43 protein-coding genes and 1 pseudogene (2 of these 44 cut by a window edge) are annotated in these 57,671 nt (G+C 66.0%); 27 read left to right on the forward strand and 17 right to left on the reverse strand.

Going from position 1 to position 57,671, the window contains the following annotated elements:
- The 6 genes and pseudogenes from ACOZHM_RS03270 to ACOZHM_RS03295 form a co-directional block, all read left to right on the forward strand.
- On the forward strand, positions 1-259 hold the 3' portion of the coding sequence (locus ACOZHM_RS03270; RefSeq protein ID WP_421567527.1) for a pilin. Its footprint begins 158 nt before the window's first position; the window shows 259 of its 417 coding nt (coding positions 159-417); the start codon falls outside the window, past its left edge; it ends in the stop codon at positions 257-259.
- 224 nt (positions 260-483) lie between these two features.
- Entirely contained in the window at positions 484-2,208 is a 1,725-nt protein-coding gene (pilB, locus tag ACOZHM_RS03275; protein ID WP_421567528.1) for a type IV-A pilus assembly ATPase PilB, read from the forward strand.
- Between the two features lie 112 nt (positions 2,209-2,320).
- Positions 2,321-2,578 (forward strand): annotated as a pseudogene (locus ACOZHM_RS03280) (ATP-binding protein); the annotation flags it as partial.
- Between the two features lie 397 nt (positions 2,579-2,975).
- A complete protein-coding gene (locus ACOZHM_RS03285) occupies positions 2,976-7,526 on the forward strand; it encodes an RHS repeat-associated core domain-containing protein (RefSeq protein WP_421567529.1) in 4,551 nt (1,516 codons plus the stop codon).
- A gap of 6 nt (positions 7,527-7,532) precedes the next feature.
- Positions 7,533-7,907: a DUF6869 domain-containing protein gene (locus ACOZHM_RS03290; protein ID WP_421567530.1), complete on the forward strand. Its 375-nt coding sequence runs from the start codon at positions 7,533-7,535 to the stop codon at positions 7,905-7,907.
- Between the two features lie 599 nt (positions 7,908-8,506).
- Positions 8,507-8,956: a hypothetical protein gene (locus ACOZHM_RS03295; RefSeq protein WP_421567531.1), complete on the forward strand. Its 450-nt coding sequence runs from the start codon at positions 8,507-8,509 to the stop codon at positions 8,954-8,956.
- Positions 8,957-9,594: 638 nt separating this feature from the next.
- Here the strand turns inward: ACOZHM_RS03295 and ACOZHM_RS03300 are convergent.
- Positions 9,595-10,143 carry a SymE family type I addiction module toxin gene (locus ACOZHM_RS03300; protein ID WP_421567532.1) on the reverse strand — a complete coding sequence of 183 codons (549 nt, stop codon included), beginning with the start codon at positions 10,141-10,143 and terminating at the stop codon, positions 9,595-9,597.
- A gap of 647 nt (positions 10,144-10,790) precedes the next feature.
- Between ACOZHM_RS03300 and ACOZHM_RS03305 the strand changes: the two genes are divergently transcribed.
- From ACOZHM_RS03305 to ACOZHM_RS03325, 5 genes are all read left to right on the forward strand, one after another.
- Complete coding sequence (locus ACOZHM_RS03305; protein WP_421567533.1) at positions 10,791-11,246, forward strand: hypothetical protein; 456 nt, start codon at positions 10,791-10,793, stop codon at positions 11,244-11,246.
- A 143-nt stretch (positions 11,247-11,389) separates the two neighbouring features.
- Positions 11,390-11,839, forward strand: coding sequence for a tetratricopeptide repeat protein (locus tag ACOZHM_RS03310; RefSeq protein WP_421567534.1), 450 nt, complete (start codon positions 11,390-11,392; stop codon positions 11,837-11,839).
- Positions 11,832-12,161 (forward strand): hypothetical protein, encoded by a 330-nt coding sequence (locus tag ACOZHM_RS03315; RefSeq protein ID WP_421567535.1) that lies wholly within the window; start codon positions 11,832-11,834, stop codon positions 12,159-12,161. The genes ACOZHM_RS03310 and ACOZHM_RS03315 overlap by 8 nt, the downstream gene beginning before the upstream one ends.
- Complete coding sequence (locus tag ACOZHM_RS03320) at positions 12,158-12,574, forward strand: hypothetical protein (protein ID WP_421567536.1); 417 nt, start codon at positions 12,158-12,160, stop codon at positions 12,572-12,574. Before ACOZHM_RS03315 ends, ACOZHM_RS03320 begins: the two co-directional genes overlap by 4 nt.
- Positions 12,575-12,600: 26 nt before the next feature.
- Positions 12,601-12,828 (forward strand): hypothetical protein, encoded by a 228-nt coding sequence (locus ACOZHM_RS03325; protein WP_421567537.1) that lies wholly within the window; start codon positions 12,601-12,603, stop codon positions 12,826-12,828.
- 754 nt (positions 12,829-13,582) lie between these two features.
- On the opposite strand, the gene ACOZHM_RS03330 is transcribed toward ACOZHM_RS03325, so the two are convergent.
- Together ACOZHM_RS03330 and ACOZHM_RS03335 are read right to left on the reverse strand one after the other, a co-directional pair.
- A complete protein-coding gene (locus ACOZHM_RS03330; RefSeq protein ID WP_421567538.1) occupies positions 13,583-14,968 on the reverse strand; it encodes a sigma-54-dependent transcriptional regulator in 1,386 nt (461 codons plus the stop codon).
- A 64-nt stretch (positions 14,969-15,032) separates the two neighbouring features.
- Entirely contained in the window at positions 15,033-16,646 is a 1,614-nt protein-coding gene (locus tag ACOZHM_RS03335) for a sensor histidine kinase (RefSeq protein ID WP_421567539.1), read from the reverse strand.
- A gap of 332 nt (positions 16,647-16,978) precedes the next feature.
- Here ACOZHM_RS03335 and sucC point away from each other — a divergent pair, with 332 nt between their 5' ends.
- From sucC to ACOZHM_RS03355, 4 genes are all read left to right on the forward strand, one after another.
- Complete coding sequence (gene sucC, locus ACOZHM_RS03340; protein ID WP_421567540.1) at positions 16,979-18,148, forward strand: ADP-forming succinate--CoA ligase subunit beta; 1,170 nt, start codon at positions 16,979-16,981, stop codon at positions 18,146-18,148.
- A gap of 21 nt (positions 18,149-18,169) precedes the next feature.
- The gene (gene sucD, locus ACOZHM_RS03345; RefSeq protein WP_421567541.1) at positions 18,170-19,045 is read left to right on the forward strand and encodes a succinate--CoA ligase subunit alpha; all 876 of its coding nucleotides are present in this window, start codon (positions 18,170-18,172) and stop codon (positions 19,043-19,045) included.
- 170 nt (positions 19,046-19,215) lie between these two features.
- A complete protein-coding gene (locus tag ACOZHM_RS03350; RefSeq protein WP_421567542.1) occupies positions 19,216-20,850 on the forward strand; it encodes an NAD+ synthase in 1,635 nt (544 codons plus the stop codon).
- Positions 20,851-20,932: 82 nt separating this feature from the next.
- Complete coding sequence (locus tag ACOZHM_RS03355) at positions 20,933-21,799, forward strand: hypothetical protein (RefSeq protein WP_421567543.1); 867 nt, start codon at positions 20,933-20,935, stop codon at positions 21,797-21,799.
- Between the two features lie 143 nt (positions 21,800-21,942).
- On the opposite strand, the gene ACOZHM_RS03360 is transcribed toward ACOZHM_RS03355, so the two are convergent.
- A complete protein-coding gene (locus ACOZHM_RS03360; protein WP_421567544.1) occupies positions 21,943-22,827 on the reverse strand; it encodes an outer membrane protein assembly factor BamD in 885 nt (294 codons plus the stop codon).
- A 116-nt stretch (positions 22,828-22,943) separates the two neighbouring features.
- On the opposite strand from ACOZHM_RS03360, the gene rluD reads away from it, so the two are divergent.
- From rluD to ACOZHM_RS03375, 3 genes are read left to right on the forward strand one after another with little or no spacing between them, the layout of a single operon-like run.
- Complete coding sequence (gene rluD / locus ACOZHM_RS03365; RefSeq protein WP_421567545.1) at positions 22,944-23,939, forward strand: 23S rRNA pseudouridine(1911/1915/1917) synthase RluD; 996 nt, start codon at positions 22,944-22,946, stop codon at positions 23,937-23,939.
- A complete protein-coding gene (pgeF, locus tag ACOZHM_RS03370; RefSeq protein WP_421567546.1) occupies positions 23,939-24,745 on the forward strand; it encodes a peptidoglycan editing factor PgeF in 807 nt (268 codons plus the stop codon). Before rluD ends, pgeF begins: the two co-directional genes overlap by 1 nt.
- A complete protein-coding gene (locus ACOZHM_RS03375) occupies positions 24,730-25,167 on the forward strand; it encodes a thiol-disulfide oxidoreductase DCC family protein (protein ID WP_421567547.1) in 438 nt (145 codons plus the stop codon). The genes pgeF and ACOZHM_RS03375 overlap by 16 nt, the downstream gene beginning before the upstream one ends.
- A gap of 199 nt (positions 25,168-25,366) precedes the next feature.
- Here ACOZHM_RS03375 and ACOZHM_RS03380 read toward each other — a convergent pair whose 3' ends face one another.
- The 4 genes from ACOZHM_RS03380 to otsB all read right to left on the reverse strand — a co-directional run bounded on the left by ACOZHM_RS03380 (position 25,367) and on the right by otsB (position 30,912).
- Positions 25,367-26,638, reverse strand: coding sequence for an OmpA family protein (locus ACOZHM_RS03380; RefSeq protein WP_421567548.1), 1,272 nt, complete (start codon positions 26,636-26,638; stop codon positions 25,367-25,369).
- A 325-nt stretch (positions 26,639-26,963) separates the two neighbouring features.
- Positions 26,964-28,331, reverse strand: coding sequence for an alpha,alpha-trehalose-phosphate synthase (UDP-forming) (otsA, locus tag ACOZHM_RS03385; protein WP_421567549.1), 1,368 nt, complete (start codon positions 28,329-28,331; stop codon positions 26,964-26,966).
- Positions 28,328-30,109 (reverse strand): glycoside hydrolase family 15 protein, encoded by a 1,782-nt coding sequence (locus ACOZHM_RS03390; protein WP_421567550.1) that lies wholly within the window; start codon positions 30,107-30,109, stop codon positions 28,328-28,330. Before ACOZHM_RS03390 ends, otsA begins: the two co-directional genes overlap by 4 nt.
- A 38-nt stretch (positions 30,110-30,147) precedes the next feature.
- Positions 30,148-30,912, reverse strand: coding sequence for a trehalose-phosphatase (gene otsB, locus ACOZHM_RS03395; protein ID WP_421567551.1), 765 nt, complete (start codon positions 30,910-30,912; stop codon positions 30,148-30,150).
- Positions 30,913-31,043: 131 nt separating this feature from the next.
- On the opposite strand from otsB, the gene ACOZHM_RS03400 reads away from it, so the two are divergent.
- Positions 31,044-31,685 carry a LuxR C-terminal-related transcriptional regulator gene (locus ACOZHM_RS03400; RefSeq protein ID WP_421567552.1) on the forward strand — a complete coding sequence of 214 codons (642 nt, stop codon included), beginning with the start codon at positions 31,044-31,046 and terminating at the stop codon, positions 31,683-31,685.
- A gap of 16 nt (positions 31,686-31,701) precedes the next feature.
- Here ACOZHM_RS03400 and ACOZHM_RS03405 read toward each other — a convergent pair whose 3' ends face one another.
- Both ACOZHM_RS03405 and ACOZHM_RS03410 read right to left on the reverse strand, forming a co-directional pair.
- Positions 31,702-32,370: a response regulator gene (locus ACOZHM_RS03405; RefSeq protein WP_421567553.1), complete on the reverse strand. Its 669-nt coding sequence runs from the start codon at positions 32,368-32,370 to the stop codon at positions 31,702-31,704.
- Positions 32,367-34,766: an ATP-binding protein gene (locus tag ACOZHM_RS03410; RefSeq protein ID WP_421567554.1), complete on the reverse strand. Its 2,400-nt coding sequence runs from the start codon at positions 34,764-34,766 to the stop codon at positions 32,367-32,369. The genes ACOZHM_RS03405 and ACOZHM_RS03410 overlap by 4 nt, the downstream gene beginning before the upstream one ends.
- Positions 34,767-34,795: 29 nt before the next feature.
- Here ACOZHM_RS03410 and ACOZHM_RS03415 point away from each other — a divergent pair, with 29 nt between their 5' ends.
- The gene (locus ACOZHM_RS03415) at positions 34,796-37,702 is read left to right on the forward strand and encodes an autotransporter outer membrane beta-barrel domain-containing protein (protein ID WP_421567555.1); all 2,907 of its coding nucleotides are present in this window, start codon (positions 34,796-34,798) and stop codon (positions 37,700-37,702) included.
- Positions 37,703-37,771: 69 nt separating this feature from the next.
- On the opposite strand, the gene ACOZHM_RS03420 is transcribed toward ACOZHM_RS03415, so the two are convergent.
- On the reverse strand, positions 37,772-40,219 hold the full coding sequence (locus ACOZHM_RS03420) for a TonB-dependent receptor plug domain-containing protein (protein WP_421567556.1): 2,448 nt from the start codon (positions 40,217-40,219) through the stop codon (positions 37,772-37,774).
- Positions 40,220-40,467: 248 nt separating this feature from the next.
- Between ACOZHM_RS03420 and ACOZHM_RS03425 the strand changes: the two genes are divergently transcribed.
- The 4 genes from ACOZHM_RS03425 to ACOZHM_RS03440 all read left to right on the forward strand — a co-directional run bounded on the left by ACOZHM_RS03425 (position 40,468) and on the right by ACOZHM_RS03440 (position 45,376).
- The gene (locus ACOZHM_RS03425; RefSeq protein WP_421567557.1) at positions 40,468-40,956 is read left to right on the forward strand and encodes a DUF3574 domain-containing protein; all 489 of its coding nucleotides are present in this window, start codon (positions 40,468-40,470) and stop codon (positions 40,954-40,956) included.
- Positions 40,957-40,988: 32 nt separating this feature from the next.
- Positions 40,989-41,861, forward strand: coding sequence for an SH3 domain-containing protein (locus tag ACOZHM_RS03430; RefSeq protein WP_421567558.1), 873 nt, complete (start codon positions 40,989-40,991; stop codon positions 41,859-41,861).
- Positions 41,862-41,973: 112 nt separating this feature from the next.
- Positions 41,974-43,695: a thiamine pyrophosphate-dependent enzyme gene (locus tag ACOZHM_RS03435; protein WP_421567559.1), complete on the forward strand. Its 1,722-nt coding sequence runs from the start codon at positions 41,974-41,976 to the stop codon at positions 43,693-43,695.
- 82 nt (positions 43,696-43,777) lie between these two features.
- On the forward strand, positions 43,778-45,376 hold the full coding sequence (locus ACOZHM_RS03440; protein ID WP_421567560.1) for a hypothetical protein: 1,599 nt from the start codon (positions 43,778-43,780) through the stop codon (positions 45,374-45,376).
- A 3-nt stretch (positions 45,377-45,379) separates the two neighbouring features.
- Here the strand turns inward: ACOZHM_RS03440 and ACOZHM_RS03445 are convergent, their stop codons facing one another.
- The 5 genes from ACOZHM_RS03445 to ACOZHM_RS03465 all read right to left on the reverse strand — a co-directional run bounded on the left by ACOZHM_RS03445 (position 45,380) and on the right by ACOZHM_RS03465 (position 51,606).
- The gene (locus tag ACOZHM_RS03445; RefSeq protein WP_421567561.1) at positions 45,380-46,090 is read right to left on the reverse strand and encodes a glutathione S-transferase; all 711 of its coding nucleotides are present in this window, start codon (positions 46,088-46,090) and stop codon (positions 45,380-45,382) included.
- Between the two features lie 92 nt (positions 46,091-46,182).
- Positions 46,183-47,325: a cytochrome-c peroxidase gene (locus ACOZHM_RS03450; RefSeq protein ID WP_421567562.1), complete on the reverse strand. Its 1,143-nt coding sequence runs from the start codon at positions 47,323-47,325 to the stop codon at positions 46,183-46,185.
- Positions 47,326-47,335: 10 nt separating this feature from the next.
- The gene (locus ACOZHM_RS03455; RefSeq protein WP_421567563.1) at positions 47,336-50,101 is read right to left on the reverse strand and encodes a secretin and TonB N-terminal domain-containing protein; all 2,766 of its coding nucleotides are present in this window, start codon (positions 50,099-50,101) and stop codon (positions 47,336-47,338) included.
- Between the two features lie 58 nt (positions 50,102-50,159).
- Positions 50,160-51,122, reverse strand: a complete 963-nt coding sequence (locus tag ACOZHM_RS03460) for a FecR domain-containing protein (protein WP_421567564.1) — start codon at positions 51,120-51,122, stop codon at positions 50,160-50,162.
- Positions 51,112-51,606 carry a sigma-70 family RNA polymerase sigma factor gene (locus ACOZHM_RS03465; protein WP_421567565.1) on the reverse strand — a complete coding sequence of 165 codons (495 nt, stop codon included), beginning with the start codon at positions 51,604-51,606 and terminating at the stop codon, positions 51,112-51,114. Before ACOZHM_RS03465 ends, ACOZHM_RS03460 begins: the two co-directional genes overlap by 11 nt.
- Positions 51,607-51,756: 150 nt before the next feature.
- On the opposite strand from ACOZHM_RS03465, the gene clpB reads away from it, so the two are divergent.
- The 3 genes from clpB to ACOZHM_RS03480 all read left to right on the forward strand — a co-directional run bounded on the left by clpB (position 51,757) and on the right by ACOZHM_RS03480 (position 56,796).
- Positions 51,757-54,342: an ATP-dependent chaperone ClpB gene (gene clpB / locus ACOZHM_RS03470; RefSeq protein WP_421567566.1), complete on the forward strand. Its 2,586-nt coding sequence runs from the start codon at positions 51,757-51,759 to the stop codon at positions 54,340-54,342.
- Positions 54,343-54,461: 119 nt separating this feature from the next.
- Complete coding sequence (locus ACOZHM_RS03475; RefSeq protein WP_421567567.1) at positions 54,462-55,763, forward strand: O-acetylhomoserine aminocarboxypropyltransferase/cysteine synthase family protein; 1,302 nt, start codon at positions 54,462-54,464, stop codon at positions 55,761-55,763.
- 136 nt (positions 55,764-55,899) lie between these two features.
- On the forward strand, positions 55,900-56,796 hold the full coding sequence (locus ACOZHM_RS03480; RefSeq protein ID WP_421567568.1) for an AraC family transcriptional regulator: 897 nt from the start codon (positions 55,900-55,902) through the stop codon (positions 56,794-56,796).
- Positions 56,797-56,815: 19 nt separating this feature from the next.
- On the opposite strand, the gene ACOZHM_RS03485 is transcribed toward ACOZHM_RS03480, so the two are convergent.
- Positions 56,816-57,671, reverse strand: partial view of a M28 family metallopeptidase gene (locus tag ACOZHM_RS03485; RefSeq protein ID WP_421567569.1) — the 3' end only. The gene runs 1,118 nt beyond the window's last position; only the last 856 of its 1,974 coding nucleotides appear in the window; the start codon falls outside the window, past its right edge; it ends in the stop codon at positions 56,816-56,818.

The raw sequence follows: 57,671 nt of genomic DNA on the forward strand, positions 1-57,671 counted from the left end.
CGGCGAAAACATCGCCAATGAAAACGCCATCAATGCCAATGCTTGCAGCGGCGTTGCCGTGTTCACCACCGCGACCAAGAACACTGCTTCGCTGGCTTGCGCCAATGGCGTCGTCACCGCGACCGGTACCGCCAAGGCCTCCGGTGTGGTGCTGACCTACACCCCGACCCTGGTCGACGCCGGCATCAACTGGGCCTGCACCTCGGCCAGCCCGGCCAAGTACCTGCCGGCCGAGTGCCGCCCGGCGGCCGGCCCGTAACTTTTCGGGACTAGTGTCTGGGCTTCTGGCCCCTACATTGCTCGATAAGTGCTGAAGAGGGTCCTGCAAATGCAGGGCCCTCTTTGCATTGGAGGAAGGGAAGGCCTTGAGGGTCGGCAAGACTGCGCGGCACTCGCGCCCTTTCGAGCTCTAAACCGGCCAGCGGATGGTGCAAGAATGCCGCTGCTGATATACCTTTTAGCCAAGTCTGCGAAGGGATCACTGTGAACGCTCAAACGGCCAATTTAGTCGGGATCACCGGCATCGCTCGGCGCCTGGTCCAGGATGGGGCCCTTGATGAAGCCGCTGCGCGGGATGCGATGGCCAAGGCGGCCGCAGCCAAGCAGCCGCTACCGCAGTATTTTGCTGAGAAAAGGCTGGTCACCTCCGCGCAGTTGGCAGCCGCCAATGCGCTGGAGTTCGGGATGCCGCTGCTGGACGTATCGGTCTTCGACCCGAACCAGAGCGCCATCAGCCTGGTCAGCGAGGAACTGCTGCGCAAACACCATGTGCTGCCGCTGTTCAAGCGCGGCGGCAAGTTGTTTGTCGGCACCAGCGACCCGACGCATTCTCTGGATGAGATCAAATTCCACACCAATCTGGTGGTCGAGCCAATCCTGGTCGATGAAGAACAGATCAAGCGTACGCTGGAACAGTGGCAGTCCAAGCACGACACCCTCGGCGGCTCGCTGGGCGGTGACGACGAAGGCATGGGCGACCTGGAGGTTTCCACTGGCGACGAAGAAGGGGGGGCGAACGAGTCCGGCCACGACGCGAAGGGTGACGACACCCCGGTGGTCAAGTTCGTCAACAAAGTGCTGGTTGATGCGATCCGCAAGGGCGCCTCGGACATTCACTTCGAGCCCTACGAAGACGACTATCGCGTGCGCTTCCGCATCGATGGCCTGCTCAAGAACGTGGCGAAGGCGCCAGTAAAGCTCAGTCAGCGGATTGCCGCACGTCTGAAGGTGATGTCCCAGCTCGACATTGCCGAGAAGCGCGTCCCGCAGGACGGGCGAATCAAGCTCAACCTTTCCAAGTCCAAACAGATCGACTTCCGCGTCAGCACCTTGCCGACGCTGTTCGGTGAGAAGGTCGTGCTGCGTATCCTCGACGGCAGTGCTGCCAAGCTCGGCATCGACAAGCTGGGCTATGAGCCCGAACAGCAGCGGTTGTTCCTGGAGGCCATCCACAAGCCTTACGGCATGGTGCTGGTCACCGGCCCAACTGGCTCGGGTAAAACGGTCTCGCTGTACACCGCGCTGGGCATCCTCAACGATGAGACCCGCAACATCTCCACGGCCGAAGACCCGGTCGAAATTCGTTTGCCGGGTGTGAACCAGGTCCAGCAGAACGTGAAGCGCGGCATGACCTTTGCCGCTGCGCTGCGCTCGTTCCTGCGACAGGACCCGGACATCATCATGGTCGGCGAAATCCGCGATCTTGAGACCGCCGAAATCGCGATCAAGGCCGCGCAGACCGGTCACATGGTGCTGTCCACGCTGCACACGAATGACGGCCCGCAGACCATTGCGCGTCTGATGAACATGGGCATCGCGCCGTTCAACATCACCAGCTCGGTGACCCTGGTCATCGCCCAGCGTCTGGCGCGCCGGTTGTGCAACAACTGCAAGCGCCCGGTGGACCTGCCGGCCAATGCGCTGCTGGCCGAAGGTTTCACGCAGGCCCAGCTGGATGCAGGCATCACGCTGTACGAGCCTGTCGGCTGCGAAGAGTGCACCGAAGGCTACAAGGGCCGAACCGGTATCTACCAGGTGATGCCGATGAGCGAAGAAATCTCGGTCATCGTGCTGGCCGGTGGCAATGCCATCCAGATCGCCGAAGCGGCCCAGCGGGCGGGGGTCAATGACCTGCGGCAGTCTGCGCTGGTGAAGGCGGCGGCAGGCACTACCAGTCTGGCGGAGATCAATCGCGTTACCAAGGATTGATTGGCGCCAATCTGGCGCGAAACGTGAAGAGTGTACCGAGAGTAACAAGGGCCAAACCGGCACCTGCCAGATGATGCCGATGAGCGAAGAAATTCCGGTCATAGTGCTGGCCGTCGGCAATGCCACCCAGATCGCCGAAGCGGCACAGTGGGCGGGTGTCATCGACAGCGGCCCGGGTCTCAGTGAAGAGGACGCGGCCAAGCTGTTCCCGCGCGGCTATCGCGGCACCCACGCCGGCCACTCACATGGCGGCCGCATCGGCCTGTCGATCATCGGCCGCTTGTGCGACCTATACGGCCGACAGGTGTATGTACGCCCGGGCCAAGCGCGTGGCGTGGTGGCAACCCTGACGTACTCGCCTGCGGGCTGACGGACCACCTCGTGGCCACGCGGACCATCTTACCCGCGTAGCGACACGCCATGCGTGTCCCACAAAATGCCTGACGCAGTCCTGGCGACGATGAAGGCGCCGGGTAAGGCCCTGGTGGCAGGTCTGCGCACCGCACAGAAGGAGCTGGTCCTATTCGCGTCAGGCTCCGTGAACTGGATCGCACTTCGTGCCAATTCCGACGTCGGGCATTTACAAACCCGCACCGACCCGTGCAATGATCCACCCCAACGTCTGCAACGGCGTTAACGGATAGCGGTACCGGGGAAGCACCGCGAAAAAATGGACTTTGCATATGAGATCCGCGCTCATCAGTAGTGCTTGGCCATCCTTGGTCGCTGCCTGCACACGCCTGCATGACACACTTCGTTCCCTGTCGATGAGCGCGGTGCTGATTATTTGTGGGGCAATTGGGATCCCATCGACAGCGCTGGCTGATCCTCCTCAAGTGTGGAACGCCAGCGAATCCACAGTGAATTATCCTAGCCAGAACGCCGCGCTGGCTGCGATACATGCCCGGGGCGGCCGATACGCCTTGGCTCAGGAAGTCCAGATTGTATCGGGCACCGCTACGAGACTACAGTTTCACTACTCGGCAAGGCCTCGTCCCCCCATCGTGGGTGAGTGGCAGTACACGGGGAATGGCGTTGAGCCTGGCCCGGTTGCCTCGGCCGAGCAGGCAGCTCAACTGACGCTTGCCAATTTCAAGTTGAAGTATCCGGAATGCGGATTCCAGTCCATTGAAGTTGTAGAGGACTGGAAGAATTTTTCGGATGCGTACGGCATGTCCAGTACTCAAACTCGCATCCTGAAAATGGATGCAACCTCCCCAAACTTTTGCAGTAGGACATTCACTGTCCAGCATTGGAAGAAGCGGGCGATCGAATGTCCCAAGATGCTGGGGTGGGATGGCAAGCAGTGCGTCAGCGGAATCATCGCAAGCGTATATGGCAGCCCGATTCCGTGTGATCAATGCGATCTGCGGGGTAACCCTGTAAGCGTTGTAAGTGGAAGCAAAGTCCAGAGGGAGGTGGACGTTGATCTGGAATGGTTCCAGCTCTACCGAACGTTCGATTCTTCCTTCAGGATGCTCGGTGGCATCGGCGGGAACTGGACGCACAATCTGAATGTGCGTCTGTACAGCGCGAGCGGAGGAGGTATTGCGGTTGTTGTCTTCCCGAGTGGAAGCATCTTGGGCTTTAGCGGCCTTGAGGCAATCGATGGATCTGGCGTCGTCATTAAGAAGGACGGCAGCGGCCATGTCCTTTTCCTGAAAGATGGAAGGTATCGCTTCAACAGCAGCGGCCGCCTGAACCGCATCGAGCGGTACGCGGGCGACGCCTTGGACATCGAGTTCGATGGCCTGGGACGCATCTCCCGCGTCGTGCATTCAACCGGGCGAAGTCTAGAGTTCGGCTACGCCGACGACTACGCGTACGGCGAATCCGAACTGGCCTTCGTGAAAGATCAGGATGGCATCCTGGTGACGTATTCGTTCGATGATCTTTCGCGGCTGACCGGGGTCGCCTATCGTGACGGAACCTCACGTCACTACCTGTATGAAGATGCCAAGTACAGGTGGCTGCTCACGGGAGTTGAAGACGAGACCGGTGCCCGTTACGCCACCTATGCCTACAATGATGACGGGCTCGCCGTTGCCTCCGAGCATGCAGGCGGGGTGCAGAAGCACACGTTCCAATATGGATCCGACGGCGCAACTACCTATACGAATCCGCTGGGTGTCGTAGAGCGGGTAGCTTTCACGCCTGCAACCCCGTACCGCAAGATCGCCTCCAGCACCACGCTGGCCGGCACCGAGTCGTGGGAGTACGCTCCATACTCGGGGACGGGTTCCGACTTCCGTCGCCGCGTGAAGTCCCACACGCAGCGCAACGGCCGCATTGATCTTTACGCCTACCAGGACCTTACCGACCCCGTGCTGGGCGACGTGCGCATCAAGCGGGTCACGGAAGCCAGCAACCGCCCCGAAGCAAACGTTACCGAAGTATGGAAGCGGCGCGATACCAACCAGATCGTCAAGCAGGTCAGTGGTGCGCGCACGCAGACCTGGCAGTACAACGCCCGCGGGCAGGTCATTCAGGAGTCCACGGTTACGACGGCTGGGCAGAGTCGCACCACTACCTACAGCTACTGCGACCAGATCAACGTGCAGCAGGGTTGCCCGGTCGTGGGGCTGCTGTTGTCGGTGGATGGCCCTATGCCAGGCACCGCAGATACGGTCAGCTACACCTACTACGCTGAAGACGCGCCCGGATGCGCCTCTGGCGGTAATGCCTGCACCTACAGGAAGGGCGATCTGAGGAAGACCGTCCAGCCGCTCGGAAGCACCACGGAGGTGCTGGCCTACAACGGAGACGGCCGCCCTCATCTGGTAATGGACCCCAATGGGGTAGTCACCGAGTACCGCTACACGCCGCGCGGGTGGCTGGCATCCACGACAGTGAAGGGCCCAGACGACGCATCGTCTGCAGATGATCGGGTCACGTCAATGGAGTACCTGCCCACCGGCCAGGTAAGCCGCACAACGGCGCCCGACCGAACCGTGGCTACCTACGAATACGACGCCGCGCAACGTCTCATCAAGGTGGGCGATGGCGCAGGCAACAGCATCCACTACACCCTGGACGCTGCGGGCAACCGCGTGCATGAGTCCTATCGCGGCTCGGATGGCGCAGTGACGCGTGCGGAATCCCGCGTCTACAACGGCTTGAGCCAGCTCGTTACCCTCGCCGACGCATACGCCAATCCGACCGACTATGGCTATGACGCCGAGGGAAACCAGGTCTCCGCTACCTCGCCCTTGGGCAAGGTCAGCCAGCAGGAGTACGACTCACTCAACCGGCTCAAGCGGACCCTGCAGGATGTGGGCGGCATTGGAGCAGAGTCGCGCTTCAAGTACGACACCGAAGGCAATGTGGTTGAGGTCACCGATCCCAAGGGATTGAAGACCACCTATGCCCGCAACGGGTTCGGGCAGGTGCTCACCCAGACCAGCCCAGATACCGGCATCACCACCTTCACGTACGACACAGCAGGCAACGTGCTGACCCGAACGGACGCGCGCGGGGTGAGTGCGAACTACAGCTACGACGCGCTGGGCCGCACGACGGCCGTGACGTTCAGCGATCCTGCGGCCGACATCCACTACGTCTACGACCAGCCATCCAGCCACTGCGCCCAAGGGGAGCGGGCGGGCATCGGTCGTCTTGCCAGCATGATCGATTCAAGCGGGCGTACGGACTATTGCTACAGCGCAATCGGTGATCTGGTCCGGCGTGTCCAGGTGGTAGAGGGCCAGGCGCTGACGCTGCGCTACGCCTACGAGGCGTCGGGCCGGCTTCAGTCGATGACTTACCCGGATGGCAGCCTGGTCGATTACAGCTACGACGCGCTGGGGCAGGTGAGCAGCCTGGGTGTCACCCCCGCCGGCGGCACCCGGGAGGTGCTGATGCATGGGCTGCAGACGCTGCCCTTCGGCCCGGAAAAGACCTGGACGTTTGGCAACGGCCGACGCCTGGACCGCAGCTACGACCTGAACTATCGGCCACAGTCGATCAACGACGCGCGCGATGGATTGAACGTTGGGTTCGGGTTCGATCCGGCGGGCAACATCACCTCGCTGACCGACGGCGGCCCGCATGGGCAGGGCGCGACCCTGGACTACGACGCACTGGGCCGCCTGACCGCGTTCAAGGACGCGCAGACCGGCGTGGCCATCGAGCAGTACACCTACGACGCCACTGGCAACCGGCTGTCGTTTGGCAACTCGGCCGGGGTGCAGGCCTACGTTTACCCGGCCGGTAGTCACCGGCTGATGTCTGTGGATGGTGTTGATCGCACGTACGACGCGATGGGTAACACCCTGACGATCGGCGGCGACTGGCAGTACGTCTATGACCTTGCCGGCCGGCTTGGAAGTGCGACCAAAGCAGGTTCCGCGCAGGCCAGCTATCGCCACAACGCGGCGGGGCAGCGTGTTCTGCAGCAGGTGGGTACTGACACGACCCTGCACCTGCATGGCGAGGGCGGGGAGTGGTTGGGTAGCTACGGTGAAAGCGGTGTCCCTGCCCAGCAGGTTGTATGGCTCGGTTCCAGGCCCGTTGGTCTGATTGAGGCGGGCAAGGTGCTCTACATCGAGTCAGATCACCTGGGCTCGCCGCGGGCAGTGATTGATCCGCAGCGGGATGTGGCGGTGTGGCGCTGGAGCTTGCTGGGAGAGGCATATGGCAATGGGTTGCCTGCTGATGATGCCGATCAGGATGGAATTCCTCAGTCGTTTGACCTTCGCTTCCCCGGTCAGCGCTACGACTCTAAAAGCGGCCTAAGCTACAACTACTACCGGGACTATGACGCAAGAACAGGTCGATACGTTCAGAGTGATCCTATTGGGCTGGAAGGAGGGGTGGCAACTTTCGCCTACGCAGGCTCCAATCCAATCATCAATTTGGATCCGTCAGGGCTGAGCACGCTCTCGATGTGCGCCCGTCCCGAGAATGTTCTGGCTTGTGCAGCTGCGGGCATTGGTTCATCTGGAAGCGCTGGAACGTCCTCATCCGGCCTGGGTGCAGCCGGGGTCGCAGCTGCGGCATCGCTGGCGAGAGATAGCGCAAAGACTCAGGATGACTGCCCCGTACAGAATAAGTGTGAAAAAATCTACGCGACGATCAGGACCATCCTAGCAGTCGTGAAGAAAAGGTATTGGGATATGCGCCAGGATGGCATGGACCTGTTCACTACTCGGCCAACCGGAAAGATGTCATGGGCGGGGCACCAGCAACAGTTCCGGTCATGGCAGGTGAACCTTCGTGGATACCTTGAGGTGGCAGACTCTATGAACTGCAGAGGTTATCCTTCCGACGCTTGGGAGTGGGCAACAAAGCCTGTCCCTAACCAGCCTGCTCCGAGGTAGTCGTTGATGGAATTTTCGAGCCGCAAAGCTTTAGCCAAATCTTGGATCGAATTGCAAGGTGCCCCTGATGATTCTGCTCTGCAACGCGAATCCCAATGGTCCGCTCTTGAGCTCAATATGCTATGTATTGAGGAGCCTGAGCAGGCATGGGAGCTGGTTGTGGAGATATTTGAATCGAGCTCCGATCCATGGGTCTTTGAGAACTTGGGGGCTGGTCCTTTAGAGGCCTTATTGAGCTTGCATGGCCCATCCACGCTGAAAGCCATAGAGTCATACACGTCGAAAAGCAGTGATTTTTTGGGTGTTGTTGCCCATGTATGGCTAAATGCCCTGCCGTCTGATGTCGCCAAACGCTTGGCGGCCCTTGGTAGTAGAGGTTGAGTGCTTGCACGACCCGTTCGACCAACTCTGTGACACGGGACATTTTCGGCTGAATTGAGTTTCGCGACATCGCAGCGCCAACTCCGGCAAGTGGCGCTGCGAACGAAGCCGCGGAATAGTCGGCGGCGCTAAGACTGTCGTCGTGAGCCTCACGGCCGGAAGGCCCTCCTCCACTAACCATGAGGTGGCGATGTCCAGGATCTTGCGATGGGTGGCATTCGTACCGTCAGCCCTACTAAGTTTTGTAGCAGTCTTCATGCTGCTGGGATCACTTCGAGGATTGTTGTTGCGCTTTTGCCCGGCCGGCAGCCTGGACCATGAGTGGACCACGGATCTGTCCCGGTCCGGCCACGAAGTGGGCGGGTTAACCTGTTCTGCCGCGTGGTTTCCAGGTGCCGAGATGGCCTTGCTGGTATTTGCGTTCTCTGCTGCGGTTGCTGCGGCTGGATGCGTGGCAGCATGGGTGGCGCCCAGCAAGAAGCTGGCTTGCGGGCTGTCCTCAGCCGCTCTGGTCACTCTGTGTATGTATCTGCTTTCCCGCATTTCTTGACAGAGTTGCGTTTCTGCGCCGCCAGTGCCCCAAACCAGAGTGTCCTGTCATGCAGCTCTTCTCAGACGAATGGTATCGATCCGAATGGAGGAAGTTGGGATTTCACTATGAGCGGGATGATGATTCCAAGCAGTGGACGGTGACGGGGTCCAAGGAAGGCGTGCGTTCGTTGGCTGCCGCCATCCGTACCTATGCCACTGATTGTGGGAATGACTGGCTATCCTGTCACCGCAATCTCGGTCCACACGCCTACCTGGAGATTGGTACGTGGAGTTCGGCAATCATTGATGACCACTGGATTGCGGGGCGTTTGACTGACCTGCTCGGCCTTGCGGCCTACATTGAGGAATGGATTGGGACATCGAAGGTGGGTGACGGCCTCTCTGTCAGGTCGTTCTTCAGTCCGGAATCTCCGTATGACCTTTGGCTGAGGGTGGGGCGCGACGACTTCGATCCGTCATCGCTGGACACATCGCTAGTGACGCTATTGCGTTGCTAGCAACTGCTTCTGAATGTCGATACGGGCGGTGCCGCGCTCGGAGATGTGGTCCACTGATACGGCAGCTACTATCCTAGATTCGGTCCGATAGAGTGTGTAGAACAACTGGTTCAATTCGGCCGATGAGCAGGTACATCCAGGGGGATTTCTAGTGGGCTATTTCAAACGACTCGCTGTCGGGTGGCTTGGTGGCTTCACCGTGCTCATGCTTTACACCCTTGCGTCTCAACCATGGTCGGCAGTGACCGGTGAAGTCTTCGCTCTATTGCTTCTTACATCATCTGGGTGCGCACTGATCGCAGCCGCTTTGTCAGCTGCCGTGATTCGGGTGAACCTATGGGCCATGATGCTGCTTGCTCAGGTGATCACCATCCTGATCGTTGGATGGGTCTGGCATAGGTGATCGGTTACAGCGGGTATGATTGATCAAGGATGCCGCATCTTTGGCGAAGTTATTTCGTCTCACGCGCACTGCCTCTGCGGGGACTATGTAAGCGTTGCGCGTTACAGCTTGTGGCGTCGCGTCGGCATGGCAACTGGACGTTCGTAAATTTGTAGCCTTTCCGTATCGATGTGCCTTGCTTCGTGCGATTCATGTCCCCAACCCAACAGGCTCGGGGCATAAATCATGAATGCGATCAGAATATTGGTCGGTGCTTATGCTGCAGTTCCAGCCATAACCTCTGCGAGGTGTGGCAGAACGGTCCCAGGCGTTGAGCGAGATCCAGGTCCACGTCGTGGTCGCCGGCGAGGAAGCATTCGGCGAAGTCCTGCGACACGCCGATGGCGTGGGCGAAGTCTAAGGTGGAGGCGCCCATGGGGGCGAGGATCTTTTCGCGCACCAGCCAGCCGGGATGGTCATGCTCTACGTGGTCGCCAGGCTTCGTGCGGGCAAGCTTAGCAATATGTCTTTCGAACTCGCTGGAGTGACGTTGTTGCGTTGAACTGGGGAAGTCGACCAAAGTGATCACAAGTTGGCCGACAGTTGCTTCAACGCTTACGCTTGCCCCGACTTTGAAGCCTGCGTTCTCCAGCCAGTGGCCGTGTACCGATAGGCAGGGCGCGGTGCCACCGCCGAAGGTGTCCATCCATGCGTATGTGTGCGCGCGTACTGTGTAGTGGCGCGGTCGTGCGGAAGTCGGTAGGTGGACTTCGGGGAAGAGTGGGGTGTTGCGTGCCGAGCGCATGGGAAGCCTCCATGGGGAAAATCTCCCTTGCCGGTAGGGCAAGGGAGCCGGGAGGTTCGAATCCGCGATCGGTCATACGGCGGGCGTATTTCCCCGGATGAGGGGTCTTGTATTAGCCACCCTCCCGACATGGGACGTCCATAACTTTGACCGATCTTGGAGATTCGAAGCTCCGTAACCCACCATGCGCGATGGGGGGGGAGGCGGCCAATCGATTGTGTCTGTTGGTTCTGTAGGGTTCTGTAGGCATTGACCATATGGTGTCGCGACCGGCGCGGGTTGGGGCGATAGTGCGACGGCGGTGCGGTTTTGTTGGGGCGTTGGCGTCAGATGGTCTGATGGTCCGTTTGACACGCATGGCGTGTCACTACGCTGGGAGCGCTACGCAAGTGACCCGTCGCGACACGCCACGCGTGTCCATCGCGATGCCACGCGCAGGCGAAACGTAGCCACACGCAGCGCGTGCGCAACGGCATACCGTGAGCCGTTGCGAGATGGTTGCGGTCCCGAGGTGAGCCCCTTCCCTACGTCGTGCCGCGGGGCGTCCCCCTCGCTCTGGAAGTCGTATGCTTCGCTCCTGCGGGCGTGCCATCTCGAAGGCATGGGCATGCTTGAATGAGCGGATGGGCTTCTGAAGGGATGCGGAGATGAAAGACGTAACGGATCAGATGCAGCGATTCAAGGAAGCAAGCCGCCATATCTGGAATTCCTACCTGATGCCTGGCGAGGGTGTCCTGGACATAGCGGTGGAGGATTCTTTCCTCCATATCGAGCGAGAGCTGTTGCGCAGCATAGTGCTTGAAGGGAGTGTTGCGGCAGACCAATACGGGCGCTCCGCCATTAGCGGCCTTATCGTGAAGCCAAAGCCCGTATACCGGGAGGTGCCGGTCCAGTTTGCCAGTGCGGTGTCCGACGGAAACACCTATTGGTGCGGGGAGGAACGGGTTGCTGCTGAAGATCTTCCCATGCTTGAGTTCGTGGATTTCTTCGACTGGATGCACTACGGGTACATTGACTACGCCATTGTTCGCGCGGCCGAATGCGGCTCTGGGCGGCGGGTGTTGATCCAGGCCATGTACTGTGATTTTTGGTGGGGTGGCTGATGCGTGGCGGGCATCACGATGGTGATGGTGGAGCGGAGTTGCTGATGGCTGGCCAAGCCGATGCAGGTCAACAAAGAATGACGAGCTAATCTCATATGACTGGTCTGCCAACGGAAGTAACTGCTGAGTATGATCGTCTCCTCATGGAGAACGACTGGGGTGGCGTACAACTGCTGCTTTCGCCGCTGGTACAGTCCAGAGATGCTGAAGGGTTATACCTATGGTCCATGTCGAGCCTGCCAGATGAGGGCGAGGAGGCATATGAGGCGCGCCATCTCAATCTGGTGAGCGAGGCGGCAGAGGCGGGCTATGCCCCGGCGCAGTTCACCCGAGGGATGTACTACTTGTTCGGAGACATGGGGCCATTGGATCCGGAGCGCGCCGCGAGGTGCTTCGCCGCTGGTTCCAGTCAAGGATATCCTTCCGCCCAGTATGAGTATGGACTCGCATTGCTGCGTGGGGTGGGCGTTGGCACCGACAAGGTCGAAGCGATGCGCTTGATCCAAGCTGCCGCCGCGGCTGGCAATGAGACGGCGCAGGACTTCTTGCAGATCAACCTAGGAAGCGGACATACAACAGATGGAAATGAATGAGCTGGTGCCATATCTCGTCTACATTCTTCTTGCCAGCATAGTCATTCGCACATGCGCGGTGTTTCTCGCGCGCCGAGCTGTGGAGAAGACCGCCGGCGAAGAAGTGCTCGCCAAGCTGCCGCTGTTGGCTTCCAGAAGTATCGGCGATTCGCAGGACACCTTTTATGCGTGCATCCTTGCGCTCCAAAGTGGGTCTGCACGCAGGCCGGCGACGTGCGCTGCTCTTGTGTACATGTGCCTGTTGGCCGCGTTCGTTGCGGTGCTGTTGATGATGGCCTTCCTGGGTATCATCGCCATCGTGCAGCACGGGGCAGGGAGATGATTGCGGATCAAGATGCGGAGAAAGAGGTTTCCAGCACTGAATGGGCAGGGCTGATCGCGTTCTTGCGGGCGTTGTGTTTCATCAATGAGCGCGGGAAAGTGCAGGCACCAGACGTACACGTCAAGTATGCCCAGGACGAGGAGATATACCTGCACTGGACCCCGGGACGACAGTCGGACATCGAAGCGAATGGGCTTCGTGATCCCGGTTTTGGTCCTGGACCGGTGTACTACGCTGATCTGGACCTGGCCGAGGTCAGGCTGAGTGATTGGGTAGCGCAGAAAGGCGGCCGCGGAATACGACCTGAGTTGTATCAGTCTGCTGAGTTGATTCTGACCATGGCGTCTTGTGGAGCAACGTTAGATTTCGACCCCTACGTTCATTGGCCAACGTCTTCAAGGCGCGCGATGTGATCACAACGTCCCTGAGGAGCAGCGATATGAAGTATGAAGATGGAACTGAGGTGCTGCTCCACGATCAGGTGGATCTGGGTGGGGGGATCACCGGATTGGTTGTCGCGGTGTTTGATGCCGGCATGTACACCCCCGATTACCTGGAGGAGCATTGGGGTCATCTGGGGCAAGGCGCGCTGGTGAAATCGCCCCAGATGGGGCTGGTGCATTTCCCGTGTCCCGATGTTGATTTCACGCTCATTCGGCGCGGTTGAGGTGCTTTTAGGTCTGGTTGGCCTGGGGACGTCCGTCAATGCTGCCACGCAGGGCGTGGCTCTACGGGGTGCGGCAGCGGCTGATGGGAGAGGGCCTCATGGAGATCATGATGCAGCGGTTTGTGCGTGTGTTCGGTACGGTGCTGGGGCTCCTGTGGAGCGCGTACGGTGTCGCTGTGGCGATTGGCATGGCTGTTTGGCCCGTAGTTTGCCGCACGGACTGTCAGTTCAATGAGTCGCTGAAACTGCTATTGGGGGAGGTTGCTGCCAGCCGTTTGATCGGCGGGGTGTGGTTTGCGTGCGGAATTGTGTTTGTCGTTTTTATCAATTTGCAGCGACGGCCGGGTTCCAAGGGTGGTGTTTCGAGTAGGAAGCGAGGCAGGCGCAGGTAGCGCTTCTCGCGCTTGCATGGATCGGGTATGCCTGGACGCGTGTGGATGGCCGCAGCCACGCAGGGCGTGGCTCTACGGGCGGGTGATGCGCCGTTTTCCATATGAGGCATGCTGTCGCGTTGCGTGCGATGGAGGGTTTGCATGGGACACGCATGGCGTGTCTCTACGCGGGCGGTGACGTACACGTGACCGGTAGCGACACGCCATGCGTGTCCATCGCAATGCCGGGCGATGCCGGTGCGGTTGGCGGCCGTTGGATTGGGGGTGTTGCGTTGTTACGTGGCAGCCACGCAGGGCGTGGCTCTACGAACGGGTGATTCGTCGTTTCTTGCGCGGGACACGCATGGCGGCGGCGATGCCGCTTAATCCATTCCCAGCTTTTTCAGCTTGTACCGCAACGCCCGGAACGTGATACCCAGCTGCGCCGCAGTGCGCGTCTTGTTCCAGCGGTTCTCTTCCAGCGCCTTCTGGATCGCGGTGCGCTCCATCTGCTCGATATACGAAGGCAGCGCGCCATTCCCCGCCGGCAGGTCCACCACCGCTTCTTCATGCGGTGCCACGGGCGCGCCGCCATGGCGGGGCACACCCTGCTGCGGCAGGCGCAGGTCGGTGGCGCCAATGGTGTCGCCCTCGGCCAAGGCCAGTGCACGCTCCAGGATGTTCTCCAGTTCGCGCACGTTGCCCGGGAAGTGATAGGTGCCCAATGCCTCCAGCGCCGACGGCGCCAGCAGCGGGGTGGGGCGGCCGTGCGTCTTCGCCAGCCGCGCCAGGATCGAGGCGGCCAGTTGCGGCAGGTCGCTGCGGCGCTCGCGCAGCGGCGGCACGCGCAGTTCGATGACGTTGATGCGGTAGTACAGGTCGTGGCGGAAGCGGCCGTCTTCGACCAGCTCGGCCAGGTCCTTGTGGGTGGCCGAGAGGATACGCACATCCACCGCTACTTCGGCCGACGCGCCCACCGGGCGGATCGACTTTTCCTGGATCGCGCGCAGCAGCTTCACCTGCATCTGCAGCGGCAGTTCGGCCACTTCGTCCAGGAACAGGGTGCCGCCATGCGCGGCCTGGAACAGGCCCGGCTTGTCGGCGTGGGCGCCGCTGAAGCTGCCCTTCTTGTGCCCGAAGAATTCGCTCTCCATCAGTTCCGACGGAATGGCGCCGCAGTTCACCGGGACGAAGGTGCCGGCCGCGCGCGCGCTCTGGTCGTGGATGGTGCGGGCGACCAGTTCCTTGCCCACGCCCGATTCGCCCAGGATGTACACCGGCGCCTGGCTGCGCGCGACCTTGGTGATGGTGTTGCGCAGCACGTCCATGGCCGCCGAATCGCCGAGCAGGCGCGCGGTGGCGTCGCTGGTCAGCGGTGGCGGGGCCGGGCGCTCGGTGTTGTTGAGCTCCAGCGCATGCTTGACCAGGCCGCGCAGCACGGAGATGTCCACCGGCTTGCTGACGAAGTCGAACGCGCCGGCCTTCAATGCTTCCACCGCCAGGTCCATGCTGCCGAACGCGGTGATCATGGCCACCGGGGTGCGCGGGTAGTGCTGGGCGATTTCGGTGACCAGCTCGATGCCGTTGCCGTCGGGCAGCCGCATGTCGGTGATGCACAGGTCGTAGGGGTTGCTGGCCAGCAGTTCGCGGGCCTCTGCGAGGTTGGCCGCAGTGCTGATCCGCAGGCCCATGCGGCCCAGGGTCAGTACCAGCAGTTCGCGGATGTCGCGTTCGTCGTCGACGACGAGGGCGCTGCGGTTTTCGTTCATATGGGGGAAAGATAGCCGAGTGCGGTTGATAACGACAAACATTTGACGCAAGCAGCGTAACGCGTCATTGCGGCAACATGGTGTGCGGGCCGGGCAGGAGCAGCCGGAAGCAGGCGCCACCGGCCGGGACGGACACATATTCCAGGTTGGCCTGGTTGGCCTTGCACAGCTCGCGGGCGATATACAGGCCCAGCCCGGTGCCGTGCTCGGAGGTGGTGAAGAACGGGCGGAACAGCTGTTCGGCCACCTTTTCGGGAATGCCCGGGCCGCGGTCCATCACGTCGATCACCGCCGAGCGGTCCTGGCGCGCCACACGCAGGCGTACGCGGGCCGGGTCCTGCCCGGTGCGGCCGTACTTGAGGGCGTTGTGGACCAGCACGGTGAGGATCTGATGCAGGTGGCGCGGGTCCACCAGGCCATGCACCGAGGACTCGCTGATGATCGGCTCGATGCTGTCCGTTTCCAGGGTGAGGCTCTGCTTGTACTCCAGCACGAAGCGGCGCACGAAGGCGGCCAGGTCCAGGTTCTCGGGGTTGGCGCGCTCGCGCCGGGCCAGGCCCAGCACGCTTTCGACGATGCCGTTGGTGCGTTGGCACTGCTGGTGGATGATCTGCAGCAGGCGGCGGTCGGTGTCGCCGATGGCGGTGGATTCTTCCAGCAGCTGGGCGGCGTAGTTGATGGCCGCCAGTGGGTTGCGGATCTCGTGGGCCAGGCTGGCCGAGAAGCGGCCCATGGCCGAGAGGGTGAGCGACTCGGCCCGGCGCGAGACCACGCTGGAATCGTCCAGGAACACCAGGGTGAGGTCGCTGCCGGCCAGCAGGCGGGCGAAGCGCGGCTGCACTTCGGGCTGGTCGGGCGAGAGCTGCAGCGGGGTTTCTTCGTTGTTCCAGCCGTTGCGCCAGCGCTGCAGGCGGCGGCTCAGGTCGGGCGAGGCGCTGCCCAGTTCCAGCAGGCCGCTGCCGCTGTTGCCATCGTTGTCGCCGATCAGGGTGGAGGCGGCCTCGTTGGCCAGGGTGATGCGGTTGGCGGCGTCCACCACCAGCACGCCGGTGCGCATGCGGCGGATGATGAGTTCGTTGATCTCGAACAGGTTGGCCACTTCGTCGCCGCGCTGGTTGGCCAGCTGCTGGTTGCGGCGGGCGCGGTTGCCGACCTGGTAGCTGACGAAGGCCAGGGCCAGGAAGCTGGTGATGAACATGGCCAGCTCGGCCAGGGTGCGGTTGGGCGCGCCGGTTTCGAGCAGGTTCCAGACGTACTCGCCGGCGATGGCGACCCCGGCGGTGAGCGCCAGGCCCATCCCCATCGACAGCGGCAGCAGGGTGGCGGCGGCGGCGATGTTGAACAGCAGGGCCATCGACAGGCCGGCGCTGGCGCCGGGCAGGGCGTGGGCCAGCAGGACCGTGGCCACGATGTCCACCAGCACGCTGATCACCACGATGGGCCGCAGCCAGCGGTCGTTGCGCCCCGCAATCAGGATCAGCAGGGCTAGCAGTAGGTAAGCCCCGCTGACCACGGCGGCCAGCCGTGGGTGGCTGGATTCGCCCACCATCGCGCTCAACGGGCTGAACAGCAGGGCGGCGATGACCGCAGCGATCAGGACCCGGTACAGGGCAAAGAAGTACAGCTCCCGCTTCGGCATGGACTCGATGCGGTCAATCAACGAAGCACTGGGTGACACGCCGGAACTCCCCTTCTGGCTGCCTGGGTGATGAAACCGGGCAAGGCCCGGCTCTACCGACTGAAGCGCCGGGCTCTGCCCGGCTGCTCTTCACGTAGGGCCGTGCTCTGCCCGGCTGCTCTTCCGCAGTATAGGCCCCCAAACCGCGCAATCTGCCCATTCCCGACCGGCCCCCGGCCGGGTCCCCGGGCCGCAACTGTCTGAATGACGGTGAAAAACTCCCTGCCTTCACGCCCCGGGTCCCGTTTCTTTGCGCCACGCCGCCGCCTCGTCCACAATAGTGGGCCCGCCGCGGTCCGTGCGTGCGGTCGTTCCTATTCCCACGGTGACGCATGAATTTCCACGAATACCAGTCAAAACAGCTGCTTGCCGAGTACGGCATTCCCGTCCCGGCCGGCAAGGTCGCGGCAACCCCCGATGAAGCCGTCGCCGCTGCCACCTCCCTGGGCCAGGGCCCCTGGATGGTGAAGGCGCAGATCCATGCGGGCGGTCGCGGCAAGGCTGGCGGCGTCAAGTTCTGCAAGACCACCGACGACGTGAAGGCCGCTGCGGCCAAGATGCTCGGCACCAAGATGGCCACCTACCAGACCGCAGGCGTCGAGCTGCCGGTCAACCTGGTGCTGGTGACCACCGCCGGTGAGATCGTCAAGGAACTGTACCTCTCGGTGCTGGTCGACCGTGGCACCAAGACCATCACCTACATCGCCTCTTCGGAAGGCGGCGTGGAGATCGAGCAGGTTGCCGCTGAAACCCCGGAGCTGATCCACTCGCTCAACGTCGACTTCGTCGAAGGCGTGCAGGGTTACCACGGCCGTGATTTCGGCTTCAAGCTGGGCCTGACCGCCAAGCAGGCCGGCCAGTTCGCCAACATCATGGTGAACCTGTACAAGCTGTTCAACGAAAAGGACCTGGCGCTGGTTGAAATCAACCCGCTTGCCATTCTGGACGACGGCAACCTGTACGCGCTGGACGGCAAGTTCGACAGCGACGACAACGCCGCGTTCCGCCAGAAGGCCCTGGTCGCCATGCGCGACAAGACCCAGGAAGATCCGACCGAAGTGATCGCTTCGGAACTGGACATCAACTACGTCACCATGGACGGCAACATCGGCTGCATGGTCAACGGCGCCGGTCTGGCCATGGCCACCATGGACGTCATCAAGCTCAACGGCGGCGAGCCGGCGAACTTCCTGGACGTGGGCGGCGGTGCGAACAAGCAGCGCGTCATCGAAGCGTTCAAGCTGATCCTGTCCTCGGACAAGGTCGAAGGCATCTTCGTCAACATCTTCGGCGGCATCGTCCGCTGCGACATGATTGCCGAAGGCATCATCGCCGCTGTGAAGGAAGTGGGCGTCAAGGTTCCGGTCGTGGTGCGCCTGGAAGGCACCAACGTGGAAGAAGGCAAGCAGCTGCTGCGTGACAGCGGCATGGCCATCATCCCGGCCGACAACATCAACGACGGTGCCAAGAAGGTCGTTGAAGCTGTCAAGAACGCCGCCTGATCCGACACCGAAGGAAATCCAATGTCAGTTTTGATCAATAAGAACACCAAGGTGATCGTGCAGGGCTTCACCGGCCAGCAGGGCACCTTCCACGCCACTCAGATGCTCGAGTACGGCACCCAGGTTGTTGGCGGCGTGACCCCGGGCAAGGGCGGCACGACCCATATCGACCTGCCGGTCTTCAACACCGTTGCCGACGCCGTTGCCGCCACCGGCGCCAACGCCTCGGTCATCTACGTGCCGCCGCCGTTCGCGGCCGACGCGATCCTGGAAGCTGCGGCTGCCGGCATCAAGGTCATCGTGTGCATCACCGAAGGCATTCCGGTGCTGGACATGCTGCGCGTGAAGAACGTGCTGACCCGTTCGCATGCGGACACCGTGCTGATCGGGCCGAACTGCCCCGGCGTGATCACCCCGGGCGAGTGCAAGATCGGCATCATGCCGGGCCACATCCACATGCCGGGCAAGATCGGCATCGTGTCGCGTTCGGGCACCCTGACCTATGAAGCGGTCAAGCAGACCACGGAAGTGGGCCTGGGCCAGTCGACCTGCATCGGCATCGGCGGCGACCCGATCAACGGCCTGAACTTCGTTGACTGCCTGAAGCTGTTCAACGAAGACCCGCAGACCCTGGGCATCATCATGGTGGGCGAAATCGGCGGCGACGCCGAGGAAGCCGGTGCGGAGTACATCAAGAACCACGTGAAGAAGCCGGTTGTCGGTTTCATCGCGGGTGCCTCGGCCCCGGCCGGCAAGCGCATGGGCCACGCCGGTGCGATTGCGTCGGGCGGCAAGGGCACTGCAGAAGGCAAGTTCGCTGCCATGGAAGCGGCCGGTGTTGTCACCGTGCGCTCGCCGGGCGACCTGGGCGCTGCCATCGCCAAGCTGGTGAAGTAACGCAAAGCCCGTCGGGGTAGAGCCGACTGTTGGTCGGCTGCTGACGCGTAGCGCCGGGCTCTGCCCGGCCAACAAAGCCGCCTTCGGGCGGCTTTGTTGCATCTGGAGATTGCGTTTGCCGGGCAGAGCCCGGCGCTACAATGGGCAATCGCAACTACAGGCTTCACCCCATGACGTCGATCCGCATCGCAATGGCGCAGTTTGATTTCCCGGTGGGCGCCGTGGCGCAGAACACCGACAACATCATCGCGATGATTGCCGAGGCGCGCGACGAATTCGGCGCCGAGCTGGTGGTGTTCCCGGAGCTGGCCATCAGCGGCTATCCGCCGGAAGACCTGCTGCTGCGCCCGGGCTTCCTGTACGACTGCCAGCAGGCGCTCACCCGCATTGCCGAAAGCACCCGCGGTATCACCGCCGTGGTCGGCTGGCCGCAGGCCGCCGGTGCGGTGGTGTACAACGCGGCCAGCGTGTTGCGCGATGGCCGGGTGGAACACACCTACCGCAAGCGCGAGCTGCCCAACTACGCGGTGTTCGACGAGCGCCGCTACTTCGACGTCGATCCGGACGGCGGCAGCTGCGTGTTCGAACTCAAGGGCGTGCCGGTGGGTGTGCTGGTGTGCGAAGACCTGTGGTTCGCCGAGCCGCTGGCCGACACCGTGCGCGAGGGGGCGCAGCTGGTGGTGGTGCCCAACGCCTCGCCGTACGAGCGCGGCAAGCACGCCCAGCGCGACGCGCTGCTGGCCGAGCGCACCCGCGAAAGCGGCGCGGCCATCGTCTACCTCAATATGGTGGGCGGGCAGGACGCATTGACCTTCGACGGCGCCTCGGTGGTGGCCGACGGCGACGGCACCGTGCACCCGGCGGCGGCCGCCTTCACCGACCAGTGGCTGGTGGTGGACTACGACGCGGGTTCGCGCCGCTTCGTACCGCGCGAGTGGATGGACGACGGCGACGAGAGCATGGACGCGCTGGCCTGGCGCGCAGTGACGCGTGGCATCCGCGATTACTGCGGCAAGAACGGCTTCAAGAAGGTGTGGCTGGGCCTGTCCGGTGGCATCGATTCGGCGCTGGTGCTGGCCATGGCGGTGGACGCGCTGGGCGCGGACAACGTCACCGCCGTGCGGCTGCCGTCGCGCTACACCGCCGACATGTCCAACGATCTGGCGGGAGAACAATGCCGCGCGCTGGGTGTGAAGCTGGAGGCGGTGTCGATCGAGCCGGTGTTTGAAGGCCTGATGACCGCGCTCGGCCCGATGTTCGAAGGCCAGGCGGCGGACGTGACCGAGGAAAACCTGCAGTCGCGCGCGCGCGGGGTGATCCTGATGGCGCTGTCCAACAAGTTCGGCGGCCTGCTGCTGACCACCGGCAACAAGAGCGAGTACGCGGTGGGCTACGCCACCATCTACGGCGACATGTGCGGCGGCTATGCGCCGCTGAAGGACCTGTACAAGACCGAGGTGTTCGGCCTGTCCAAGTGGCGCAACACGGTGGGCGGCGCGCCGGTGATTCCGCCGGCGGTGATCGCGCGGCCGCCTTCGGCCGAACTGCGCGCCAACCAGACCGACCAGGACTCGCTGCCGGCCTACGACGTGTTGGACGGCATTCTGTACCGCTACGTGGACCAGGAGCAGTCGCGCGAGGAGATCGTGGGGGCGGGCTATGCCGCCGAGGTGGTTGACCGTGTGCTGCGGCTGGTGCGCACCAGCGAGTGGAAGCGCCACCAGGCAGCGCCGGGCCCGAAGGTCTCGCGCCGCGCGTTCGGCCGCGAGCGGCGCTATCCGATCAGCAACGGCTACAAGGGCTGATACACGCCCCTGATGGGTTCTTGAAAGTGGTGGGGAGGGTCTGGACCTAGAGTGCCGGACTCTCCGTCATTGGGCTTCCCCCATGTCCATCATCAATACCAAGATCCATACGACGGTCGCTGCGGCGCTGAGGTGCAAGCTCGGCAACCAGACCCTGTCGCCAAGAACGCTGAAGCTGCTGACCGGAATTGCCAACCGTGAGTTCGGTGGCGATGCCACGCGCGTGTTCGGCAAGGCGTCACCCGGCATCGGCCGGTTCAACGGCGACGCTGCCGGGCTGCGCAGTGCGATTTCCAGCCAGCTGCTCCATGTGCGCTCGCCCCAGCTGGCGAGCGTGATGCGCCAATGGCTGGCGCAGTTGCCTGCGCCGACCGCTCACGCGCAGCTGAGCGCCCTCCCGCACGGCGCTGGCCGCGCCCCGGCTGAGCCAACGCCGGACTACCCCGGCGCGCTCACTGGCGCGCGGACCGCGTCGCTGCTGAAAGAACCTGCACCCGACTACGCGGGCGCGGAGCCCCGCCTGGACTATCAGCGGGTTGAATACGGTCGTTTGGCAACCGTTGTCGACGCGGAAGCGCAGAGCCACCAGGTGGAGACCCGACGCGAGGATGGCGGTAGCCCACCGAGGCGGGTGGCGCAGCCCGATGGCGGCTCGACCGGCGTGGTGAAGGGCGGGCCGTTGCTCAAGCAGTTTGTGCAGGATGCTGCGGATACGCGCTTCTCCACCGGCGAAATGACCCGTTTCTGGGAAGCGGCGCTGTCCGTGCCGGAGATCAGCGCCGTCATGCCCCAAGAGACGCTGGAGGGTGTGGTGCGTCTGCTTGAATACCCTGGTGCCTGGGCGAACTACCAGCTTGGGGTTACCGCGGTTCGGCCGGAACAACCGGTACCGCCGTCGGCGGCCATGCTTGCCGCGGTGATCCAGGCGGCTGGGGTTTCCTTCGAGTAGCCTGGAGCAGCCGGGCATGGCCCGGCTCTACGGCAACACGCAGCCGGGCATGGCCCGGCTCTACGGCAACGCGCAGAGCGGCCGGTACGGCCAACGAAAAAGGGTCCCTTGCGGGACCCTTTTTCCTGCAACGCCGCGCTGTATCAGCGGCGGTTCAACGTGGCATTGCGCTGGCCGGTGCTGGCGGACTTCTCGCCGGCAAACGGGTTCAGCTTACGCACCATCCACGGGTACTTCGGCCAGTCGCCCTGCAGCCAGGGGTGCTCGGGCTGGTTCAGCTCCAGCACGCGGCGGGCGTCGTCGGCCAGGGTCTTGTTGCCCAGGTGGGTGTAAGCCTCACCCAGTGCGGCCACGGCGTCGTACTGGAACGCGCTCTGCGGGTAGGTTTCCAGCAGGTAGTTGGCGCGGCCGGCGGCCGACACCCACGCCTCGCGGCGCAGGTAGTACAGGGCGTTGTCCAGCTCGTGCTGGGCGAACACGTCGCGCAGCTCCAGCATGCGCTGGCGCGCGTCAGGCGCGTAGCGGCTGTTGGGGTAGCGCTCGACCACGATGTTGAAGTCGGCGTAGGCCTGGCGCGGGGTGGACAGGTCACGGCGGCTCGGGTCCAGCGACCATACGCGGCGCAGGAATACCGTATTGCGGTTGCCGTTGGCCAGGCCGCGCAGGTAGTACATGTACGCGATGTTGCGGTGGGTCGGGTAGGTACGGATGAAGCGGTCGATGCTCGACACCGCGTCATCGTGCTTGCCGGCCTTGTACTGGGCGAAGGCGGTTTCGATCATCGCCTGTTCGGTGTACGGGCCATACGGGTACTGGGCGATCAGGCGACGGAACGTGGCTTCGGCGCCGCTCCAGTTGCCCTTCTCCATCAGGCCGTGGCTCTTTTCATAGATCTTTTCGACCGGCTGGCCTTCCTCGGGGTTGTCACCCTTGGCGCCACGGTGGCAGCCGGTGGAAACGAGGGCCAGGACCAGCATCAGGGCCGCAGTGCGGACGGGCGCGGACAGCAGGGAAGAGCGTCGGATCATGGGGTCTGGGCGGGACGCGGCTGGAATACGAGGGGTCGATGATAGCCTAGTGGCCTGTCCTGCGACTGAAAGTGGTCGCCCGGACCCCAAAATTGTCTCCTTGCGGTGTGCTCCCCATGTCCGATAACGCTTCTGAATCCGAATCCGTCCGCCAGGCCGTCGTGCCCGACACCGCCGCCGGGCGGCGCTTCGACGCCGTCCTGGCCGAACTCTTCCCCGAATTCTCCCGGTCCAAGCTGACCGAGTGGATCAAGTCCGGCGACGTCCTGCTGGACGGCGAACCCGTGCGCGGGCGCGCGCCAGTGCGCGGCGGCGAGGTCGCCAGCCTGCATGTCGTGCTCGACACCCAGACCCATGCCGAACCCGAAGACATCCCGCTGGACGTGCTGTACGAAGACGAGCACGTGTACGTCATCAACAAGCCGGTCGGCCTGGTGGTGCACCCGGGCGCGGGCAACCCGACCGGTACGCTGGTCAATGCGCTGCTGTTCCGCGACCCGTCGCTGTCGGTGCTGCCGCGCGCCGGCATCGTGCACCGGCTCGACAAGGACACCAGCGGCGTGATGGTGGTGGCGCGCACGATCCAGGCGCAGACCGCGCTGGTGGAGCAGCTGGCCGCGCGCAACGTGCACCGCCAGTACCTGGCGGTGGTGGTGGGCGCGCTGGTTTCCGGCGGTACCGCCGATGCGCCGATCGACCGCCACCCGCGCGACCGCATCCGCATGGCCGTGCGCGAAGACGGCAAGGACGCGGTCACCCATTACCGCCTGCGCGAGCGCTTCCGTGCGCACACCGCGCTGGAATGCCGCCTGGAAACCGGCCGTACGCACCAGATCCGCGTGCACATGGCCCACCTCAAGCACGCCATCGTCGGTGATTCGCTGTACGGCGGTGCGTTGAAGCTGCCCAAGGGTGCCACCGACGACCTGGTTGCGCAGCTGCGCGGCTTCAAGCGCCAGGCACTGCACGCCGAGACGCTGGAGTTCGCGCACCCGATCACCGGTGAGCCGATCCGCAACAGTGCGCCGGTGCCGGCCGACATGCTGGCGCTGCTGGAAGCGCTGCGCGAAGACAGCAAGCGCTTCGCGGAGCTGGAGCGCGGTCGCCGCTGATGGCTACCAAGCCGTTGCCCGTGTCGGGTGTTCCGGCTGTGCCGGTGCTGGCGGCAGACTGGCCGGCGCCGCCGGGCGTGCATGCGCTGACCACCCTGCGCTACGGCGCCGGCGGGTCGCAAGCGCCGTTCGACCAGTTCAACATGGGCAACCGCTACGCCGCCGACGGCGATGACCCGGAGCAGGTGCAGCGCAACCGTGACCTGTTGCAGGCCGGGCTGGCGCTGCCGTCGGCCCCGCACTGGCTGCGCCAGGTGCACGGCACCGGGGTGCTGCGTTTCGACGCGGCGCCCGGCGCCCCGGGGGTGGCGAACGAGCCGACGGCGGACGCGGCGGTCACTTCTGTGCCCGGGGTGGTGCTGGCCATCCTCACCGCCGACTGCCTGCCGGTGGTGTTTGCCGCCCGCGACGGCAGTGAGATTGGGGCCGCCCATGCCGGCTGGCGCGGGCTGGCCGACGGCATGCTGGAGGCTACGGTGGCCGCCATGCAGACCGCGCCGGGGTCGTTGCAGGCCTGGCTGGGGCCGGCCGCCGGGCCGGCCCATTACGAGATCGGAGAGGACGTGTTTGCGGCCTTCGTCGACCGCGACGCGGCAGCCGCCGCCGCCTTCAGCGCGACCCGCCCGGGGCACTGGAAGGTGGACCTGTATGCGCTGGCGCGTCGGCGGCTGCAGGGCGCCGGGCTGGACCCGGCCGCGATCAGTGGCGGCCAGTGGTGCAGCATCGCCGACCCGCAGCGGTTCTATTCGCACCGCCGCGACCGGCGCACCGGCCGCATGGCGACGTTGGCGTGGATCGCGCCGTGAGTCGGGTCGAGGCCAGTTCCGGTGAGTTCGGCCCGGTCATCGTGTTTGATGGCGTGTGCGCGCTGTGCAGCCGCTGGGTCTGGTTCCTGTTGCGGTTCGATCGTCGCGGCCGCTACCGGTTCGCCGCGATGCAGGGTGCGCACGGGCGCGCGCTGTTGCAGCAGCACGGGCTCGATCCGGAGGACCCGTTGTCGTTGCTGGTGGTGGAGGATGGCCGCGCCTGGAGTGATACCGATGCCATCGTGCAGGTGCTGGCCGGCCTGGGCGGCGCGTGGCGGGTGGTGCGGGTGGTGCGCGTAATGCCACGCCCTTGGCGCGACCGCGCCTACCGGGTGCTGGCCCGCAACCGTTACCGCTGGTTTGGCCAGCATGAGGCGTGCTTCGTGCCCACGCCGGCACAGGCGGGGCGCTTTCTGGATTGACCGGGCTGCGGTCTGCACCGCGCAGCCACGCATGGCGTGGCTCTACGTCGGTAGGCAACGTAACCATCTGGTGGCACACGTTCCGTAGTGCCACGCCATGCGTGGCAACGCGGACCCGACCCGTGCGCGATCCGCCCTGCGTGGCATCGCGGACCCAACCCGTGCGCGATCGCCCTGCGTGGCAACGCGCACCCCGTGCTCACCGGATGACCGAATACACGATCCGTCGGTTGCGTTCGCGGCCCGCTTCCAGCCGGTTGTCGGCCACCGGCTGCTCTTCCCCGTAGCCGCGTGCCTGCAGCGTGTGCGCGGGTACGCCCAGCGCCTTCAGTTCGGCTACGACCGCCTCGGCGCGCAGCTGGCTCAAGCCGAGATTGCTGTCGGCGGTGCCCAGGCTGTCGGTATGCGCGGCCACTTCCAGGCGCAGCGCGGGACCGGCGGCGCGGATGGCGTGCGCGCTGGCGCGCAGCATGTCCAATCCATCAGCGCGTAGCACCGAGGACTTGTGCTCGAAGCGGATCGCGCCCTGGTTCAATGCGTCCACCAGCTGCGCGGGCGCGGGCGCGTCGGGCAGGCGGGCCAGCGCCACCCGGCCCGGATCCCACAGCCCCGTCACCTGCAGGTGGCCGAAGCCGCGGCGCAGGGTATCGGACACGCTGACCCGGTCCGCTTCCGGCAGGGCTGCCATGTCCACGTGCAGCGTGTCGCCGCTGAACGACAGCGACAAACCGGGATGGCGCAGCACCGGCACCAGGGTCACCATCCGGTCCAGCCAGCGCGGAGCCCGTGCATGCGGGTCGCGCTGGATGTCGCCACTCACCCGCGCCTGGCCGTAGTGCCCGACCAGTGCGCTCCAGACCTTGCGCCGGTCGGCCTCATCCGGCAGGCGGCCACGTACGTCGATGACGCCGGCATGGTTCACCAGCGACAGCCGCGGCGGGGTCTGTCGCTCTGCGGCCGCCGCTGTGCCGGCGGGGGCCACCCGGGTTTTCTGGTGGATCCAGCCGGTCAGGCACAGCAGGGCGCCGGCCACCAATACCCACGACAGGCCGCGCAGCACGCTGCCACGCACCGCGCGCGGCACGGTCGCGGGGGTGCCGCGCTGGCGCAGCGGGACCGTCATGGGGCGCGTGAGGCGTGCCTGCTGGTCCAGCACATCCAGCAGGCCCGGCAGCAGGTCGGCCGCGACCACGGCAAACATGCCGGTGGGGAAGGCGGCGCGGCGGGCCAGCACGGCCAGTTCGCCGCGCCCGATCGCGCATTCGAGCTGGCTGGCCAGCAGCCGCTGGGGCCGCCCGTCGGCGGGAAACTGGTCGCCCAGCCCCACCGCGTCGAAGCGGCGGCGCAGGCCATGCACGCCGTCGGGCAGGGTGTGGATGTAATCGACCAGGACCTCGATCAGGTTGCGCGCGCGGTGGCCCAGTCCCATGTGCAGGGCGGTGTCTTCAATGTATCGGTCCAGCAATGACATCAATCGGATTCCCGGATTCAGGACCGCGCAGGCGGTGCTGCGCAGGTCGCCCCATGCGACATGCATGGGCTCTGCGGGCGTCAATGTCGGGAGAACCTGTCAATGCGAAATGAAAGTTGCGATCGCCGCAGGTTACGAATCCAGCGGGTGCTCCCATCATTTAGGACTTCTATCGAACAGCGAACCTGTCAGCGGTGCGCCTGCGACGTGCACCGTGCCTGAAACGACACACTCCTAAATGTGGTGCAGCACTGCGATTGATGCGCAGTGCAGGGGTCAAAAGGTGGTGATTGCGACACTCTGGACACTCACGAGCGTGTCGCAATCAGCCCCTTTCCAGCGCATCCAGGTAGCTCTGGCGCCAATGGTTGATGTCGTAGGTGCGCAGGTGCTCCATCATGGCCTGCCAGCGCTCGATGCGTTTGCGCAGCGGCATGGTCGCCGCCGTGGCGATGGCATCGGCCACGCCGTCCAGGTCGTGCGGGTTCACCAGCAGCGCCTGTTTCATCTCGTCGGCAGCACCGGCCAGCAGCGACAGCACCAGCACGCCCGGATTCTCCGGGTCCTGCGAGGCCACGTATTCCTTGGCCACCAGGTTCATGCCATCGCGCAGCGGCGTCACCAGCCCCACGGCGGCGGCGCGGTAGAAGCCGGTGAGGGTGGCGTGGGCGAAGTTCTGGTTGACGTAGCGCAGCGGGGTCCAGTCCGGCTCGGCAAAACCGCCGTTGATGTGGCCGGCAATCTGTTCGAGCTGGCTGCGCAGTTGCCGGTACTCGGTGACGTCGCCGCGCGATACCGGCGCGATCTGCAGGTAGGTCAGGCTGCCGCGCTGGTCGGGATGGCGTTGCAGGTAGCGCTCGAAGCCCTGGAAGCGTTCGGGCAGCCCCTTGGAATAGTCCAGCCGGTCCACGCCGATCGCCAACTGACGGTTGCGCAGGCTGTTGCGCAGGTCGCGCACGGCCGGCTTGGCGGCACCGGCCTTGGCCTGGCGTTCGATGTGTGCGGTATCGATGCCGATCGGGAAGGCCGCCGCGCGGAAGCGGCGGCCACCGGGGGCTTCGAGCATGCCATCGGGCAGCACGCGGCCGCCGCCGAACAGCCGCACGTACGACTGGAAGCGGTCGGCATCGCGCTGGGTCTGGAAGCCGACCAGGTCGTACGCATACAGGCTGGAGAACAGGCGCAGGTGGTCGGGCATGGCCTGCAGCAGGTCCGCCGAGGGCATGGGCACGTGCAGGAAGAAGCCGATGCGGCAACCGATGCCGCGCTCGCGCAGCAACGATGCCAGCGGAATCAGGTGGTAATCGTGGATCCACACGATGTCGTCGTCGCGCAGCAGCGGCGCCAGCTTCTCGGCGAACAGCGCGTTGACCCGGCGGTAGGTCTCGCGGGTGGCGCGGTCGTAGTCCACCAGGTCCAGGCGGAAGTGCAGCAGCGGCCACAGCGTGCGGTTGGCGAAGCCGTTGTAGTAGCCGTCGACGTCGCGCTTGTTCAGATCCATGGTGACGTAGCGGATGTCACCCTCGGTCTGTTCGTGCAGGCTGCCGCTGGGGTCGCGCACGGACTTGCCGCTCCAGCCGAACCACAGCCCGCCGCGTTCCTTCAGCGCGGCCAGCAGGCCCACCGCCAGTCCGCCCGGTGCGGCGACACCGGGCGCGGCGACCCGGTTGGACACCACCACCAGCCGACTCATGACGCCTCCTGCCAGCTGCGCGACAGGCGCATGGCGGCGGTGACCAGGCCCACGTGCGAATACGTCTGCGGGAAGTTGCCCCAGGCTTCGCCGTTGTCGAAGGCCAGGTCCTCGGACAGCAGACCGAGGTGGTTGCGACGCTCGAGCAGCGTTTCGAACATCTCGCGCGCCTCGTCCATGCGCCCGATCGCGGCCAGCGCGTCGATGTACCAGAACGTGCAGATGGTGAAGCTGGTCTCCGGCTCGCCGAAATCGTCCGGCGCCACGTAGCGGTACAGCGCGTTGCCGTGCTTGAGATCGCGGCCGATCGCCTCGACGGTGGCCACGAAGCGGGCATCATCCGGCGCGATGAAGCCGATGTCGGCCAGCAGCAGCAACGAGGCATCCAGGCGGTGGCCACCGTAGGTGTCGGTGAAGTAGCCCAGCTCTTCGCTGAAGGACTCGCGCATGATCCGTGCGTGGATGGTGTTGGCACGGTCGCGCCAGTATTCGGCGCGGTGGTCCAGCTTCAGGCGCACGGCGATCTTGCACAGGCGGTCGCACGCGGCCCAGCACATTGCGCTGGTGTAGGTGTGCACTTCGGTGCGGCCGCGGAATTCCCACAGTCCTGCATCGGGCACGTCGTGCAGCGCGAATGCCTGCTCGCCCAGCGGCTCCAACCGCGCGAAGGTGTGGTTGTCGCCCGGGTCCTGCAGGCGGCGGTCGAAGAACAGCTGGGTGGAGGCGAGTACCACGCTGCCGTACACGTCGTGCTGGCGCTGCACCCAGGCCAGGTTGCCACGCCGCACCGGGCCCATGCCACGGTAGCCGTCCAGCGAGGCCACTTCGCTCTCTTCCAGCTGGGTCTCAAAGCCGATGCCATACAGCGGCTGCAGGCTGCCGTCGGTGGTGGCCAGGTTGAAGATATAGCCCAGGAACTGCTCCATGCTGCGGGTGGCGCCGAGGCGGTTGAGCGTGCGCACCACGAAGGCGGCGTCGCGCAGCCAGCAATAGCGGTAGTCCCAGTTGCGGATGCTGCCCGGGGCCTCGGGAATGGAGGTCGTCATCGCCGCGATGATCGCGCCGCTGTCCTCGTACTGGCACAGCTTCAGCGTGATCGCGCTGCGGATCACCGCGTCCTGCCACTCCAGCGGGATGGACAGGTAACGCACCCATTCGCGCCAGTAGTCGCGGGTGCGCTGGAAGGATTCCTGCACATAGCCGCTGAGCGAACGGTTCAGCGATTCGTCCACGCCCAGCACCAGGTGCACGGGGTGGTTGAGTACGAACGGCAGTTCGTCGCGCACGAAACGCATCGGCACGTCGGTGGTCAGGCGCAGCACGTGGTCGGGCAGTACCCAACGGATGTGGTTGCTGCCCCAGGTGGCCTCGGGCACGCGCGCGCCCCAGTCGGCCAGCGGCCGTGCGCGCACGATGATGCGCGGCGTGCCGGCCAGTGGCCGCACCTGCCGGATCAGGCTCACGGGCCGGTAGAAACGGTCGTTCTGGCGCCAGCGCGGCGCGAAGTCGATGATCTCCAGCGAACCGCCATGCCTGTCATGCAGCACGGTGCGCAGGATGGCGGTGTTGGTCAGGTATTCCTGCTCGCTGCTCACCATGTCTTCCAGTTCGATGGCGAAATCGCCACCGATCTGCTGGTTGGGCTGGAGCAGTGCGCAGAAGGCGGGGTCGCCGTTGAAGGTGGGCAGGCAACTCCACACCACGCGGGCGTTGCGGTCGATCAGGGCGCCGAAGCTGCCGTTGCCGACAACGCCCAGGTCCAGGTTGGTTTCACTCATGGGGGAGGATGCTCTCAAACGAGGGGGATCTCGAAACATCAGTAGGCGTTTTCGCGCAACCAGGCATGCACGCCGCGCACGTGCGGCAGGGCGAACACGGCGGCGCTGGGCTCGCGTTCGCCGACCAGCACGCTCCAGCCATGCAGCGTGTTGGCAGCATCGAAGCCGTATTCGTCGGTCAGGTCGTCGCCGAGAAAGACGGGGATGCGTCCGCGGAAGGGCGACTGCTGCATCAGCTGGCGAATGGCGCGGCCCTTGTCGGTGCCTTCGGGAACGAATTCGACCACGTGGTCGCCCGGTTGCAGGCGATAGCCGGCATGCCCGCGGATATGCCGTTCGGCAAAGGCCTGCACGTCACGCGCTGCATGCGGTGCGGCACGCCAGTGCAGTGCCAGGCTGTGGCCCTTGTCTTCCACCAGCACACCCGGGTGGCCGTGCGCGAACCGCATTGCCTGCTGGTGCACGGCGTGCAGCCACTCACCGGTGTTGTCGTCGTGGTCGGCGTTGACCGCATGGGTCTGCCCGGCAAAGCTGCGCACCTGGTGCCCATGCAGGCCGGCGGCAGGCAGGTGCAGCGGGGCAAAGAGCCGGTCCAGCTGCTCGAGTGGGCGCCCACTGATGAGCGCCACCGCGCCTTCGAGCCGGTCGCTGATGCGGCCAATGGCCTCGCGCACCTCAGGCAGCAGGATCACCGCCGCGGGGTCCTCTGCGAATTCGATCAGGGTGCCGTCCACATCCAGGAACAGCGCGCACGCATCGTCCAGCAGTGGCGGCGGCGGACGTTGGGGGAAGTCGTTGGCCATGGGCGCCAACATGCCAGCGCGGGCGTGATTGCCGGGTAACGGCACCCAGCCGGCTTTTCAACTTCGTTCGATACGCACGCCAAGAGGCCACGCCTACTGTGGGGGACGGGATGAACTGCCAGGCCGCGAAGATGAATGATGACATCCGCATTGTGGTATTTGACCCCCATCCCCTCGTGAGGGCGGGATTGATGCATTACGTCAGCTCCGTGCCGGGCATGGTGATCCAGGGGCAGTTTGGCCGGCTTCCGGAACTGCTGGCGGGCGCAGCGCTGGCGACGGCCGACGTAGCGGTCGTGGACTGCTTCCCGCCCGGGCGAATACTGGATGCGACGGTATTGCTGAGGGCGTTGCGGTCCGCCAGCAATTGCCGGCTGGTCGTGTTCACGGCCGAGACCGGTGAAGGTCCTCGGGCCTTGTGTGGGCAGCTGGGCGTGGATGCATTCGTCGACAAGCGCTCGCCAGTGAGCCAGCTGGTGGACGCCGTGCGCCGGGTGATGCGGCCGCGTCGACACCGTCCGGCTGCCAGCGGTGGCGACTTCCTGCTGTCGGGCCTGCAGCGGCTCAGCGCAAAGGAAAACACGGTGATGCGCCTGGTGGCGGAAGGAAAGTCGACCCAGCAGATCGCCGGTGTATTGCAACGAACCAAGAGCACGGTCAGTACCCACAAGGTCAATGCGCTGCGCAAACTCTGTCTTGCAGGGGAGCGCGAGTTCCTGCGGCTGTTGCCCGACGCATTCGTCTGGCCGGAGCGGCCCGGGTCCGGCCGGTGAAGCCGTGGCTCCGGCGTCAACGGCCCTCGATCAGGCCGCGCATCTTGAACAACTCCGCATCGCTGCGGATCCCGAGCTTCTGGTAGGCGGACTTCTTCTGGCTGCTGATCGTACTCATCGCACGCGAGAACTTGGCCGAAATCTCGGTCGTGGTCATCCCATCAAGAATGCAGCGAAGAACTTCATGCTCGCGTGGCGTGAGCTCCTCACGTGTGGACCCGGTGACCAGGCCCTTGACCGGGCGGCTCTCATTGAGCGCGTCCAGCTCATGGCGCATGTCCTCATGCAGATACAGGCGACCGGCTGCCACGCAGGCGATGGCCTCGACAAGGTCTTGGGCGCCTTGGCTCTTGGAAATGAAGCCGTTGACGCCGGCCTGCAGCGCCAAGGCCACCGTTGCCGGGTTGAAGTGGGAAGAAAGGACGAGGACGGCTACTGAAGGAAAACGCATGCGTAGTGCGCGCAGCAGTTTCACGCCATCGACGTCATGCGGGCCGAGTGCGAAGTCGACGATGGCGATATCGACAGGAAGCGCCGCAGTGCTCAATCCGTGGATCAGGTCGCGGGCGGTTGTGTAACGTCCCACGATCTCGATGCCTTCAGCGCCTGCGAGGCGGCTTTCCACGCCCTCGATGACGATGGGATGGTCGTCGAGCAGCACGATACGGCGGACTGGGTGGCTCATGTCAGGTGTTCCGGGGGCGGGCAGGGAGCGGGGGCAGGTGCGGGCGGGATCAGGCTTCCAAGGGCGGTCAGCCGCGCTGGATCCGGAAGGTTCCCGCCGTGAAGGGTGGTCTCAACGTGTTCCGCGGCCGCCGCCAGGGGGCCAAGGTCCAGCATGAGCGCCGCACCACGCAGGCGATGCGCATGGTGGCGTGCGAGCGGCAGGTCGCCGGCCGTGACGGCGGCGACCAGTGCGATGTGGTCTTCGCGCAGCAACGCCGGATGGTCCGTCGGCGGGGAAGGGGACACGACGGCGTCGGCGCTGGGTTCCGCCATGTTCACCGGCCACAGCTCAAGCGTGCTGCGCAACTCCTCCAGCCGGAGCGGCTTGCGCAATACGCCATCCATGCCGCAGTCCAGGCAGGCCGCCAGGTGCTCGGCGCCGGTCGATGCTGAAATGGCCACAATCGGAAGATGCATGGAAGGGGTGGGTCTGGCGCGGATGCGGCGCGTGGTTTCGTAACCATCCATCACAGGCATGTGGCAGTCCATCAGGACCAGGTCGAACGAGCGCTCCTTAAGTAATTGCAGTGCTTCCGCGCCGCTCGTCGCCATCGTGGGCTCGACGCCCAGCTCCAGCAACTGCTGGTGGATGAGGGCGCGGTTGCCTGGGTGATCTTCCACGACCAGCACGCTTCCCCTGGCGGGCGGATCGACGAACGACGCGTCTACGATATCCACCTCAGCGGCGGCCGGCTGCGGAAGAGTGGCCACTGCGGCGATGGAGTCCGGAGACGGCGTGATCCGCTCCACCGGCAGGCGGAACGACACTGCCGTGCCCCCGCCTGGGGTGCTCTCCAGGGAAATGGCGCCCCCCATCATCTCGACCAGTTCGCGGCAGATGGTCAGCCCCAGTCCAGTGCCGCCGAATTCCCGTGTTGTGGAGTCGTCCGCCTGCGCGTACGCCTTGAACAGTTGCGCCTGTTGTTCCGGTGCGATGCCGATACCCGTATCGGCCACGCGTACGTCAAGATGCGCGTCCGAAGCGCCTGGCAGGCCGCGCACGCTGGCGGCAACGGATATGCGACCGGCGTGGGTGAATTTGACGGCATTTCCGAGCAGGTTGTTGAGAATCTGGCGGACGCGTGTAGGGTCCAGCAGCAACCGGTCGGCCGCCGGAAGGTCTACCTGCATATCCACGCTCAGGCCCTTGGCCTGCGCATGTGGCCGGACGAGCGCACAGGCATCCTCAATGAGTTTTGCCAGATCAACGGGTAGCCGTTCCAGCGTGAGCTTGCCCGCATCCAGCTTGGACAGATCCAGCACGTTGTCGAGCAGGTCCATCAGGGCTTCAGCCGATTCGGCGGCCGCCCGGGTGAAGGTCTGCTGTCGGGCATCCAGGCGGGTGCGGCCGAGCAGCTCGATGGAGCCCAACATGGCGTTGAGCGGCGTGCGGATTTCGTGGCTCATGGTGGCCAGGAAGCGCGCTTTGGTCCGTTCACTGCGCACTGCCCGCTGGCTCGCGAGGCGGGTGCGCCAGGCAAAGAATGCCAATACCAGCATGCCCAGCGTAGCCAGCAGGATCTCGATGCGGCGGTAGTGCAGGATGGACCAGAGCGTCGGCGCACCGTAGTCGGCCTGCGTGAGGTGGCGTTCATACAGCACGTCGCTTTCATGTGCGGTGATCGACCCCAATGCCTTCTCCAGGATGGAGAACAGGATCGGTTCCGACGCACGGACGCCCATCTGTGCACGGTACGGTGGCAGGTCGAGCATGCTCGCAACACCCAGCTGGTCGCCGTAGCGTCGTCGCAACAGGGGCAGCAGTGTCGCCTCGGTGCCTACCGACGCGTCTGCCCGTCCATCGATGACGGCCCGCAGGCTGGCTTCCGGGCTGCCCACCTCCAGTGGAATCACGCCGGGGCGGCGGTCGGTAAGGATCTTCTGCACATCCGGACCCCCGCGAATGGCCACGCGCTTTCCATCCAGTGACGTGATGTTGAACGTTGAGCCTGCATCGCCGCGGGTGACGAAGATCAGCGGGCTGGCGAAGTACGCCTGCGTGTAGCGGAGCTCACGCTGCACTTCCGGTCTCACGGTGGTGGGGTTTGCATTGGGGAACAGGTCGACCTTGCCTGCCAGGAACGCGTCCTGCGACGCCTGCCAGCTCTGCGCTGGCACCAATTGGAAACGGATGCCCGTGCGCTTGGCCACGGTGTCCAGGTACGCGGCAATAAGACCACGATAGCGTCCGTCGACGATGTCTTCCAACGGGCTGATATCGGGCGCACCCGCGTAGTAGACGACCGGGTGCTGCCGGATCCATTCGCGCTCTGCTTCCGAAAATTGCGGAGCGCCGGCGGATGCCGTCGCGCACCACACAGAGAGCAGGACCAGCAGGAAGCAAGCGCGGACCATGAAAGGAACTCCTGGGGAACGGAGAGGCAATGCGACTGCGCTGCATATGCCGACGGCCTGAAGCCCGCAGGGGGCAAATGCAAGGTAACCCGGGGCCGCGGCGGCGGCAACCGGCACGACCACCTGCAGGGCAGGCCGTGCTTTTAGAAGCATTTCTATGTGGAAGCGCGGCGGCGAAGCCTATCGTCTGTCTCGAATTCCCACGACTGAGGACGCACATCATGTTGACCCACCCGCTTCCCCGCCGGTGCCTGGCGCTGGCCATCTCCAGCGTGCTGCTCTGCACGTCGGTCGCGGCCGTTGCCGCCCCGCCCGTCGAGCTGATTGACACCGCCATCGAAACCTATGCCTACGGTGAGAATGGCATCGCATCACTCGCCGGCGAGACGATCTCGGCGCGTCGGGTGGATGTCACCACGCATGGTGGAAATGCCGCTGCATTGCTCGCCAACGGCACCGGTAGTTCGATCACCCACGACGGCGGCGTGCTGCGCAGCGATGGCAGTCAGCGCTCCGCCACCGGAGCGCCGCTCCAGGCTACGGTGATGGCGCAGAACAACGCGCACATCGACCTGCGCAATGTCATGGTGGAGAACGCCTATCTCGGCGGGCCCGGTGGTTCCATTCCCGATCATCCGCAGGGCTATGCCGTCGTTGCCGAAGGGGGAAGCGTCCGCATACAGGACAGCTCGATCCGCGCACGGGACGGGGTCTGGGCGGTCGCGGGCGGCCAGGCGGTGCTCCATGACACTGCGGTGGAGGCGCTTGGCGGGAAGGCCGTGCTGGTCGATGAAGGCGCGACGCTTGTGATGAACGGTGGCAGCATCGTCGTCCAGCAATCGCTTGCCACTGTCGGTAAGTCCAATTCGTTTGCGACCGGCGTCTACGCGGTGGATCGGGGGCGCGCCAGCCTGACGGATACGTCGATCGAAGTTCACCACCAGGGGGGTGAAGGCGTGCGCGCGTTCCTTCCCGGGGCACACGTGGACCTGCTCCGCAGCAGCGTGCTGATGACCACGCAGGACGCCGTGGGCGTGCGCGCCTTCAGCGACGGGACGGTGGCGCTGCGCGACAGTCAAGTGCTGGCCACGGGGCAGGATGCACACGCGGCACTCATCGAATACGGCGCAGTGGTTTCGGCGGCCAATACCGTACTGGAGACCACGCACGGATCGGCGGTTCGCCTGGACGGCGGTCATATCGTGCTGACCGAGGGCAGCCAGGTTCGCGGCGGCAACGGTATCGCAGTGGAGCTGGATACGGATGATCTGTCCTCGGTGATGCTGGACCGCGGGTCGTCGTTGATGGGCGACATTCGCTTCGGCGAGCGTGCTTTCGACGCCGATGGCAATGACGTCCTCGATCCGACGATTGCGGTTTCAATCGGGCAGGACAGCCGCTGGCGAGGTGCGTCGGACATCGTCGGGACGCTGACCCTGACGCAGGGCGGCCACTGGGACATGACCGAGGCGTCGACGGTGGCGCAGCTTTCGGTGTCCAACAGCAGCATTTCCTTCAATCACGGCGACGGTGCGTTCAAGACCTTGACCGTGAACGGGGATTACGCGGGCGACAACGCGCTGCTGCAGATGAATACTGTACTGGGTGACGATGCCTCGTCCACCGATCGCCTGCATGTGCGCGGCAACACTTCCGGCCAGACCCTGATCGAAGTCACCAACGTGGGTGGCCAGGGCGCTGAAAGCCAGAACGGCATCGCGCTGGTGGTGGTGGATGGCCGTTCCGATGGGCAGTTCGCCCTTGCTGGACGTGCGGTTGGCGGGGCGCATGAGTATTTCCTGCACCACGGTTCCAGTGCCAGCCAGAACGACGGCAACTGGTACCTGCGCTCGTCGCTGGCGGTGGAACCGCCGGTGGATCCGGGCACCGATCCGGTCGATCCGATCGTGGACCCGATCATTGACCCGATCGTGGACCCGATCATCGACCCGATCATCGACCCGGTGGCACCTCCGATCTATCGTCCAGAAGTGGGCGCTTACCTTGGAAACCAGTCCGCGGCAACGGGTCTGTTTGCGCATGGGATGCATCAACGCATGGGCGGGCAGAACCTGTCGATGCGCCTGGAGTCGGACGGTCGCTTGGGCGCTGCCTGGGCCCGCGCGGGCAGTGCACAGAGCCGCGCCCGGCTGGCCAGCGGTCAGTTGGAGGTGCGCAATGAGTCGAACGTGCTGCAGGTCGGCACCGACCTGGTGCGGTGGGGCAGCAACAGCCGCGGCGTGGCCGGCGTGATGGCGGCCACCGGCAAGGCCAGCAGCCATAGCCGTTCAAGCATTACCGGGTACGGTGCCGATGGCGAGGTGAAGGGCCAGGCGCTGGGCGCGTACGCCAGTTGGTTCCAGCACCCGGCGGAAGCTGAAGGTGCGTATGTGGATGGCTGGGTGCAGGCGGCGCGGTTCAACAACCGGGTGCAGGGCGATGCGGTGGCAACGGAGCGTTACGACAGCCGCACCCTGTCCGGATCGGTGGAAGCCGGGTATGCGTTCAAGGTCCATGCGGGGGCCCGCAATGCGGTGTTTGTTGAGCCGCAGGTGCAGCTGACCTACACCGACCATGCCATGGACGGTGGACAGCACGTGGAGCGCAACGGGACGCAGGTGGTGTCGCGCCGCGCCGGTGGGTTGGAGACGCGGGTCGGTGTCCGGGCATTCGGTCACGCGACGACGGGTGAAGGCAACCGCATCCAGCCTTTCGTGGCAGCCAATTGGATTCACGCGCCCGCTGCTGGCAACGCCATGGCGTTCAACAACGAGGTGATCGCCGGTGGCCAGCCGCAGGATGCCTACGAGCTCAAGGGTGGCGTGCAGCTGCAGATGGGCCGGGGCTGGACGGGCTGGGGCGAGCTGGGCGCTGCCCAGGGCGCGGGCGGCTACCGCAATCGTGGTATCCAGCTGGGCATGAAGTACAGCTGGTAACAGGATCGCAGGGAAGCGAACCGTCAGCGGCAGGCATCCCCCGATGCCTGCCGCTGATTTTTTGTCCGGTCAGAACGTGTAGCGGACGCGACCGTAATAGTAGGCACCATTGCTGCCAATCGGCGACAGCACGTCATACGGCAGGTTGCCGTAGTAGTAGATGTCCTCGTTGGAGAGGTCCGAGTAATTGTCGGTCAGGTTCTGCCCGCCCAGCGCCACGCTCCACTGCGGCGTGATCTTGTATTCCACCTCGGCATCCAGCTGCCATTCGGCACCATAGGTCTGGCGCGGGACGAACCCGTCACCGAAGTTGAACACCCGGGTCACGCTGCCGTAGCGACTGAGGCGGCTGCTCAGCGTCCAGCGGTCGTTGGCCCAGCTGGCGGCCAGCTGTGCCCGCGTGCGCGGGGTGGCGTCGGTAAGCGTGTTGGTCTCTTCCACGCCGAACAGCACGTAGTCCGGGTCCAGTGCGAGCAGGCGTGCCGGCGTGGGCAGCACATTCTTCAGCGTGGTCTTGTTGTACGCATAGGTGCCGGTCAGCAGCAGCTGCCCATCCCCCAGCGACTGGCGCCAGTTGGTGACCAGTTCGGCACCGCGGGTGCGGGTGTCGGCGGCGTTGACGAAGAAGCTGGCGCTCTGCAGCCCGCTCACGCCGAACTGCTCCAGCACGCTGTTGGTGAGCGCGTCGCCGGTGATGCTTTCCGACAGCGCGATGCGGTCGTCGATATCGATCTGGTAGAAGTCCAGCGACAGGTCGAAGTGCTCGCCGATACGGCTGGTGAAGCCCAGGCTGGTGTTGAGCGACTTCTCCGGCTTGAGGTCGCTTGCGCCCAGTGCGCGCGCGATGGGATTGTTCACCGACAGCACGCGGCCCTGCACCAGCTGGCCGGCGGCGTTGTAGCCGGTGGAGGTGGATTCGTAGCCGATCTGCGCCAGCGACGGGGCGCGGAAGTTGTTCGAGATCGCACCGCGCAGCGCGAACGCCGGGGTGAACTCGTAGCGCAGGCCGAGCTTGCCGGTCAGTTCGCCGCCGTAGTCGTCGCTGTGCTCGTAACGGGCCGCGACGTCGCTGGAGAAGTGCTCGCCGAACTGGCTGGACAGGCTGGCATAGGCACTGGCCACGTCGCGGCTCAGCGAGGTGGCGTCCTGCGGGGTCAGCCCGCCACCGGCCTGCGAACCGGTCGGGCGGTCGGTGTACGGGCCGGCTGCGTAGCTGCTCGGATCGCCCGGACGGGTCTGGAAGTGGTCGCGGCGCGCTTCCAGGCCGAGGCCCAGGCTGTGGCTGTTGTTGCCCTGGGTGAACACGCGGCCCAGGTCGAAGTTGCCCACGGTCAGTTCATTGCGGTAGTCGCCGGTCTTGAACCGGGTCGGGCTGCCCGGGCCCAGCGAGGCATTGAGCGAGTTGCGCAGGCGGTAGGTGAAGTCATTGAAGCCGTAGTCCAGGCTGGCGTCGTAGTTCCATTCGCCCCACTGGCCCTTCGCACCGGCCACGGCCTGCACGTCGCGGTTCTCGCCTTCGGAGATCGGGCGGTAGCCGTTGGGATAGATCTCGGTCCAGTTGGCGTCGCTGTCGGGGTAGCGGAAGTAGTTGGCGCCTTCGCTGTCGCGCTGGTTGAAGGTGCTGAAGAAGTAGAACTTCGAGGTCTCACCGAATGGCAGCTCGGTGTTGATCCAGGCGTTGAGGTCCTTGGTGCTGCCATCGCCCAGCACATAGTTGCGCTTGCCCTGCAGCGCCAGGTTGGCATCGCTCTGGTCCCACGGCGGAATCTGGTCGAAGCCGGCGCGGTTGGTGCCTTCGCGGTTCTTGAGCTCCAGGCCGACGCGCAGGAAGCCGCCGTCCTCGCCCAGCGCGGTGCCGACCTTGGCGCTGACAAAGCTGGTCTGGCCGTCGGTGATGGTGCGGTCGATCGGCTCCAGGTCGGTGTGGTGCGCGCCGAAGCTGGCCTCGATGGCGCCGCCTTCCGGCGCGTCGTCGAGGATCACGTTGATCACCCCGGCCACCGCGTCCGAGCCATACAGCGCACCGGCACCGTCACGCAGTACTTCGATGCGCTTGATCGCGCTGACCGGGATGGAATTGAAGTCGACCGGGGTGGTGCCCTTGCCGATCTTGCTGTCGGCGTTGACCAGCGCGCTGGTGTGACGGCGTTTGCCGTTCACCAGCACCAGCACCTGGTCCGGCGAAAGGCCGCGCAGCTGGGCGGCGCGGACGTGGTCGGCACCGCCGGAGTTGGACTGGCGCGGGAAGTTGAACGACGGCAGCAGCGCCTGCAGCGCGCTGCCCAGTTCGCCGTTGACCACGCCGGCGCGGCGGATGTCCTCGGCCGTCAGCACGTCCACCGGGGAGGTGGACTCCAGCACCGTGCGGTCGACCGCACGGGTGCCGGTGACGATCACGGTGTCCAGCGTGGTGGCCGAAGCGGGCGCGTCCTGCGCATGGAGGTCCTGGGCCAGCAGGGGAGAGGAGAGGACCAGGGCAATGGCGAGGCCAAGACGCGACGCGGACGGACGGGACATGCGGGCTCCAGCAGTACGACGAGGGGGAGGGGGGAGGGGTGGAGGATATGTATGTACCAATCCATCCGGATGAAGCGATATATTATCTTGGCGTGATGGCCCCTTGTGATGCAAGTCCCAATACGGGCCGGCATCAGCTCATAGCCGTTCGGCATCTATGCTGGCGGCCGAAGTCCCTCACGCTTATGCGGCGTAGCGACACGCCACGCGTGTCCCACGTAGCCCCAAACCCCCGGAGATACCGCAACATGAAGTCCACCCCCCTGCTGCTAGCCGTTCTCTTGGCCGTCAGCGGCTGCGCAACCACCGCCCCGATCGCCCATCAGACCCAGCCCACCACCACCACCACCACCGCCAGCCTGCAGGGCGATGCCGCCCGCCCGGACGCCGCCGCCGGCTGGGTGCGCAGCGAGCTGTACTTCGGCGTGGGCGAGGAAAGCGGCGCGTCCGCGCGCGAGCAGACCGACGCGATCAGCGAGGCGCAGTGGCGCGCGTTCCTCGACAAGGAGGTCACCCCGCGCTTCCCTGACGGCCTGACCGTGTTCGATGCCTACGGCCAGTGGCTGTTCCGCGGCGCGGCCCAGCCCAATCGCCTGCGCACCAAGGTGCTGGTGGTGCTGCACGAGAACACGCCGCAGCGGCGCGCGGACATCGAGGCGATCCGCCTGGCGTGGAAGCAGGCCACCAAGCACCAGTCGGTGCTGTGGGCACAGCAGGCGGTTGAAGTATCGTTCTGAGCACGACGGGCCGCAGCGGCGCCGCAGGAGTGATGATGGACATCAAGGAAGGCCTTTCCCGGGCGCGCCTGGGCATGGCGTTGCTGGCCCTGGCAGCGGCGCCGGCCTGGGCCGGAGCGCGCGATACGGTCCGCTTCGGTCCCGCCAATGGCGTGCAGGTGCAGGCCGATCTGGCCGAAGACGGTCTGATCGATGCACAGATATTGCCCGCCGGCACGCGCCAGCGGCTGCCCGCGGCCCCGGATGCGGACGGCCAATCGCAGCTGTCTGCCGAGGACATCGATTTCGATGGCTACCCCGAACTGGTGGCGCGGGCCCCGGTCGGCCAGGTCAACGAAGCGGTGGCGGTGTATCGCTACGATGCGCGGCAGGCGCGATTGACCGCGCTGGTGCCCGCCACCCACGGGCAGGAACAATGCGGCGGGTTGATGGGCCTGACCGTGGATGCGGCCACGCGCACCCTGGCCAGCAGCTGCCGCAGCGGACCGATGTGGTACGTGGACGTATACCGCTACAACGGCCCGACGCTGTACCTCTATCGCGCCGAGCGGATGAGCATGCTCGGCGATGCGCTCGACGCGGTGGTGGCGGTGGCGCGACCCGACGACAGCGGCCCACTGGCGGTATGGAGCACGTTTGACGCCGCCGGCAAGGTGCTGGAAACGGCCATCGCCGATGGCCTGGAAGCGCCACGCAGCGGTGTTCCGCTGCAACCGGTGAGCGGACGCGTGGTGCCCGCGCGGCTGGCGTTGTACGCCCGGCCGGGCGACGCCGCCACGCGGCGCTATCTGGTGGCCGGTGACACGGTGGCGCTGCTCGATGAACGCGAGGGCTGGGTGCAGGTGCGCTACGCCAACCCGACGCGCGGTGCCATCGTGGGTTGGGTGAACGGCATCGCACCCTGAACCGCGCCGGGGCATGACAGCGCGCGTGGCCCCGCGATCACGCGGATTCGCACGCCAATGTCACTGACGCGGGTCTAGGCTCGGGCTTCCCCTTGAACGTGGAAGTCCCGTCATGAGCAAGCGCGTTGCCGAAATCGTCGTCGAAACCCTGCAGGCTGCCGGTGTGCGCCACTGTTATGGGATCGTCGGCGACACCCTCAACCATGTCACCGATGCCATCCATCGTAGTGAGATCGACTGGGTGCACGTGCGCCATGAAGAGGTGGCCGCGTTCGCCGCCGGCGCCGATTCGCTGATCAGCGGCCAGTTGACGGCCTGTGCCGGCTCCTGCGGGCCGGGCGGGCTGCACTTCATCAACGGCATCTTCGAGAGCAACCGCAACCGCGCGCCGCTGGTGCTGATCGCCAGCCAGGTGATCACGCCCGAGCTGGGCATGGAGTTCCCGCAGGAAGTGGATTTCAAGGCGGTGTACGCCAGTTGCAGTGTGTTCTGCGAGCAGGTGTACAGCCCGCAGCAGGCGCGCCGGGTGGTGGCGCTGGCGTGCCAGGCGGCGATCAGCCGGCGCGGCGTGGCGGTGGTGATCCTGCCGGCCGACATCAGCGAGGCCGAAGTGAAGGACGACCGGCCGTTCTCGGTGCATTACGCGCAGCCGGTGCTGCGGCCGAACGACGAGGAACTGCAGCGCATCGCGGCATTGATCGGCGAAGGCAAGCGCATCGGCATCTACGCCGGTGCCGGCTGCGAGCATGCGCATGATGCGCTGGTGGCGCTGGGCGCGCGGTTGAAGGCGCCGATCGCGCATACCTCGCGGGCCAAGGATTTCGTGGAGTACGACAACCCGTACAACATGGGCATGACCGGCATCTTCGGCATCGAGTCGGGCTACCACACGCTGATGGCCTGCGACACGCTGCTGCTGCTCGGCGCCGATTTCGCATGGGGCCAGTACTACCCGGACAAGGCCACGCTGATCCAGGTGGATCGCGATGGCAGCCATCTGGGTCGCCGCCACCCGGTGAACCTGGGGGTGGTCGGTGATATCGGGCCGACGCTGGAGGCGCTGCTGCCCCTGCTGCCCGAACGCGAGGACCGCAGCTTCCTGGACGAGTGCATCGGCCACCGCGAGAAGGCGCTGGCGACCCGTGCGAAGGAGGAAGAGCCGGGCGAGGGCACGCTGATCCACCCGCAGCACCTCACCGCGCTGATCGACCGCCACGCCAGCGACGATGCGCTGTTCACCGCCGACGGTGGCTCGCCGATGGTGTGGATCCTGCGCCATATCCGCGCCAACGGCCGCCGCCGCACGCTGACCAGCCTGCTGCATGGCACGATGGCCAACGCGATGCCGCAGGCGCTGGGCCTGCAGAAGGCGTACCCCGGGCGCCAGGTGATCTCGCTGTCGGGCGACGGCGGCATCGCCATGCTGCTGGGCGACCTGCTCACCGCCGTGCAGGAAAACCTGCCGATCAAGGTGGTGGTCTACAACAACAGCTCGCTGAACTTCGTGGAGCTGGAGCAGAAGGTCGAAGGCCTGCTGGACAACTACACCGACTTGAAGAACCCCGATTTCGGCCGGTTGGCCGAGGTGATCGGGTTCTACGGCCGCACCGTGACCCGCAGCGAGGACCTGGAGCAGGCCGTGCAGGACGTGCTGGCCCATCCCGGCCCGGCGCTGCTGGACGTGCACACCAGCCCGACCGAGCTGGTGATGCCGCCGCAGGTGGAAGCCAAGCAGGTGGCCGGCACCGCACTGTATGCGGCCAAGGCGCTGCTGCACGGGCGGGTGGGGGATGTGCGGGACCTGTTGGCGAACAATTTCCTCAACAAACCGTAGTTCCGCTGTTCCATCCATGCCTCTGTGCGCGGGGGCGGGGAGGGCCTACCATCGGGTACCCCCCACCCCGTGCCCCCCTCGCATGCCTGCATCCGCTCCCGTCTCCGGACGTCCCCGCTGGTTCGTCGCCGGCGACTTCAACGGCTTCTTCGGCCTGGTGGTCGACAATCTGTCGATCCTCGGCTTCATCGCGATGGCGCTGGTCGGCATCTTCCAGTTCCCGCCGGACGTAGTGTTCGGCCGCATGTTCCCCGGCACCGCCTTCGGCGTGCTGGTCGGCAACGTGCTCTACACGTGGATGGCACGGCGCCTGGCCATCCGCACCGGCCGCGACGATGTCACCGCGATGCCGCTCGGGCTGGACGCGCCCACCAGCATCGGCATGGCCCTGCTGGTGCTGGGCCCGGCCTTCCTCGCGTTCAAGGCGCAGGGACTGGCGCCGCACGACGCGGCCATCGCCACCTGGCAGCTGGGCATGGCCTCGCTGGTGATCATGGGCGTGCTCAAGGTGGTGCTGTCGTTCTTCGGCGAGGCGGTCACCCGCGCGCTGCCGCGTGCGTCGCTGCTGGGTTCGATCGCCGGCATCGCCATCGTGCTGATGGGCTTCCTGCCGCTGCTGGAAACGCTGCGTTCGCCGGTGGTGGGCTTCGTGACCCTGGGCCTGCTGCTGTACGTGCTGGTGGCCAAGCGCAAGCTGCCGATCCGCGCGCCGGGCGTGCTGGTGGCGTTCGTGTTCGGCACGGTGCTGTATTACGGGCTCGGCCTGGCCGGCCTGGGCGCACCCGGTTTCAAGGTGCCCGAATGGGTGCCGCCGCAGATCGTGCTGCCGTGGCCGACGCTGGGCTTCATCGAGGGCCTGCCCACCGCGATCACCTATCTGCCGCTGCTGCTGCCGTTCGGCCTGCTGATGGTGGTGGGCGGCATCAACGTGTCGGAGAGCGCGCGTGCGGCCGGCGACGACTACCGCACCCGCGACATCCTGCTGGTGGAAGCGGTGGCCACGCTGGTGGCCGGGCTATGCGGTGGCGTGGCGCAGACCACGCCGTACATCGGCCAGCCGGCGTACAAGCACATGGGCGCGCGCAGCGGCTATACGCTGCTGACCGGCCTGTTCGTCGGCATCGGCGGCATGCTGGGCGTGATCTCCGGGTTGGTGCAGTGGCTGCCGCTGGCGGTGCTGGCGCCGATCATCGTGTATGTGGCCATCGACATCACCACCCAGGCCTTCCAGGCCACCCCGCGTGAGCATGCCGGCGCGATGGTGCTGGGCTTCCTGCCGTCGGTGGCCTACCTGCTGGCGATCAAGGCGCCGGGCTGGATCCCGCCGGAGCAGCTGCTGGCGATGACCACCACGCTGGACGGCCATGGCCTGCCCGAACTGGCGGTGATCTTCACCCTGGGCAATGGCTTCATCATCACCTCGATGCTGTGGATCGCGGCGGTGGTGGCGATGATCGATGGGCGCCTGCTGCGTGCCTCGGGCATCCTGCTGGTGGCGGCGGCGCTGACCCTGTTCGGCCTGATCCACTCGGTGGACCCGCGCGGTGGCATCTACCTGCCGTGGCAACTGGCCGGCCTGCCGAAGCAGATCATGTGGCAGTTCGCCGGGGCATACGTGGCGCTGGCGGTGTTGTTGGGGTTGTTGTCCCTGCAGAAGAGCAATCACGACCAACGGTCGTGATCGTTATTCGTCCCCATCCAACTCGGGGTAATGCCGGAAGATGCCGTTTGTGTTGAACGCCAGCCGGCGTTCGGAGGCCAGGTAGGCGGCGACGTTCGGTCGCCGCTCCACCCGGTCCTTCAGGGCATACAGCAGCGGCAGGGTCGGCCGCAGTGCCTGCATGCGCTGCGGGAACATGTAGTCCAGCCCGCTGACCAGCTGGAACAGCGACAGGTCCACGTACGAATGCTCGCGCAGCGGGTGCAGGCCGCCATTGGCCTCCAGTACGCGCTCGAACCAGCCGAGGAACTTCGGCAGCCGCTCGCCGCGCATGGACGCGGCGCGCGCTTTCGCCTCGCGCCTCTGGTCCTCGTAGTACTGCGAGGCCGCGATGGGGTGGTGGGTGTCGTGGATCTCGGCGACCAGGTCGGCGATGGTCAACTGCAGCTGCAGCGCCTGCACCCGGCGCGAGGCCGCCTCGGGCACCAGGCCCAGCTCTGGACCCAGATGGTCGAGGATCGCCCCCACCTGCGCGATCACCTGCCGGCCGCTGACCAGGAATGGCGGCGCGAACGGACACAACCCGTCCTGTTTTCCGTCGAGGAACGGCTGCATCACCTCGTCGCCGTGGACGCGCGCCATGTCGGTATAGGCGGCGCCCGCATCCTCCAGCGCAAGACGGATGAACTCGCCACGGCCCTGGATGCCGGTCCAGTAATAAAGCTCGTAGTGCATGCGCGGATTCCGCTCGTGGGAACGCCAGCTTCGGCGTGGCAGCCGAAAGCGGACGTGAGCATGATGTCGATGGCGCATGCAGCGCCCACGGCCTACAGCGTCTGCAGGAAGGCCTGGATCGCGCGCCGTTCCTCCGCGCTCAACGCCAGCGGCTGCAGCAGCGGGTCGGACAGCGGGAACGGGTCGGCGGATGCGGTGCCACCGCGCGGGCGTGGCTGGCCGCCGCCCACGCTGTAGAACAGCAGCACCGCGTCCAGGCTGCGCATGCTGCCGTTGTGCATGTACGGCGCGGTGCGTGCCACACCGCGCAACGACGGCGTGCGGAAGCGGCCGCTGTCGGCCGGATCGCCCGTGACCTCGTAACGGCCCAGGTCCTGGCGCGCGCGACCGTGCAGGTGCAGGCCAAGGTTGTGGAAGCCGTTGTCGGTCAGCGCCGGGCCATTGTGGCAGTTCATGCAGCGCGCCTTGGTGCGGAACAGGTGCAGGCCGCGCAGCTGCTCGTCGTCGAGCAGGTCGCGGCGGCCGGCCAGGAAACGGTCGAAGCGCCCGGGCGGCGGCGCCAGGCTGCGTTCGAACGCGGCGATGGCCTGGGCGAGCTGACGCGGGCTGATCGGCGTGTCGCCGAACACCGCCTCGAACGGCTGCCGGTAGCCCGCGTCGGCGCGCAGCCGCGCGGCGGCTTCGTCGGCACTGAAGGCCATTTCCTTCGGGTCGGCGATGGGCAACAGGGCCTGGTCTTCCAGCGTGGCGGCGCGCCCATCCCAGAACAGCGGCTGCGCGTAGCCGCTCATCACCACGCTCGGTGCGTTGCGACGCCCGGGCTGGCGGTCATGGCCGAACGACACGCGGCGCCCGTCGGCGAAGGCCAGGTCGCGCTCGTGGCAGCTGGCGCAGGCGATCTGGCCGGAGCGCGACAACTGCGGGTCCTCGAACAGGCGCCGGCCCAGCGCGACCTTCGCCGCTGAGCCGGGATTGCCTTCGGGGTGCAGGACCGGCGGCAGCGGCGCCATTTCCCCGGCCACCACGCCGGCGTCGAGCTGCGCCGCCGGCCACTGCGCGATGGGCCGCGCATAGGCCTGGCGCAGGCACGCGGACGCGGGCGGTTCGGGGCCGAGCAGCTGGCGCGCGCACGCCGCCGGCACCCGAGGCGCGCCGTCCGGCGTCAGCGCGCTGCCGCCCAGCCCCACTGCGCACGCCAGGGCGAACAGCACGCCGATCGCGCGCGGGCAGCTCACGGCCGCGGCCTCAGAACGCGTAGCCCAGTTCCAGCCAGAAGCTGCGCCCCGGTTCGTAGTAGGTGTTGCCGGCCGTGGTGCCGCTGGTCTGGTTGCTGCGGTTGAGCACGTTCATCACTTCCACGCGCGCATACGCCTCCTGCGCGCGCGGCAGTGGCAGCCGGTATTCCACGTTGCTGTCCCAGGTCCAGGTGCGCGGGTAGGTGCGGCGGGTGAGGGTGGGCACGGACAGGCCGTCGATGATCTCGGAGGCACCCGTGACCGTGCCTTCGAAACCGGCCTGGACGCGGAAGAAGTTGTTCCAGGTCAGCCCGGCGACCGGCACGGCGGTGCGGGTGCTGAGGCGCACGCTCCACGGACGCAGGTAGTCGGTCGCTGGCAGCTGGTAGCGGTACATCAGCTCGCCCTCGTAGCGGACAAGCTGCGTGAGGTCCACCGTGTCCTCGTAATCGTTGTAGTTGCGTGCCACGTCGGTGTAGTCCGCCGAGAGCTGCCAGCTGTTCTGCATGCCCCACGCCTCCAGCGCACGCACCGAACCCAGCGACAGCGTCCAGGTCTGTGCATTGCTGCGTCCGTCGTTGGTGTATTCGTAGGTGTTGCGGTTGTACAGGGTGGTGTCGAGCGGGTCGCCGACCTTGCGCCGCAGGACGTCGCGGCGGGTGCTGCGGTCCACGTATTTGGCATGGACCTGCAGATGCTCGAACTGCTGGTCGATGCCCAGCGTCCACTCGTCGGTGTAGGGCGAATCCAGGTCGCGCAGGCGGTTGGTCGCCACGTTCCAGGTGCCCGTCACGTCTTCCCAGGCGGTGCTGGACCGCGTACGGGTCCTGGACTCGCGCAGGCGCTCGCGCCCTTCGCGCAGCAGGTAGCTGAAGAAGCTGCGGCCGTAGTAGCGGTTGACGCCGGCGTTGAGCAGGGTGCGTTCGTCGCCGAGCACGTCCCAGCTCAATGCCAGGCGTGGCGAAAGATCGGTCTGGCCGAACAGGTCGTTGCGGTCCAGGCGCAGGCCCGGCCGCAGCGTCCAGCGGCCGAGCGCGATGGTGTCCTGCGCCCAGGCCTCGTACTCGGTGCCGCTGACCTCGAACGCACCGGCGTGGTAGATGAAGAGCTGGCTCAGGTACTGGCCGGTGCCGCTGCCGGAAAGCAGCGGCGACAGCGAGCAGCTGACCGTATCGATGCTGCCATCGGCCAGGGTGCAGCTGCGCGTGGCCACGCCGCCCTGGTAGATGTACTGGTCGTTGGGGCGTTCGTAACTGGCATCGCGACGCTGCACGCCGACGCCGAACTGCACGGTGTGGGTGCTGTTGCCGAGCGCGAAGGCGTCGCGGTCGATGCCCAGCCGGTAGCCGATGCGGCGATCGTGCTGGTCCACGCTGCCCCAGTTGCCGATGCTGCTGGTGGAGCCGATGCCCCAGTTGAATTCCTCGGAGGGACGCCAGTTCTTCATGGTGTCGCCCTCGCTGCGGCGCGACGATTCCAGGTCGCTGTAGTTGAGGCTGTTGCGGAAGGTCCAGGCGCCCTGCTGCCAGGTTGCGCCGAGCTTGGCCGTGGGGCCCCCGGAACGGATGTCGAACCAGGAGTCTTTGGTGTTCATGATGAAGTAGCGGTCATCGTTGGGTGCGTAGGACACGCTGGCGGTGAGGTCGAGGCCTTCGCCGCTGCTCCAGTCCAGGGCGACGGTCGCAGCGGTGTTCTCGCGCAGCTGGGTACGGCGGTTGACGTCGTCGCCGGTGGTGGACTGGCCATTGGCATACGCGCGCAACGGAATTTCCGAACGGGTGTGGCTGAGCGTCCCGATCACGCCGATGCCGCCACGGGTGCGGCCTTCCAGCCGGGCGCCGAGGCGCAGCTTGTCGTACGCGGGTTGATAGGCGAACGTCGCGGACTCTTCGTACGATTCGGCCTGCGTGGGGTTGGTGATGACCTGGTCCCACGCCGAGCGCGCCATGCGCATCCACACTTTGCCATGCAGGGCGTCGCCGGCCTTGCGGCTCTGCGCGTCGATCACGCCGCCGGTGAAGCCGCCATAGGCCGCCGGCACGTTGGCGTCGTACACGGTCAGGGATTCGAGCAGGTCCACGTCCACCGCAATGCCCTGCGCGGCGCTGGGTACATCGACGGCGCTGTTGACGTTGGCAATGGTCTGCGCGGTGTAGGTGGGGTCGATGTCGTTGTTGATGCTGGCGCCATCGAGCAGGAACAGGTTCTGGTAGAACGGCGCACCGTTGATCGAGACATCGGCCGGGCGGATCTCGCCCATGGTGCGCGAGCTGCGCGCGCTGTCGCTGAACTGCACGGCCGGGTTGCCGCGCAGGGCGGTGGCGATGTCGCCGTTGCCTTTCACCTGCGCCTGCAGTGCATCCTGGTCCAGGCGCTGGCCCTGGCCGAACGGCAGCTGGGCGGGCAGGAACGTGCTGCCGGCGTCGGCGCCCACGCGCAGCGCCGGCATGCGGCCGGCCGCGGCGCGTTCGAGCGTGTAGCTGCCGTCGGCGCGGCGCGTGGCGCGCAGGCCGGTGCCGGCCAGCAGCTGCGCGAAGCCCGCTTCAAGGGATTGGTCCGGTGCGAGCGCGGGTGCCGTGAGGCCGGCGGTCAGGCTTGGGTCGAAGGCCAGCGCCACGCCCTGTTGGCTGGCGAAACTGGCCAGCGCACGGCCGAGCGGCACGCTGGCCGGCGCTACCGCGTCGGCGGCCTGGGCCTGGGCATGGGCAAACAAGGGGGTGGCAAGCAGGGCCAGCGACAGCGCACTGGCAGCGAACAGGGGGGGCAAACGGGTCATGGCAGGTCGATGTGGAATGCAGGGTTCCCTCGTCTGCCCCGCGAGATCGAAAAAAGTGTCACCGCGCCGCCACGGTCGTCCACAGCCCCCCGCCGGCACGCTGCACGCGCACGGGGTAGGTGGCTTCGAGCATCGCCAGGCTCTGGGCGGTGTCGTCCAGTGGGAAGGCGCCGGAGACGGGCAGGGCGGCGACCTGTGGATCGCAGCGCAGTGCCACGCGCCGGTAGCGCGCGAGCTCCGCCACCAGCTCGCGCAGTGGCATTGCATCGGCGACGAGCATGCCGCTGGCCCAGGCGGCGCGGGTGTCGTCGAGCCGTTCGCTGCGTTGCGCGCCATGGGCATCGAAGGCGGCTTGCCGGCCGGCCTCCAGCAGCCAGGGGGCACCGCTGCCGGGTGAGATCTGCAGGCGCCCCTCCATCAGGCTGACGTGGGTCAGCTCGGCATCGCGTCGCACATCGAAGCGCGTGCCGAGCGCGCGGATGCGTCCCTGCCGGGTGAATACCTGCAGCGGCCGGGCGGGCGAGTGCGGATCGGGCGCGCTCTCCACCCGGATGCGGCCGCGCTCCAGCCGCAGCCCGCGCTGCTGGTCATCGAAATGCACCACCACGCGGGTATCGGTATCGAGCAGCAGCTGGCTGCCATCGGGCAGCCCGACGCGGCGGCGCTCGCCCACGGCAGTGCGTTCGATCGGGCCGGTCGGCGCCGGCGACAGCACCTGCCAGCCGAGCCAACCGGCCGGCATCACCGCCAGCCACAGTCCAAGGCGCTTGAGCGCCGCGCGCCGCGCCGGGTCCACGCCGCGCCCCAGCACCGGCAGTGCGAGCGTCGCCGGCACCTGCTGCAGCAGCGCCTGCAGGTGCTGCGCGCGCTGCCAGGCCCGCGCGTGGTTGGGGTGCTGCGCGCACCACTGCGCGCAGGCCTGCTGCGTAACGGGATCATCCGGTGCCTCGCCCAGGCGCAACAGCCAGTCCGCCGCCGCGGCGAGCACGGCGCGCGGAATCGGCGCCGGCTCAGCCCGCATGGGCCAGGCAGCCGACCAGCGCCCGCTTCATGTGCCGCTTCACGGTGCTCAGCGAGAGCCCGAGGCGTTCGGCGATGGCCTCGTAGCGCAGCCCATCGAACTGGGCCAGCAGGAACACCTGGCGCGCGGCAATGGGCAACCCGTCAAGCATTGCGTCGATCTGCTGCAATGCTTCGCACACCAGCGCCTGGTCTTCCAGCGAGGGCACCACGGCCTCGGGCAGGTTCGCCAGCTGCGCCAGATAGGCGCGCTCCAGCGATTGCCGGCGGAACCAGTTCGCCGCCAGCCCACGGGCCACGGTGGTCAGGAACGCGCGCGGTTCGCGCAGCGCGTCCAGCTCGCGGCCCTGCAGGAGCCGCGCGAAGGTGTCCTGGGTCAGGTCGGCGGCCGTCTCGCGGCAGCCCACGCGGCCGCCCAGCCAGCCCTGCAGCCAGCTCCGGTGGTCCCGGTACAGGGCGCCCACGGTGTCGCGATGTGCGTGCATCGACCCATCAATGGAAATGAGAAGTATTCGCAAGTATGCCGCTACAGGGACTGTATTGCCAGCCCGGTTTGTCTTGAATCACTGCGCGACAACCGCATATCAAGTACATCTGCCAGCCACGCTGGCCATGAACCCAATGAGGAATCTCCCATGCGAATGGACAAGCTCACCTCGCGTTTCCAGCAGGCGCTGGCAGACGCACAGTCGCTGGCCGTGGGTCGCGACCACAACATCATCGAACCGGTGCACGTCTTCACCGCGTTGTTGGAACAGCAGGGCGGCAGCACGCGGCCGCTGCTGGCCCAGGCCGGCGTGAACGTGCCGGTGCTGCGCGAGCGCCTCAACGAGGCGATGGAAGCGCTGCCGAAGGTATCCGGGCAGGAAGGCAACCTGTCGATCGGCAATGACCTCAACCGCCTGCTCAACAACACCGACAAGCTGGCCCAGCAGCATGGCGATGCCTTCATCGCCAGCGAGTGGTTCGTGCTGGCCGCGGTCGACGACGGCGGCACGCTGGGCATGGCGCTGCGCGCCGCCGGTGCCGACAAGACCCGCATCACCGCGGCCATCGAAAAGATCCGCGGCGGGGAAAGCGTGCAGTCGGAAAATGCGGAAGAACAGCGCCAGGCGCTGGAGAAATACACCATCGACCTCACCGCGCGTGCCGAGAGCGGCAAGCTGGACCCGGTGATCGGCCGCGACGAGGAAATCCGCCGCACCATCCAGGTGCTGCAGCGCCGTACCAAGAACAACCCGGTGCTGATCGGCGAGCCGGGCGTGGGCAAGACCGCGATCGTGGAAGGCCTGGCCCAGCGCATCATCAACGACGAGGTGCCCGAAGGCCTGCGCGGCAAGCGCGTGCTGTCGCTGGACATGGGCGCGCTGATCGCCGGCGCCAAGTTCCGCGGTGAATTCGAAGAACGGCTCAAGGCCGTGCTCAACGACCTGGCCAAGAGCGAGGGGCAGATCATCCTGTTCATCGACGAGTTGCACACCATGGTGGGCGCGGGCAAGGCCGATGGCGCGATGGATGCCGGCAACATGCTCAAGCCCGCGCTGGCGCGTGGCGAGCTGCACTGCGTGGGCGCGACCACGCTGGACGAGTACCGCAAGTACATCGAGAAGGATGCCGCACTGGAGCGCCGCTTCCAGAAGGTGTTCGTGGGCGAGCCCAGCGTGGAAGACACCATCGCGATCCTGCGCGGCCTGAAGGAAAAGTATGCGGTGCACCATGGCGTGGAGATCACCGACCCGGCCATCGTGGCCGCGGCCACGCTGTCGCACCGCTATATCGCCGACCGCCAGCTGCCCGACAAGGCCATCGACCTGATGGACGAGGCGGCCTCGCGCATCCGCATGGAGATCGATTCCAAGCCGGAGGAGCTGGACCGCCTGGAGCGTCGCCTGATCCAGCTCAAGATCCAGCGCGAGATGCTGAAGAAGGAGAAGGACGAGGCCTCCCGCCAGCGTCTGGCTGATCTGGAAGCCGACATCGATACGCTGGAGCGCGAATTCTCCGACCTGGACGAAATCTGGAAGTCGGAGAAGGCCGCGCTGCAGGGCACCACCAAGATCAAGGAGCAGATCGAACAGGCCAAGCTGGAGCTGGAGGCCGCGCAGCGGCGCCAGGACTTCGGCCGTATGAGCGAGCTGCAGTACGGGCAGCTGCCCCAGCTGGAGAAGCAGCTGCACGCCGCGCAGGAAGCGGAGAACACCGAGTTCAAGCTGGTGCAGGACCGGGTCACGGCCGAAGAAATCGCCGAAGTGGTGTCGCGCTGGACCGGCATTCCGGTCAACCGCATGCTGGAAGGCGAGCGCGACAAGCTGCTGCGGATGGAAGACGAGCTGCACCACCGGGTGGTGGGCCAGGAAGAGGCAATCAAGGTCGTTTCCGATGCCGTGCGCCGCTCGCGCGCCGGGCTGTCCGATCCCGACCGCCCCAGTGGCTCGTTCCTGTTCCTCGGCCCCACCGGCGTGGGCAAGACCGAGCTGTGCAAGGCGCTGGCCGAATTCCTGTTCGACAGCAGCGACGCGATGATCCGCATCGACATGAGCGAGTTCATGGAGAAGCACAGCGTGGCGCGGCTGATCGGTGCACCGCCGGGGTATGTCGGTTATGAAGAAGGCGGCTACCTGACGGAGGCCGTGCGCCGGCGCCCGTATTCGCTGATCCTGCTCGACGAGGTGGAGAAGGCGCATACCGATGTGTTCAACATCCTGCTGCAGGTGCTCGACGACGGTCGCCTCACCGACGGCCAGGGCCGCACGGTGGACTTCCGCAACACCGTCATCGTGATGACCTCCAACCTGGGCTCGCACCAGATCCAGGACATGTCCAGCGACGACAGCCCGGAGGCCTACACGCAGATGAAGGCGGCCGTGATGGGCGTGGTGCAGGCGCATTTCCGCCCGGAGTTCATCAACCGGCTGGACGACATCGTGGTGTTCCACCCGCTGGACAAGGCGCAGATCAAGCAGATCGCACGCATCCAGATGCAGGGGTTGGAGAAGCGCCTGGCCGAGCGTGGCCTGCGCATCGAGGTCAGCGACGCCGCGTTCCAGCTGCTGGGCAACGTGGGCTTCGATCCGATCTACGGCGCCCGCCCGCTCAAGCGTGCGATCCAGGCGCAGCTGGAGAACCCGCTGGCGCAGAAGATCCTGTCCGGCGAGTTCGTGTCGGGCGATGTGATCCGGGTCGACGAGGGCGAGGGCCGGCTGCTGTTCGCCAAGGGCTGACCCGGCCGCGGCAACGGCTGATAACCGTTCGTGCTCAGGCCATGCTGCATCACCATCACCCCCCGCTCCGGCGGGGGTTTTTTGTCGGGTATTGTCCGCGTTCAACCGGAGAAGGCACGATGTCAGAGCACGGCGATCCCTCATCCCATTGGCGCGCGGAAACCATTGCCGTGCATGGCGGCTACCGGCCCGACCCCACCACGCGCGCGGTGGCGGTGCCGATCTACCAGACCGTGGCCTACGCTTTCGACGACACCCAGCACGGCGCGGACCTGTTCGACCTGAAGGTGCCAGGCAACATCTACACCCGCATCATGAACCCCACCACCGACGTGCTGGAGCAGCGGATCGCCGCGCTGGAAGGCGGCATCGGCGCGTTGGCGCTGGCGTCGGGCCAGGCCGCGATCACCTACGCGATCCAGACCATCGCCGAGGCCGGCGACAACATCGTCTCTTCCAACGCGCTGTACGGCGGCACCTACAACCTGTTCGCGCATACGCTGCCGCAGTTCGGCATCCAGACCCGCTTTGCCGACTACAACGACCCCGAGGCCTTCGGTGCGTTGATCGACGAGCGCACCAAGGCGGTGTTCGTCGAATCCATCGGCAACCCGCGCGGCAATGTCACCGACATCGAGGCGGTGGCGAAGATCGCGCACGCGCATGGTGTGCCGGTGATCGTGGACAACACGGTGGCCACGCCCTACCTGCAGCGCTCGTTCGACTTCGGCGCGGACATCGTGGTGCATTCGCTGACCAAGTACCTGGGCGGCCACGGCACCAGCCTGGGCGGGGTGATCGTCGACTCGGGGCGCTTCCCGTGGGCCGAGCACGCGCAGCGCTTCCGCCGCCTGAACGAGCCGGACGTGAGCTACCACGGCGTGGTCTACACCGAAGCGCTGGGCCCGGCGGCCTACATCGGCCGCGCGCGGGTGGTGCCATTGCGCAACACCGGCGCGGCGATCTCGCCGTTCAACGCCTTCCTGATCCTGCAGGGCATCGAGACCCTCGCGCTGCGCATGGATCGCATCAACGCGAACGCGCTGGCCGTGGCGACGTTCCTGCGCGACCACGCCAAGGTGGAGTGGGTGAACTACGCCGCGCTGCCGGACCATCCCGAGCACGCGCTGGTGCAGAAATACCTGCGTGGGCACGGCTCCGGCGTGCTGACCTTCGGCCTGCCGGGTGGGCGCGCGGCGGGCGCGCGGTTCCTGGATGCGCTGCAGCTGTTCACCCGCCTGGTGAACCTCGGTGACGCGAAATCCCTGGCCACGCATCCGGCGTCCACCACGCACCGCCAGCTGGACCCGGCCGAGCTGGAGAAGGCCGGCGTCAGCGAAGACACCGTGCGCCTGTCGATCGGCATCGAACACATCGACGACCTGCTGGCAGACCTGCAGCAGGCGTTGGCAACCGCGTAGAGGTGGGGCCCACCCCTGGCCGGTGCGGGCCGGCCGGGGGTGGGGTTGTATGTTCGGACCAGGACTGCGCAAGATCGGCCACGCGCCATGGCAGGCGCCGAAGCATGCTGAGCGCCACCCCGACCTGGAGCCCGCCATGAGCCGCATTGCCCAGCTACGCCAACGCCACGGCATCGACCGTGTGATCGCCCACCTGCAGGACTGCCTGCGCACGGGCGCGCCACTGCCCGACCTGGATGCGCTGGCGGCGGTTGCCCACCAGTCGCCCTTCCATTTTCACCGGCTGTACCGCGCATTGACCGGCGAAACCCCCGGCCGGACCGTGGCACGGCTGCGCCTGTTGCGCGCACTGCAACTGCTGGCGCAGGCGGACAGCCGGGTCACTGAGGTCGCGCTGGAGGTGGGCTTCGAAAGCCCGCAGGCGCTGGCGCGGGCGTGCCGCCAGGCAATGGCCGCCACGCCGACGGAACTGCGTGACGACGCGACGTTGCGCATGCACTGGCAGCAGCGGTTGTCGCTGCCCGCCGGGGATGACCGCGATGACAGCGTGCCGCTGCAGGTGAAGGTGACCGCGCTGGAACCGTTCGACGTGGTGGTGCTGCGCACCCGCGGCGCCTTCGACGATCTCGACCAGGCATTCGGTGAGGTCTACGCATGGGCGGCCGCCGAGGGCATGGCCGAGCAGCTGCAGGCACTGATCGGCATCGCGCTCAATGATCATCGCGACGTAGCCGCCGACGCGTGCGAGTTCGACTGCGGCATGGGCTTCGGCCGCGCGCTGGACGCGGTGCCGGCGCCGCTGCGCCCGCTGCGCCTGGGCGGCGGTGACTACGCAGTGCTGCGCCATGTGGGCAGCTTCGCGGGGCTGGAAGCCGCCACCGACGCGTTGCTGCGCCAGTGGCTGGGCGAGAGCGGCTGCACGCTGCGCGACGCGCCGCTGTACTACCACTACCTGGACGATCCGGAAGAAGTGCCCGAGGCCATCCTGCGCGCCGATATCTGCGTGCCGGTGCACGCCGCGCCCATGCCGTAGTGAACGGCTACCTGTGCCGCTATGACCGCGGCAGCGCCGGGTCCGGGTCGTTCAGCCAGGCGTGCACTGTGTGGCGTACGACGTTGAGCGTGTCCATCGCGGCGCGGGTCTGGATCTGGTCCAGCTGGTCGAACCCGTTGTGGACCGACGCGCGATAGGTGGAATCGCCGAGGCGGCGATAGCGCCGGCTGATCGCCTCGTGCTCGGCAAGACGATCACGCATCGCCGCATGCTCGGCATGGGGGAGGCGACCGTTGAGGTAGTCGTCCATGCGGCCCCAGTCCACGGCCGCATGGCGGCGCAGAAGTTCGGCATAGGTGGCCTGCAGGTCCGCCTCGGCCGCCAGCTCGGACGCGGTCATCCGGGTCAGGCCCAGTGCGGGGATGCCCTCGCGCTGGAAGGGCAGGTGGTCGGAGATCTGCGTCCAGGCGCGGCGCGGGTGCTGCGCCACGCCCAGATCCGTGGCCGCCTGCTCCAGCAGCCGGCGAAGGTGCGCTTCATGCGCGTCGACCACGCCGGGTTGGCGCTGATCGGTCCGCTGCGTGTCCATGCTGAAGAGATGGCGCTGGTCGGAACCGCTGATCGCCAGCGCGTCACCCCGCCCGAGCATGTCCAGGTTGAGCACCGCGTCCGGACAGTGGCGCCGGGCGAGGCAGCGCTGCACGTGCGCCTTGGCGCCCATCATGCCGCGCTCGCCCTGATCGGTGACCAGCAACTGCACCCGTGTGCCTCGCGGTAGTTCCAGGTCCTGCAGTTCACGGGTCAGCGCCAGCAGCGTGGCCACCCCCGTGCCGTTGTCCAGTACGCCGCTGGAATGAGTGTCGGTACCGGTCATGTCGCCGTGCGCGACCACCATCAGCGTATGCGCCGGCGCG

Source organism: Stenotrophomonas sp. PD6 (assembly GCF_049199305.1).
Lineage (GTDB): Bacteria > Pseudomonadota > Gammaproteobacteria > Xanthomonadales > Xanthomonadaceae > Stenotrophomonas.

Coding starts and splice junctions, on each gene's coding strand:
- ACOZHM_RS03285 (WP_421567529.1), top strand. CDS start 2,976: ATGAGCGCGGTGCTGATTATTTGTGGGGCAATTGGGATCCCATCGACA.
- ACOZHM_RS03290 (WP_421567530.1), top strand. CDS start 7,533: ATGGAATTTTCGAGCCGCAAAGCTTTAGCCAAATCTTGGATCGAATTG.
- ACOZHM_RS03295 (WP_421567531.1), top strand. CDS start 8,507: ATGCAGCTCTTCTCAGACGAATGGTATCGATCCGAATGGAGGAAGTTG.
- ACOZHM_RS03300 (WP_421567532.1), bottom strand. CDS start 10,143: ATGCGCTCGGCACGCAACACCCCACTCTTCCCCGAAGTCCACCTACCG.
- ACOZHM_RS03305 (WP_421567533.1), top strand. CDS start 10,791: ATGAAAGACGTAACGGATCAGATGCAGCGATTCAAGGAAGCAAGCCGC.
- ACOZHM_RS03310 (WP_421567534.1), top strand. CDS start 11,390: ATGGAGAACGACTGGGGTGGCGTACAACTGCTGCTTTCGCCGCTGGTA.
- ACOZHM_RS03315 (WP_421567535.1), top strand. CDS start 11,832: ATGAATGAGCTGGTGCCATATCTCGTCTACATTCTTCTTGCCAGCATA.
- ACOZHM_RS03320 (WP_421567536.1), top strand. CDS start 12,158: ATGATTGCGGATCAAGATGCGGAGAAAGAGGTTTCCAGCACTGAATGG.
- ACOZHM_RS03325 (WP_421567537.1), top strand. CDS start 12,601: ATGAAGTATGAAGATGGAACTGAGGTGCTGCTCCACGATCAGGTGGAT.
- ACOZHM_RS03330 (WP_421567538.1), bottom strand. CDS start 14,968: ATGAACGAAAACCGCAGCGCCCTCGTCGTCGACGACGAACGCGACATC.
- sucC (WP_421567540.1), top strand. CDS start 16,979: ATGAATTTCCACGAATACCAGTCAAAACAGCTGCTTGCCGAGTACGGC.
- sucD (WP_421567541.1), top strand. CDS start 18,170: ATGTCAGTTTTGATCAATAAGAACACCAAGGTGATCGTGCAGGGCTTC.
- ACOZHM_RS03350 (WP_421567542.1), top strand. CDS start 19,216: ATGACGTCGATCCGCATCGCAATGGCGCAGTTTGATTTCCCGGTGGGC.
- ACOZHM_RS03355 (WP_421567543.1), top strand. CDS start 20,933: ATGTCCATCATCAATACCAAGATCCATACGACGGTCGCTGCGGCGCTG.
- ACOZHM_RS03360 (WP_421567544.1), bottom strand. CDS start 22,827: ATGATCCGACGCTCTTCCCTGCTGTCCGCGCCCGTCCGCACTGCGGCC.
- rluD (WP_421567545.1), top strand. CDS start 22,944: ATGTCCGATAACGCTTCTGAATCCGAATCCGTCCGCCAGGCCGTCGTG.
- pgeF (WP_421567546.1), top strand. CDS start 23,939: ATGGCTACCAAGCCGTTGCCCGTGTCGGGTGTTCCGGCTGTGCCGGTG.
- ACOZHM_RS03380 (WP_421567548.1), bottom strand. CDS start 26,638: ATGTCATTGCTGGACCGATACATTGAAGACACCGCCCTGCACATGGGA.
- otsA (WP_421567549.1), bottom strand. CDS start 28,331: ATGAGTCGGCTGGTGGTGGTGTCCAACCGGGTCGCCGCGCCCGGTGTC.
- ACOZHM_RS03390 (WP_421567550.1), bottom strand. CDS start 30,109: ATGAGTGAAACCAACCTGGACCTGGGCGTTGTCGGCAACGGCAGCTTC.
- otsB (WP_421567551.1), bottom strand. CDS start 30,912: ATGGCCAACGACTTCCCCCAACGTCCGCCGCCGCCACTGCTGGACGAT.
- ACOZHM_RS03400 (WP_421567552.1), top strand. CDS start 31,044: ATGAATGATGACATCCGCATTGTGGTATTTGACCCCCATCCCCTCGTG.
- ACOZHM_RS03405 (WP_421567553.1), bottom strand. CDS start 32,370: ATGAGCCACCCAGTCCGCCGTATCGTGCTGCTCGACGACCATCCCATC.
- ACOZHM_RS03410 (WP_421567554.1), bottom strand. CDS start 34,766: ATGGTCCGCGCTTGCTTCCTGCTGGTCCTGCTCTCTGTGTGGTGCGCG.
- ACOZHM_RS03415 (WP_421567555.1), top strand. CDS start 34,796: ATGCGACTGCGCTGCATATGCCGACGGCCTGAAGCCCGCAGGGGGCAA.
- ACOZHM_RS03420 (WP_421567556.1), bottom strand. CDS start 40,219: ATGTCCCGTCCGTCCGCGTCGCGTCTTGGCCTCGCCATTGCCCTGGTC.
- ACOZHM_RS03425 (WP_421567557.1), top strand. CDS start 40,468: ATGAAGTCCACCCCCCTGCTGCTAGCCGTTCTCTTGGCCGTCAGCGGC.
- ACOZHM_RS03430 (WP_421567558.1), top strand. CDS start 40,989: ATGATGGACATCAAGGAAGGCCTTTCCCGGGCGCGCCTGGGCATGGCG.
- ACOZHM_RS03435 (WP_421567559.1), top strand. CDS start 41,974: ATGAGCAAGCGCGTTGCCGAAATCGTCGTCGAAACCCTGCAGGCTGCC.
- ACOZHM_RS03440 (WP_421567560.1), top strand. CDS start 43,778: ATGCCTGCATCCGCTCCCGTCTCCGGACGTCCCCGCTGGTTCGTCGCC.
- ACOZHM_RS03445 (WP_421567561.1), bottom strand. CDS start 46,090: ATGCACTACGAGCTTTATTACTGGACCGGCATCCAGGGCCGTGGCGAG.
- ACOZHM_RS03455 (WP_421567563.1), bottom strand. CDS start 50,101: ATGACCCGTTTGCCCCCCCTGTTCGCTGCCAGTGCGCTGTCGCTGGCC.
- ACOZHM_RS03460 (WP_421567564.1), bottom strand. CDS start 51,122: ATGCGGGCTGAGCCGGCGCCGATTCCGCGCGCCGTGCTCGCCGCGGCG.
- ACOZHM_RS03465 (WP_421567565.1), bottom strand. CDS start 51,606: ATGCACGCACATCGCGACACCGTGGGCGCCCTGTACCGGGACCACCGG.
- clpB (WP_421567566.1), top strand. CDS start 51,757: ATGCGAATGGACAAGCTCACCTCGCGTTTCCAGCAGGCGCTGGCAGAC.
- ACOZHM_RS03475 (WP_421567567.1), top strand. CDS start 54,462: ATGTCAGAGCACGGCGATCCCTCATCCCATTGGCGCGCGGAAACCATT.
- ACOZHM_RS03480 (WP_421567568.1), top strand. CDS start 55,900: ATGAGCCGCATTGCCCAGCTACGCCAACGCCACGGCATCGACCGTGTG.